Raw genomic sequence first — 57,671 nt, 5'->3', positions numbered from 1 at the left:
AAGTGATAGAACGAGTGTGCTTGCTAATAGCATATACTTTACGCTCATGATTTTCTTAAAGTTTGTGATCATGCGGATAAATAATTTAATACCAAAGTATAGAAGAGGTATTAAGTAAATAAGGAAACCGACAATTCCAAAGGCGAAAAATAGGTCATGGAAGTCCATTTCAATTAATTTAATTTTATCTGTGTAGTTACCAGCGTAACCCATTCCGAATAGTTTTTGTGAAAGCGGTGCGTCTTTATAGTATTGTTTGTATGTTTTTAAGAATTTGTCGCGATCACTGTAAATTAAACTTTTTACTTCAGAATCTGTAAGTTCACCTTTTGCATGTTTTTTTGCATCTTCTGGATCTGCTTTAATTACTTTTCCTTCTTTTCGATCTTTCTCTTCTTGTACTGATTTTTTGTATTCGTATATTTGCATGTGAATGCCCATATTTTTTGCGATAGGAGTATGCGGTGTAAGAGCAATTAAACCTCCTAGTATAACTGCGACAACAACGGTATTTACAATATGTGTGAATCCTTTTCCTTCTTTTTTACGATTTATCATATATTCAATGAATGAGAAGAAAAGTGCTACGCCTAATGTAATAACAATTGCGCCATATCCGACTTTCGTTCCGACCATAATACTTGCATACATCGCAAGTATTGTTGGAATCCAGTAATATATTTTCGAGAAAGAAGTTGTTTTATGAATCGAATATAAGACAATGATTGGGAACATAATGGCGAAAAGAGAACTTAAATCATTTCCAGCGAAGAACCAACCTCTTGAACCGATTTTTGAGTGAGGATAGCTTGGGAAATCCGTTCCAGTTTGCATTGCGACAATCATTGTAATGCTTAAAATTAAAGTTGCATATAAGAAATATGTAATGATTTTATGGAATACATACTCTTTATTTTTTAGCTCTTTAAAGGCGATAATATATCCAAAGAGTAGCACAATTGGATATACGCTCTTTAAGATGAATTTAACTTCTTCTCCAAATGAAACTGGAGATTTAACCATCATATTATTTACAAGACCGATTGCGAGTGCGATTCCGAGTAAGCATAAATAGAGGATGTACTTTTTCGCATCTTGTTGTTTGTGATGAAGAAGTAGGTACCCTAATGCAAGAAGCATAAAGGCGAAACGGACTACAACTCCAACTGTTGCGCTCATGTGTAGTATATAGATTGAAAAAGATGTTAATAAATCTAAAATTGGTTGAAACACAATGAATAGCAATAGGAAATGTGGGAAGTAGTTATCCGTTTGTTTCAACTTATTAACCATATGTTCCTCCAGTTCTTCATTCCTTTATTACAACACCCAAAAGATGGGTATAAAGCCTTTTTTACATAGTAAGGCGAATGAATTTCAATATTTGTTTTTTTATCAAACTTAAGAATACACCATTTCATTGTAATGGTAAATAGATGAAAAGCATGGATAAACCGACTTTAATTTCTATATTTTTCAACGGAATTGTATGTTTTATACGGTAAATGTACAAATTGCGAGATTATTAGACAGAAAATTGAGAAAAAAGAAGGATTTTTCAGTGGTTTTCTATAATTATATAAGTATAATCTTTATGGAGAAAAGAGGGGTATATATAATGGAAATAACAAGTAAAACAGAATCCGTCGTTGTGAAATATGAAGGCCACGTTGCAACGGTTATGGTCAATCGCCCAGAGGTGTTAAATGCGTTAGATGAGCCGACCTTAAAAGAGTTATTACAAAAGTTGAAAGAAGTAGCGGAAAGTTCTGCGCATATCGTTGTGTTATGCGGGAACGGCCGTGGTTTTTCTGCGGGTGGGGATATTAAATCGATGCTTTCAAGTAATGATGAAAGTAAGTTTGATGGCATTATGAATACCATTTCTGAAGTTGTCGTGACATTATATACGATGCCAAAGCTTGTTATTAGTGCAATTCATGGACCGACTGCAGGTCTTGGGTTAAGTATTGCGTTAACAGCTGATTATGTAATGGCGGATATATCATCTGTTATTGCAATGAACTTTATTGGAATCGCTTTAATTCCAGATGGAGGCGGTCATTTCTTCCTTCAAAAGCGTGTCGGTGAAAATATGACGAAGCAAATTATTTGGGAAGGTAAGAAGTTATCAGCGACAGAAGCGCTTGATATCGCCTTAATTGATGAAGTAATCGGCGAAGATTTCCAAACGGCTGTGAAACAAAAAATTAATGAATGGTCACAAAAACCGATTAAAGCAATGATTCAAACGAAGCAAATTTTATGTGAAGTAAATCGCTCTAATTTAGAGCAAACATTGCAATTAGAAAAGCGTGGTCAATATGCAATGAGACAAACAGCGGATCATAAAGAAGGTATTGCTGCGTTTTTAGAGAAACGTTTACCAGCATTTAAAGGGGAATAAAGTTTGTCCATTCCTCACTGATTATTAGCTCGTTAATTCGGGATAAAGGGGAGAAAGTGCTAACACATTTTAGTATAATTGTGTTAGCACTTTTTTTTAGGAGTAATACATGAAGAAAATAATCGGTGTTATCAATATTATTTTGCTTACATATTCTGATTTGCATAGTACACCATCTTTGGCAGTTCGGACTGCGTTATTTTTTGAGGGACATCCAAGTGTTGCATTTTCTGACGGGGTGACGAAAGAAAAAGATGTGAAAAAAGAAGCGATTCCAGATGAGTACCAAACTCTATATGGTAAGGAAGAAAACTCAGAGCACTATTTCTTTCCGCCTGTAAGAGCACATGAATCAGAAATTGATATGTTAAGTGCATGCGTGAAGAAAAAATGGTTTTTCTATAAAGCAGAGCTCGGATGTTATTAAATATAGGAGGATGAATGATGTCAGCATATAACAAGTTAGTAAGAGATCGTGTTCCAGAGAAGATTTTAATGTCTGGAAAAACATATACAGCACAAAAATTAACAGGGCAAGCATACATACAAGCTTTAGCGAAAATTGGAACGGAAGAAATTCGTGAATTTGCTTCTATGAAAGAACGCGAACATGCGCTAGATTCTCTTGCGGATGCGCTAGAAGTTATCATCTCATTAGCACGTGCAGAAGGTGCATCGATTGAAGATGTAGAACGCCTTCGTAAGCAAAAAGAGATAGAGCGCGGTGGATTTGAAAAAGGGATTTATTTATTAGACGTTTCAGAAGAATAGTTTTATAGGAAAAGCATAGCGTTAATGAGTAACGCTATGCTTTCTTGTTGCAATGAAGCTAATAATGAAGAAGATAGCTGTTAATATCCAGCCGATTGTAATAGAAGTAGTAGTATGAATGGCATAAGAGATTTGTAAACAAAATAATGATGCTAAAAACCAAATGAGTGCAATGTGTATATATTTTTTTGATATATTCATATTTCAAGGCTCCTTTTGTATACTAAAAAGAATTTTACTACAATTTAGAAAATTAGGCCATATAAGTAGAGGTTTTCTGGCGAATTTTGTATACTGAATAGTAGAGAAAATGAGGAGGAAACGACAATGGCACATCATGCGAAAGAAACGATGGAACTGATTAAGGAGCTTGTCTCTATTCCAAGTCCATCTGGAAATACAGCAAAAATTATTAATTTCATTGAAAACTATGTCAGTGAGTGGAACGTAGAAACGAAACGTAATAATAAGGGAGCTCTTATTTTAACGGTAAAAGGGAAGAATGATGCGCAGCACCGCTTATTAACGGCACACGTTGATACGTTAGGTGCGATGGTGAAAGAAATTAAGCCTGATGGTCGCCTGAGTCTTTCTATGATTGGTGGATTTCGCTGGAACTCTGTAGAAGGGGAATATTGCGAAATTGAAACATCAAGTGGCAAGACATATACAGGAACGATTTTAATGCATCAAACATCTGTACATGTATATAAAGATGCAGGTGAAGCAAAACGCGATGAGAAAAATATTGAAGTTCGTATTGATGAGCGCGTATTTTCAGCTGATGAAGTACGCGAATTAGGAATTGAAGTAGGAGACTTCGTTTCATTTGATCCGCGCGTTCAAATTACAGAGAGTGGATACATAAAATCACGTCATTTAGATGACAAAGTAAGTGTTGCAATTTTATTAAAATTAATTAAAAGATTACAAGATGAAAACATAACATTACCATATACGACGCATTTCTTAATTTCTAATAATGAAGAGATTGGATACGGTGGTAACTCTAACATTCCAGAAGAAACTGTTGAATACTTAGCAGTTGATATGGGAGCGTTAGGTGATGGACAATCATCTGATGAATATACAGTATCTATTTGTGCAAAAGACTCTAGCGGCCCGTATCATTATGCACTGCGCAAACATTTAGTAGAGCTTGCGAAAACGAATCATATTGAATATAAAGTAGATATTTATCCGTACTACGCATCTGATGCATCAGCTGCGATTCGCGCGGGATTTGATGTGAAACATGCGTTAATTGGAGCGGGTATTGATTCTTCCCATGCATTTGAACGTACGCATGAAAGTTCTATTGCGCATACAGAAGCATTAGTGTATGCATATGTAATGTCTAATTTAATTGAAGAATAATTTCATAGATAATAGAGAGCTGATTAAAGATATTATTTTTAATCAGCTTTTTATTTGGCAAAGCGATTAGGAGACATGTCCTAATCGCTTTTTTATTCCGCTATTTGCCGGGCAGTAAGACCACTACCTCAAAATTCAGCGAAAGCAAAAAAGTTAGATGGGGGCGGGCTGCCCGTAAAAGCCCGATTGGTGAGGGCTGATTAAAGCTTTTTATATACATTCATTATAAGTTATATATATGCGATTTTTTTTTATACGGCCGGAAACGTATTTACTATAGATATATAATGTTATACACTATGAAAGGAATTAATTAATAGTTAATATTTTTTAGTTAGCTTGATTAAAAAAATGAATGAATATGAAGTTTTGAGAGGAGATTTATTTTTCATGAAGTACAAAGCAATAGCCGCAGGTTTATTAGCAGCAAATTTACTAGCACATCCAATTAGTAGTTTAGCAGAAACGAAGAAATTTCCTGATGTTTCAGATAGTGCGTGGTCAAAAGACGCAATTTATTATTTAGTAGAGAGAAATGTAATTAACGGTATGCCAGATGGTAACTTTATGCCATACGGAAATTTAACACGTGCTCAGGCAGCAAAGATTATCGCAACAGCAATTGGTGCTAAAATAGATCCAAATGCAAAGCCGTCTTATAATGATGCAAAAAATAATTGGGCAGCTTCATTTATTGCAGCCATGGAAAAAGAGAATATTATTAAAGGGCGAGAACCAGGAGTATTTGATCCTGAAGGAAAAGTAACTCGTGCTGAAATGGCAGCTATGCTTGTAAGAGCATATAATCTGAAAAGCAAAGTAACAGGACCAGTTCCTACAAAATTTGCTGATTTAGAGAATCATTGGGGTAAAGAAGAAGTTAATATTTTAGTAGAATTAAAACTTTCGTTAGGTACAGAGGATGGCTGGAAACCGAATGATTCTATTACGCGTGAACAAGCAGCTCAACTTACTGCGCAAACAGATAAATTTAGCAAGAATAGTGATCGTCCAGTAGAAACAAAGAAAATGTACATAGATAGAAAATTCATTACATATCACGCACCATCATTAAGTTCTGGGATTAGTGCAAATCAGCATAATCCACAAATGGTTGAAATTAAAGAAGAACGAGATGGATGGATCAAAATTGCAACAAGTAAAGGTGATAAATGGACACCTTTAGTAGAGAAAACAGAAGTTATTAATGAAGGATTCACTACTTATGCAGAAGCTTCTTCTTCTTCAAAAGTAATGGGAACACATAACGCACAACAAGTAACTGTTATTGAAGAGAACGGCAGCTGGATTCGTATCCGTATGGGCGCTGGTTTCCAATGGGTTAATAAAAATCAATTAAATCCAGTCAAGCAAGGTAACTTCTTAGAGGGCAAAGCGATTATCATTGATCCAGGTCATGGTGGAGCGGATTCAGGTAATCCAGGTTATTATGAGAAAGAAAGTGAAACTGTATTAGATGTATCACTACGATTACAGAAAATATTTGAGAAAAAGACACCATTTACTGTGTTATTCACTCGTACAGATGATACACGTCCAGGAACAAGTGCTTCTGATTCTTTAAAGAAACGTGTAGAATTTGCTCAAAAAAATAATGGGGATATTTTTGTAAGTATTCATGGTAATGGCACGGAAGAGAAAAATGGACAAGGTACAGAAACGTTCTACTATGAATCAGCGACAGCAAGAGGAACAAATCCTAACGTATCAGAAAGTCGTTTACTAGCAGAAAAAATTCAAGAGCGTCTTGTAGATGCACTGGGAACAAAAGATCGTGGTGTGAAAAAAGGCGATTTATACGTAATTAGAGAAAATACAATGCCAGCTGTATTAGCAGAATTAGCATTTGTAGATAATAAAAGTGATGCAGATAAAATAGCTACACCAGCGCAGAGACAAAGTGCAGCGGAAGCTATTTATCAAGGTATTTTAGATTACTATGAAGAAATGGGTAACAACGTGTCTTCTTTCCGTTAATAAATAATAAGAGATTGCCATTGGCAGTCTCTTTTATTTATTAACGTTTCTCTTTATTTCCGGCATATGATATCATTTAATTTTATATACAAAAGAAAAGTATTTGAGTAATTGTAATCATAACAATTTTAAACGATAGAGGATGATAATAGATTGAATAATCATAGTAAAACACCTGCCTGTATATATACGTATGCATTTCGTGAGGAGGAGCGTGCTTTATGTTACTTGGAAATGCGCTCGTTCTTTGGAATGGAGTCCCACGTTAATATTTTAAAAAGTGATGTCAAAATTGACCCGAGTAGAAGTGCGTTTATTAAAGAGCGAATTGAAGTTATGTATGAAGGGGACGACTTAGAAAGCATTTTAAAACAAGTGGAACAAATTGATTTGGCGGGAGCGACGTTCAAAGTCATCTTCGTTAAAATTAATGACCTTGTTGGAGAGAATAAAATTGAATATGGAGAAAGACGTCTTATTGAAAGAGACCTCGGCATGCATATTGAAGGAGAAGCGGATGTTCGTAATCCAGAGCGTGTATTCGGGATTGTTCCTCTTGGAGGACGCTGGTACTTCGGGCACTATGTAGAAAGCGAACCAGTTTGGTATCATCACATAAAAAAACCGCATAGTTATTCGACATCTCTTAGCACACGTGTTGCGAGATCAGTTGCAAATATCGGTGTACCAAATCCAGAGGGAGTACGAGCAATTGACCCGTGCTGCGGTATTGGAACAGTAGTAGTAGAAGCACTTTCTATGGGGATTAACATCGTTGGTAGAGATATAAATCCACTTGTAGTTCTTGGAACGAGAAAAAACATCGCACATTTCGGATTTGAAGGAACAGTAACAAAAGGGCCGATCGAGGAAATTACTGAGAACTACGACGTTGCTATTATCGATATGCCGTACGACTTATTTACACATGCCACACCAGAAGATCAACTATCAATTCTCTCAAGTGCACGCCGCATCGCGAAAAAAGTAGTCGTTGTCACGATGGAAACAATGGACGACATGATCCATGAAGCAGGATTCGAAATTACAGATCGCTGTATTACAAGAAAAGGATCATTTACTAGACAGATTCTTGTTTGTGAATAAGAAAGAAAGGTCACCCGTTTGGGTGACCTTTTTTGTTTGTATTGATGTGTAATTGGTTGGTGGTTTAGGTAGATGAATTAGCGAAATTTGTCGGTAAGTCGATATTGCATGTCGAATTGCCGATAAATTTAAAAAATCGCTGATATATTGTGTTGAATCGCTGATAAATTTAAAAAATCGCTGATATATTCCGAGAATCGCCGATATCGTTACATTAGAATATTACTGTTCTTTTAATTTCTCTTGTTGTGCAAGTAGTAAATTGCGCAAGATGTGTCCGCGGTAACTTTCTAGTTTTCGTCCTTCATGATAGCGTACGCCTAATTTTTTTAGTTCAGCTACGTACCAGCCTTTTGTTCCGTAATACATGGGATCACTTCCTTTTTGCTTTTGAACAGTATATGTTTGGGAGCGAAGTAACTTTACATTGAAAATAATAATGATAAAAGGAATTTTGCATATGTATACCAGTGAAATTGCAAAGTTATCGAGGTGTTTTATAACGTAACGTCCAAGCCGTGTATAAAAAAGTAGACAGTTGTATATGAATTTGTTGAAAAAAGAATACACATTACTGAGGGGATTTGAAAAAAGTAATGCTATACGCTTTGGCATGATACTTGCGTTGGAAATAGTATCAACATATAGGGGAGAGATCGAAATGAAGGTTAGTAAAATATATACAACGATTGATGCACACGTAGCTGGGGAACCACTTCGAATTATTACGGGCGGAGTGCCAGAAATAAAAGGGGAAACGCAGCTGGAAAGACGCGCGTACTGCATAAAACATTTGGACCATCTTCGTGAAGTTCTGATGTATGAACCGAGAGGGCATCACGGAATGTACGGTTGTATCATTACACCGCCAGCAAGTGCTCACGCTGATTTTGGCGTATTATTTATGCACAATGAAGGCTGGAGTACGATGTGTGGTCACGGTATTATCGCTGTTATTACAGTTGGAATTGAAACAGGCATGTTTGAAGTAAAGGGGGAAAAACAAAAGTTCATTATTGATAGCCCAGCTGGGGAAGTCATTGCGTATGCAACATATAACGGGAGTGAAGTAGAATCTGTATCATTTGAAAATGTTCCTTCATTTGTATACAAAAAAGACGTTCCTATTAAAATAGATGACTATGAATTTCAAGTAGATATCGCGTTTGGCGGAGCTTTTTATGCGGTAGTAGACTGTAAAGAATTTGGTTTGAAAGTTGATTTCAAGGATTTATCTGCTATTCAAGCGTGGGGCGGTAAAATTAAGCACTACATCGAGAGCAAAATGGAAGTGAAGCATCCACTTGAAGAAGGATTAAAAGGGATATACGGCGTTATTTTCTCAGATGAACCGAAAGGAGAAGACGCAACTTTACGAAATGTAACAATCTTTGCTGATGGGCAAGTAGATCGTTCTCCTTGCGGTACAGGAACTTCCGCAAGAATCGCAACTCTTTTTGGAAAAGATGCTTTACAAAAGGGAGAAATTTTCGTCCATGAATGCATTACTGACGGGAAATTCGAGGGGGAAGTATTGTCGGTAACCGCAGTAGATACATATGAAGCTGTCGTTCCAAAATTAACGGGGAATGCCTTTATTACAGGATTTCATCAGTTCGTTGTAGACCCGAGAGATGATTTGAATCGAGGATTTTTGTTAGGATAAGAGGAGGGGGTGGAAAGATATGCTAGTCATAAGCGCGAACGAACAAAGAAACTTAGTAAATATGAATGAAGTTATTGAATACGCGGCGCTTGCTTTAAAAGAATTTTCCGCAGAAAGAACGATTACACCAATAAGGGGCTCATTACCATTTGCGAACGAGCAAAATACGGCATTAATTATGCCTTCAGTAGCGGAAGGGCTTGAGGCGCTTGGAGTAAAAATAGTAACGGTAGTCCCGCAAAATAAACAGATAGGAAAGAAAACGATCAACGGGATTGTGATGCTATCAGACTTTCAAACGGGAGAACCGCTCGCACTTTTAGAAGGATCGTACTTAACGATGATCCGAACAGGCGCCTTATCAGGAGTAGCGACAAAATATTTAGCTCGTCATAACGCAAAAACTTTATGCATTATCGGCACGGGTGAACAAGCGAAAGGAATTGCTGAAGCTGTATTTGCGGTAAGAGCTATCGAAAAAGTCATTTTATACAATCGAACAGAAGAAAAGGCGTATGCATTTGCGGAGTATATACAAGAGAGATTCAACAAACCTGCATATGTTCACACCAATGCGAATGAAGCAATAAGCGAAGCAGACATCATCGTCACAACTACGAATGCATCCACACCAGTCTTCTCAGAAACACTACAAAAAGGCGTCCACGTAAACGCCGTCGGCTCATTCAGACCGAGCATGCAAGAACTACCCTCACATGCCATAGCTAAAGCAAACAAAGTAGTAGTTGAATCAAAAGAAGCAGCACTAGACGAAACAGGAGACCTTCAAGTTCCGATAAAAGAAGGTCTATTCAAAGCAAACGCCATTCACGCTGAACTTGGTCAAATTATAAGCAAAGAAAAAGCTGGACGCGAAAATAATGAAGAGATTACTATTTTCAAATCAGTTGGTTTGGCGGTAGTGGATATTATCGTTGCGAAGTATTTGTATGAGAAAGCGGTGGAGCAAGGAGTAGGGAATAAGATTGAGTTTTGAGACTGCCTTTTGGTGGTCTTTTTTGTTGATGTGGGTGTGCTAGTATTTATAATTGAATCCTTTTAATATTATGTTGCAATGTATGAATTCTGTGCGGACATCAAATCATTCATTCAATTGGTATATGAAAAAAGTTGCCCCTCTAATTATTAGAGGGGCAACTTTTTACCATTCTCGCCATTCTTCTGTTATATCTTCCTCGGATTCTAAGCCAGCTATTCGTGCTGCTGTATCGATAAATTCATAGAGATCTTCTCTTTCCATTGTTTCAATAAAATAGTCATGTTCGTCATTTAATTCATTTATGTTAAGAACAACCTCTTTAACAACATGCATTATTTCAATTTCAGTTGGATTTTTTCCCAATTTCTCTAAATTATTTATGTAAGTATCAAGAACTTTATTTGTTGCACTTATATTTTCTTCAGTGAAAAATTCCCCATCTTCATCATTCTCAATCCATTGGGTTGTTGGTTTGTTTTTTTTCAGTTCATCAAATGTCATGATAACCTCCTAAATGTGTTTTTTGTCTTTAATCCCATTCTACATTTTCGGTCATATATAACAATCATTTTAGAGTTTTTTGTAAGCTACTAGTTTTTTAACTCATTTTACGAGGTAACCTATTCGTGGTCTTCTTTTTTAATCCTCCTTATAAATATATTTTATGGCAAGAATGTATTAGTAGATTTCAAACTTTCCACATTTACAAAAAAGTTTGACTTTACATACAGGTAGTGGTAATTTAAAACTTATAAGAAAACTCGGGATTAATTCCGAGTTTTCTTATGGGTATAACTAGTTTGAGGGGGCCAAAAGATGAAACGGAAATTATTTGCATTACCATTTGTTCTAATACTACTTATTGCATTAGCGGCTTGTTCTGGGGAAAAAGATTCTTCGAAGCAAGCGGGCACTAGTAAATCAGGGACTCCGAAAGATGGAGGAACGTTAACGATTGGTGTTAGCGATAATCCAGATACGATGAATCCGCTTTATGCGAATGATCGTGTGTCATTAACTGTGCAGCAGGCTTTATATGCGCCGCTATATCATATGGAAGACGGTAAGAAAAAGTTTGTTCTTGCTGAGAGCTTTACGCCTTCAGAAGATCAATTAACGTGGACATTGAAATTAAAAGATAATTTGAAATGGCATGATGGTAAGAAAATTACATCAGACGATATAGCATTTACATTCCAATCTATTTTGGATGAGAAGCAAAATAGCTCAAGTCGTGAAAACTTTATTTTTAAAGGAAAGCCGCTTGAGGTGAAAAAGGTAGATGAGTTAACAACTCAATTCGTTTTACCACAAGTAAGCGCATCTTTCGAAGGTGTAATGAATGATTTCTTCCCAATTCCGAAACATGTATTTGAAGGGGAAGCAGATTTAGCGAAGAGTAAGAAAAACTTACAGCCTGTAGGATCAGGGCCGTTTAAGTTTAAAGAGTATAAATCAGATGAGTATGTTGCATTAGATCGATTTGATGATTATGTAGGTGGGAAAGCTAAATTAGACTCTATCGTATACCGCGTTGTAAAAGACCGTAATACAGCAAATGTTTCACTGCAAAATGGTCAAATCAACATGAAAATGATTGAGCCGCAAGACTTTAAAAAACTAGATAGTACTGGGAACTTCTCAATGGTGACATTCCCTGAAGGTAGATTATTCTACTTATCTTATAACATGAATACAGATTTGATGAAGAAAAAAGAAGTGCGCCAAGCAATTGCGCATGCGTTAGATAAAAAAGAAATGATTAACTCAGCATTCGTTTCGGGTGAATTTGCAGAACCAGCAAATTCAATCTTAACGCCAGACGCTATGTATTATGCGAAAGATATTAAAGGCTATAAGTATGATAAAAAAGAAGCGAAAGATTTATTAGCAAAAGCTGGTGTGAAAGATAAAGAAAAAGTACGTGTGATGTATGTCACGAATAATAAAATTATGGAAAGCTTAGCGCTTTATACACAACAAAAATTAAAAGAAGTTGGCTTAGAAGTTGAACTAAATGCATTAGATGCTAGTGCGGCAAGTGAAAAAGGCTTAGATAAAGAGAATAAAGAATATGACATTACATTTGGTGGTTACATAATGGGACCTGAGCCAGATTCATATAAAAGCCTATTCTTAAGTAATGCTGAATACAACTATGCACGATATAAAAACGCTGATTTCGATAAGTTATGGGAAGAAGCTGCAGTTGAAACAGATAAAACAAAACGTGCAGAGCTATACCATAAAATTCAAGAAACAGCTAGAGAAGATGTACCTTATCTACCAATTGCGTATCCGAAAGCAGTTATTGCAGTAGATAAAAAGTTTGATGGATTAAAAGAAGCGAAAGCAATTCCTGTCACAATGTTTGAAGATCTATCTAAGATTTATGAAGTGAAATAAGAAACAATAAAGAAGCTGGTGGAAATCAGCTTCTTTAGCTTGAGGGGGGAAGTTTGTGTATAAAGTAATTGCGAAGAGGCTTTTAAATGCAATTCCGCTTTTATTCGTTATTTCTATTATTTCTTTTCTATTAATAAAGCTAGCGCCGGGGGATCCTGTTCGAAACTTTGTAACGCCAAATATGAGTCCAATTGATGTGGAGCGTATTCGCAAAAGTTTAGGACTAGATCAACCAATTTACGTGCAGTATTTTTTATGGTTAAAAAACATTTTAACAGGGAACTTTGGTTACTCACTTCAAAATCATCGTCCTGTTTTAGATCTTATCGCAGAAAGATTACTCGCAACAATCGGCTTAATGGGATCATCTTTACTCGTCTCATTCGTAATCGCAATACCACTTGGACTATTTACAGGTGTGAAAAAGAATTCATTCTTTGACCGCATTGTAAACTTTATTTCATACGTTGGTATTTCTATGCCGGTTTTCTGGTTTGCACTACTATTAGTCTACTTATTCTCTTTAAAATTGGACCTACTTCCGAGTATGGGTATGCGCACCGTAGGTAAAGATTCTGTTTGGGATATTGTGCAACACGGCATTTTACCTTGCATGGTGCTAGCGTTCCAAAACGTATCTGTTTATATGAGATATATTCGTTCAAGTACGATTCAGCAATTAGAAGAAGAATATGTACAAATTCAATATGCGTACGGCGCTTCAAAGAAAACGGTGTTATTTAATCACGTACTTCGAAATGTATTAATACCGATCATTACAATTTTCGGATTATCGATTCCAAGTTTAGTAGGCGGAGCATTTATTACGGAAACAGTATTTTCATGGCCGGGTCTTGGTTCACTTGGGGTAAATGCTATTTTTAGATTTGATTATCCGATTATCATGGCAATTACATTACTATCATCATTCATGTTAATTCTCGGTAACTTAATTGCTGATATTTTATATGGCGTAGTAGATCCGCGCATTCGAATGAGGGGGTGATTTGGAATGAATAATAGGAGATTTCAAACGATAAAACATAGCTTTACGAAAAATAAGTTTGTTGCAATGGGAGTTATTATACTTGCGATTTTAACGGTCGCATCAATTTTCGCATTCGTATCGCCGTACGATCCTAGCAAAATGTCGATTCCAGATCGCTTACAAGAACCAAGTATGAGTCATCCTTTCGGAACGGATGATTACGGAAGAGATTACTTAACGAGAGCGTTATATGGTGGACGAGTTTCACTTGCGGTCGGTTTTCTTGCGATGGTTGTTTCTATTACAATCGGTACCGCAGTTGGAACAATTAGCGGATATTTTGGTGGAAAGTTAGACAACTTCTTAATGAGGGTTGTTGAAGTACTTATGTCAATTCCATCATTCTTTTTAATGCTACTATTAAATGCGTATTTAAAACCAGGAATTACGACGTTAGTTCTTATTATCGGATTACTAACATGGATGGACACCGCCCGTATTGTAAGGGCAGAAACGTTATCTGTAAAAGAGCGTGAGTACGTTTTATACGCAAAAGTATCAGGACAAAAATCACTTATGATTATTGTAAGACATATCATTCCTAACATTTTATCAACCATTATTATCGCTGCGACATTAACAATTGCGACATCGATTTTAATGGAATCATCACTTAGTTTTTTAGGTTTAGGTATTAGAGAACCAGATTCTTCTTGGGGCAGCATGCTAAACAATGCGCAAGGATATATTGGTGAAGCTTGGTATTTAACACTCTTCCCAGGATTCCTTATCCTTTTAACGGTACTTAGTTTTAACGTAATTGGTGAAGCATTGAAGAAAGCTTTCGCGCCAAAAGGAGCTGGAAATGAAAACTAAAGTGTTACGTGAAAGGAGTGAGAAGCGTGTCTGAAAAACTACTAGAAGTGAAAAATTTAAAGACTTCTTTTTTCATAGAAAGTGGCGAAGTTGAAGCGGTTCGCGGCGTTACATTTCGCTTAAATAAAGGAGAAGTAGTTGGTATCGTTGGGGAATCTGGAAGCGGAAAGAGTGTAATGGCGAAGTCCGTTATGTCTCTCGTTACGTCACCAGGAAAAGTGAAAGAAGGGGAAATCCTTTTTCATAATGAAAACATACTTTCTAAATCTGAAAAAGAATTGCGTTCTATTAGAGGAAATCAAATTTCACTTATCTCTCAAGACCCAATGTCAGCGCTAAATCCGGTCGTGAAAATTGGGAAACAAATGATGGAAGTAATTATACGTCATCAAAAAGTGAAAAAGAAAGAAGCAGAGCAAATCGCGGTCAACTTGTTAAAACAAGTCGGTCTTTCTTCACCAGAAGAAAGGGTGAAACAATATCCGCATGAACTAAGCGGAGGTATGAAGCAGCGGGTTATGATCGCAATGGCGATGTCTTGTAATCCGGACCTTCTTATTGCTGACGAACCGACGACTGCACTTGATGTAACGATACAGGCGCAAATACTAGATTTAATGAAAAACTTAAAAAACGAAACGAATATGGCGTTACTTCTTATTACGCATGACTTAGGAATCGTCGCGCAAAACTGTACGCGCGTTATCGTTATGTACGGCGGGCTTATTATGGAAGAAGGACCTGTACTTGATATTTTCCAATCGCCGAATCATCCATATACGAAAGGACTATTAAACTCTCTGCCAAAAATATCGAACGGCGTAAAAGAAAGACTCGCTCCTATTCAAGGTGTAACACCAAACTTATTAAACCCGCCACAAGGTTGCCCATTCGCAGAGCGTTGCCCGCATGCGATGGACATTTGTGAAAAAGAACGTCCACCATATTTTGAAATCGGAAACGAAAGACGTTCCATGTGCTGGCTAAACGATAGGGCGGTAGGTGATTTTCATGCATGAAGAAAACTTAATTGAAGTTCGGAACTTAAAAAAGTATTTTCCTATTAAAAAAGGACTATTCGGCAGAAAAACAGAGCAATTAAAAGCAGTCGATGACCTAAGCTTTACAATTAAAAAGGGTGAAACATTCGGACTAGTAGGAGAATCGGGCTGCGGAAAATCAACGACAGGAAGAAGCATCATTCGTTTACACGATGTCACTTCAGGTAACGTTTTATTCGACGGAAAAGACATCGCAAGTTTAAAGGAAAGTGAACTAAAAGAATATCGAAAACGAATGCAAATCATTTTCCAAGATCCATACGCATCATTAAACCCGGCAATGAATGTATTCCAAATTATTAGCGAACCGATGAACATTCACGGTTCTTACGAAAAAGAAGAACAAAAAGAAATCATTTTAGACCTTCTGAAAAAGGTAGGATTAAAAGAAGAACACTTATATCGCTACCCGCACGAATTTAGCGGAGGCCAGCGCCAGCGCATTAGCATCGCGCGTGCATTATCTGTAAAACCAGACTTTATCCTATGTGACGAACCAATCTCAGCACTCGATGTCTCAGTCCAAGCACAAGTCGTAAACATGCTGCAAGACATCCAAGAAGAAACAGGAGTCACATATTTATTCATCGCACATGACCTATCTATGGTAAGACACATATCAGACCGCATCGGAGTCATGTACTTAGGAAACATAGTAGAAATTGCCGACAGTGAAGACCTATACACAAAACCGGCACATCCATACACACAAGCACTACTCTCATCCATGCCAGAACCAGATCCAACAAACATAGGCAAAGAACGGATCATTTTGCAAGGAGAAGTACCAAGCCCACTCAACTCACCATCCGGCTGCAAATTCAGAACGCGCTGCAAATTCGCCACTGAAAAATGCGCACAGGAAGTACCGAAGATGGTTGAGATTGCGAAGGGGCATCAGGTGGCTTGTCATTTGTTTTAGAGTGGGGGAAAGCATCGGGGGGACCTGGTGCTTTTTTTCTTTGTAGGTGAACGTGATGTGGGATTGGTTGTTAGTTTAGGAGATAACGCGCTCGAAATTTGTCGGTAAATCGATATGTTGTGTCGAAACGTTGATATATTCGGAGTTACGATCGATATAATCGAATAATCGTTGATATATTTTTTTAAAGAGTGGGATTGGTTGTAGATTAATGTAGAAATTTAATGTTTTCGAAAAAAAGAATTGACTTCTATATTAGTTGTAACTAAAATGGTTACATAAAGATGTAATTAATTTAGTTACAACTAATATCTGCTAAAAATATGATTTATATATTTAATTAAGGATGGTGGTCCATACGTTGCTACCCGGTGTAGAAAGTTACTAACACATTCAAATCAATGCATATTCTAAGCTTTAGTATTTTCTGTTACGGGGCAATAAGGTGCAATTTTATCTTTTGTTAAAAACCTTGGTGGATCTTTCTTTGGAAATATTAGTTTTGGGGAAATATAGTAAGGTATCTAAAAAAGAACAAGGTATAAAAAGATGTACCTATATAAACCAAAAATTTAGTTGAGCTGGATAATAAAAAAAGGTAGGAGATTTAAATGGAGACGAAACAAGATAATCTTATTTACGTATGGGATGCATATTGTGGATGGTGCTATGGTTTTTCAGAAAGTATTAAAGGATTTTACAAAAACCACACTGAAGTACCATTAACGGTTTTATGTGGAGGGTTATTTTTAGATAATTTACCAATGAAAAACTTCTCATATATAGAAGAAGGAAATAAAAGAATTAATCAACTTACAGGTGCTGAATTTGGTCCTTCATATCAAAAATTAGTGGAGGAAGGGACTTTTAAAATGAATTCGAAAGATGCTGCAATTGGCTTTTCAGCTTTACGCTCATTAGCGCCAGACCGTTTATTAGAATTCACTTCGGCTATGCAAAAAGCGTTTTATTATGAGGGCCAAAGTCTGAGTGATCCTGAAACATATCGCAAGATTGCAATCGAGCATGGTTTGGACCCTGAACAAGTGTTAGAACGTTTAAACGCTCAAGAAACAATAATAGATGTCCAAAATGATTTCAATAAAGTTCGACACCTTGGTGTTAATAGCTATCCTTCATTACTTTTACAAAAGGATAATCAAATTATTCCTATTGGTGGTGGCGTAATGACACCGGATAAAATTGAAGCGCGTTTTAAAAATTTATATTAAGAAAATTTAGGATACAGTAGCAAACATGTTATCTTAGACCACCTGACATTGATCTCCGGAATATTCGCCAGTACTATTACACTTTCAGATAAATGGGAGTGGGAGATTTTATCCCGCTTTAACGGGCAGTAAGACCCCCACCTCAAAATTCAGTGGAAGCAAAGAAGTTAGGTGGGGGATCAACTGTCCGTAAAAGTCCGATTGGTTCAACTAATAATCAGTGGGGGGATGAACAAAACCCCCACTGATTAAAGTTTCACTTTATCGGAACAAGATAAAAATATGATGATTAGTTAATAACTTTAACAAAAGGAGAATAACATACTATGTTTAAAACAATCGATACAAATCAAAAAGATGTGAAATTAACGGTGTTTAGTTCGGACGAAAAAAGCTTTATGGTCACAGCAACATTAGTTGAGAAAGCAGGACATGCATTTTTAATAAACTCAAAATTTACGCAGTCTGATTCGAAAGAAATTGTAGAGTATTTGAAAAAAAACAACTTATCTCTAGATAAAATCTTTATTATTCATGGGGATCCAGACTACTACTTTGGATTAGAGAGCATTAAAGCCTTTTACCCAGAAGCTATAGCGTATGCAACAGAGTCTACTGTTGAACATATCGTTCATTCTGTCTTAGGGAAATTAAAAGTTTGGAAAGACGTCCTTGGAGAAAATGCACCAAGTAACGTGGTATTACCTCAAGTATTTAAAGAAAAAGCGATTGATTTTCAGGGGTTAACATTTGAACTAGTAGGCTTAGATCATTACAGAACTAGCCTATTTAATAAAGAACTAAAAGTATTAATTGGTGGTATCGATGTATTTAACGAAATACATGTATTCTTAGCGGATACTAGCTCAAAAGCGGATATGGAGGCATGGATTGAGAACTTGAAAGTATTACATGCTGACATAATTGTGCCTAGCCATGGATCAATCGAAAAATCCCTAAATAATCAAGCACTTACTGCGACAATGGATTATCTAAGAACGGCGGTTCAAGCTTCTGAGGAAAGTGGAACTTCAAAAGATTTTGTGGCAAAACTTGAAGCAGCATATCCAGGCTATGCAAATAAAGGTGTATTAGAATTAAGTGCAAAAGTTGTAACAAAAGAAATGCCTTGGGGTTAATGATATGAATAAATATCAAAAACTATTACATGAAACGTATGTGTTAACTGGTGAAGGGAAATTGGATGCGTTCAAAACGTATTTAAGTGAAAATGTATCTTGGACAGAAGCTGCTGGGTTTCCGTATGCAGGTACTTATATAGGTCCAGATGAAGTAGTGAAAAACGTACATGAACGTCTTGGCACAGAATGGGATGACTATAGCGCTAAAGATGAAATTTATGCTTTTAATAACAATACTGTTATCGTTTATGGAAAATATAGTGGAACATATAAAGCTACAGGGAAGTCATTTGTAGCAGATTTTTGTCACCTTTATAAGTTTGATGAGAACGATAAGGTTAAGAAGTTTATTCAAATTGTGGACAGTGCAACTGTTAATGAGGTATTAAGTTAGAATTAATCGTTTCTAATATGCCTTGTATAGGGGGAGGTTAGGATAAATGAAATTCCTAACATTACCCCTGACATTACATTTTGGGGAAGGTTTCTCCTTCTTCAAGCTTTTTATAGAAGAAAACTTATTTAAGTAGAAGAGGTAGGTATATATGAAATTAGAGAAAAGTTTAATCATAACAATTATTTCTGTATTTATTTTAGGAGTAGTTTCGACTTTGGTATATCAAGCTTCCAACGGTAATAACAAAGGGAACTCAATAAAGAGTGAAAATGTCGCTTCTGTATCAAAAGAAGTAAAAGAAAATGAAAAGAATAAAAAGATGGTAGTTGATTTCTATAATGAAGTTTTTAACAAACATAATATCGATATTATCCCTAAATATGTTAGCGAAGATTATAAGCAACATAATCCTTTTGTTGCTGATGGACGAAAAGCCTTCATGGATTTCTTTAAGGAGGATTTTGTTAAAAATCCTAATTCCTCTGCAGAGATTAAACGTGTAGTAGCTGAAGGGGATACAGTTGCTCTTCATGTACACTCTCGTACTAATTCTCAAGATAAGGGAGTTGCTATAGTGGATATATTTCGTATCAAGGATGGAAAGATTGTCGAACACTGGGATGTAATTCAAGAGATTCCAAGTGAAGCAGCTAATGATAATACGATGTTTTAGAGAGAAGATATATTTAATAATTGTTTAATTGATAGTGCTTTGTAGAATTTAGAAATTTAGATAATTAGTCATCAAATTTGGAAATCATTTAAAAATAGCATATTAAATGATGGCACAAATTAATACGAAATAGCTCTTTAATAAAAAATCCTACTCATTAAAAAATGAGTAGGATTTTTTATTAAAGAATAGTGCTAATTTTGTGGTTCGGCACCATCTAAATTTGGAAACCATGAAAGTATAGGTACTCTATATCCACGTAAAGTAAAATCGTAATTTTTTCCTTCTTTTATGTTTGCTTGCAGATTCACTGAATGAAACTTCATCATAAGAAGGCTATCCTCATTAGAAATAACTTTTTCGGTTCCATTTTTTTGCTCAACCTAGTACAATCTTACCAATTTAAAAAAGACCACCATTACTGGCAGTCCTTTTTTGGTAGTTTTAGAAATTAAATTATAACATATTAATATACAAATTATAAATATGCTTTTATAAAAGATACTATAAGTTTTTTATAATTCTTGATTTCTCAATTTTCATTGCATAATGAATTTTTCTATGAGTATTAACAACTAACATTAAAATTATCAATTCACTAGATTTTTAGAAAAAACTGGTTATCTACATAATTATTTGGTAAAATATAGATATAATTTAAGGGGTAAAGTTAATATAGATCAACTAAGTAATGCTAAGAAAATGTTTTATTGCATAAAAAAAAGGCTCCATTGCTGGAGCACTCAAAATAAACAAACGAATTAAAACAAGAAACAGACAATTTAACTATATAGATAAAACATAAATAAATCTATATATATGTAAAAATGCATATAAAAACTCTATTTATTGATGCTATAATAGGTTTACTCGATGATTGTTATATTTTTTTATGGTTTTTAAGCAATAAATACCTTCTTAACACCAAGTGTACAAGAAAAGAAGACATCTTAAGCGATGTCTTCTTTTCTTATATAATAACAACACAATAAAATTAAGATGGTTCAAGTGGGAGGAAGGCACCTTTAGGTGTCTTTTCTTTGTCGAATTTGCCTAATAGGGCAGCACCACATTGCTATCAAGTTAAAAATTTTTTCACCCAAAACAAAAAAACGAGCTGAATTCACATAAATAACTATGGAAGAAAACAAAAACTTGGGATTAAAGAACTTGTGATGTATGACTATATTGGCTGTTTTTATCCAGAAGGATATATTGATCCTGATTATACATTTCTATTTAATCATGATGCTATTGAAGAAATTGTATTTGAAGGTTTTATAGATGAGGAAAAAGAGGCATTTGTAGGATTGCTTAATTGAATAGGATCTAGAAACAGGTAACCTTCAAATTTTGATAAAACTAGCAATCTCCACGCCGAAATTGGTTAAATTATAAGGGGAAAAGCTGGACGCGAAAATGATGAAGAGATTATTATTTTCAAATCAGTTGGTTTGGCTGTAGTAGATATTATCGTTGCGAAGTATTTGTATGGGAATGCGGTGGAGTGCGGGATTAGGAATAGGGTTGAATTTTGAGAGACTGCCTTTTGGTGGTCTTTTTTTCATGAAATCTTGTAAAGCAAGAAAAAGTAGGATATTTAATGATTAGAATTGAATATTCATATTCTAATATTCAGTAGAAAGATAAAACGTTTAAAAGTTCAGAATAATAGATTATAATATGTTTAGTAAAATTAACCAATATATATTTTGCTCATTATGTATTAAAGGGGAAATGAAAATGGCTGGACAAATTCGTATGTCACCAGAGGAGCTTAAATCGAAAGCGGCTCGATATGGACAAGGTGCAAATCAAATTGAGGACATTTTAAGTCAACTACAAAACTTACAAAATGAATTAAGAGGAGAATGGGAAGGTCGTGCTTTCGAAGGTTTTGATCAACAGTTCAATCAATTAAAGCCAAAAGTACAAAACTTTGCACAGCTATTACAAGAAATTAATATGCAGCTTAATAAAACTGCAGAAGCTGTTGCTTCTCATGATGAAGAATTATCACGTAATTTCGGTTTGAATTAAAAACGCTTTATTCTATATAACAAGCATTTCAAATGAGCCATACAGCTTATATTGTATGGCTCATTTGATTGCATGCCTAGCGAGCGATTGATAGGGATATATATTTAATGAGATTTCTTTGATGCGTTTGGAAAACTTATAGAAAGGGTTTGAAAGAATGGGACAATTTCAAAGTAATTTACAAACAGCAACGCAAATTGCTACGAAAATGAGATCAGCCTCTGATAGGATTCAAAGTGCAACAAGTCGTTCCATAACAAAAGCGACGCGTACAACATTATCTGTTAACTTCAAAGCACAAGAAGCGAATCAGCAAGTTTTAGACTTGACGAAACAATTTTCCGCTGCCTTTCAACAAGCGGTTGATAATATTCATTCGGTATCTAATGAATTTGAGAGAATGGATAATGAACTTCACAACACTTTTCGCTAATGTGACAACCTACGTAAAGTAAAATAGTAGGAGGAAAAAGATGAGTCAACATATTGAAAAACAAATTAATCAAGTAAATCAAAAGTTACGAAGTGTATTTGAAGAACAAGACCGAAATCAATCTGCGATTCAAAAACAGGAAAAAGTAGAGGAAGATTTTCATGTATGGAAGAATCAAAACCATCGTTTGTTTGATCGTATTTTAGGAACTTGGCATAAAGATAGAGAAATGTCATTGTTTTTTATGGATATTCGTCAAGAAGCACAATACATCGAACGAAAACTTACATTTGAATTGGAAAGCCAAAAAGAAACATTGTTTAAAGAGAAACGAGATCTTAGTGATTTAGAAAATGATCTTTCATATCAGCAACAACAATTAGTAAAGGAGGCTAATTCATGAGTTTAAATATGTATTTGGGAGAAGTACAAAACCAAACTCAAAGTATGAATGCTGTATGTACGGCCACCATTCAAGGTATGGAACAAGCAATTCAGTCGATTGATGCTTTTGCAACTGATACTGTGTTACAGGGGCAAACATATAGCAGTGCAAAAGCATTTTTTGTACAAACTTTTCGACCTTTGGCACAAGGAATCATTTATTTGTGTGAAGAATTAATCCGTCAGAATGGTGCTTTTCCAAGTCAATTTCAATCACAAGTCGCTTCCACAGATGTAATTGAACAAGAGATATTAGAACAAATTCGGGAAATTGACCGAATGAAAACAAGTATGGAAGCTGTCAATCAAGCTATGCCAATGCCGGGTATGGATGCCATGGTAAATCTTTTTATTGTTATGAGGCAAAAACTGCAAGAAAAGCTGGATCATTTGTATCAATTCAATCAGACCTCTAGTAATAACTATAGTACAGCACTTCAATTAGCAACTAGTATTGCTGCAGGTCTTGCGGAAGTTCAGAGTGGGAAAGGGTTTAGTGTTGTCAGCGGTACATTTAGTACACAAGGATTGAATATGGATTGGACGGGGCCTATTCAAACAATTACAGAAGATAAAGCTCGTGAAGTTGAAAGGTTAAATAAGGATTCTGAATCTGGTGAAGTAGACAAAAAAGAGTCATTTTTAGGTATGACTGGATTCAATTGGAATGCACCATTGGATGGAGCGGGGAATACATTTGGAACACTTACAGGTGCAGTTGTAGTAGGGAATACAGCTCATAAAGTAATTAATGGTTATAAGGTAACATACGATTTGGACAGAAGAGCACAACGCGTCCTTGTAAGAGAATATTCCGGTTTTAAGGGCAATAAAAAAATTAATGGAAAGTATAGGGATTATAAGATTTATTATGTAGATGATGTCGCGGCAAAAATGAAAAATGGAACTGCTAGCAAGACGATAAAAGAAATAGATGCTCTTATAAAAAATGGAAGTGCGCTAAGTGCGTCTAAAATGGCTTTAAAGGATAAACTTGGATGGTTTAGTGTGGCTATAGACTCATATACGGATACAAGTGAGAATATCAAAAATAATGAATCAAATGATAAAATCGCCGGGGATATTATTGGTAATGTTGTTGTAGGAGGAGCAGTAACCGTAGGGGCAACGGCTCTTACAGTTGCTGCCCTCCCAGCAGCACCAGTTCTGGCGGTTGCGGCAGCTGGATTTGTTGTTTCAGTAGGACTAACATATTTTACAGAAGGTGTGAAATGGGATATTGATTTAGATGGTGATGGTGAAGATGATAGTATTAAAGATATGGTGAAAACGGGTGCGAAAAAAACTTGGTCAACAGTAGCGGGGTGGTTTAATTAATATGAAAAAAATTATAGATTTTAATAAGAAAGCTTTTGCACATTATATGGCTCTTTATCCTGTAAATGAAATAAGATTCCAAATAATTGCCCTTGTTCTTGTGGGAGCGGACATATTTATTCTGTTGCCCGCTTTTGCGAATCCTTTTCGATTACTCTATGTATATATAGTAACTCCTCCAGTTGTTTTTTTAAATTTGTGGGCGATATGGATTGCTATCAATCCTCGGAAACGACAGTTACAATACACTCTATTTCGAGGAGTATATGGCGCCATATGTTCAGTCGGATTATTGGTTATAACTCAAAAATATGCTTATGAAGTGTTACAATTACAAACTCCCATCTATTTTATTCTTTCATTTGGTTTGTATGGTTTTGCTTTGTATTATTTTTATAAAAATCATATTGAAAAACTTCAGGAACCAAGAAAAAAATCAAAATCACCGAAAGGAACTGGTGGTGTAAAAGTAGCAGCTATTGCAGCGGGATCGGGGCAGTTAATTGCTAATATAATTCTTAGCACTGCAACACAACAGATGGGGGCAATTGTATTTATGTCTGCATGCACAGTGTTTTCGTTTGTTTTGTTTTATATGATTATAGAACTCCATAAGTATTATTATTTACGTAAGCATATAGAAGATGGAGGGAAAATACGTATAGGCTTTTAAAGAGGATTTGTTGCATTTCAAGTATATAATCGCATTCTTCTTCTAGTTGGTTAAAGGATAGAAAAAATAGGAGGGAGAGTTAATCTCATGAATGTGGAATTATATTTAGATAGCAGAGATATCTTTTTTCTATTTTGGGTGATAGGGATAAATAATACTTAATCGAAAACGACAGGATGGTGCAAGTGAGATTCTGCGCTATTTAAATAATCTTTGAAAAATATATCAGCCGTATAAGAAAGGGCGGAGAATTATGCAATTTTCTAAAGAAAAGCTGTTACCAAATGGCTCTATTGTTCTGTTAAAAGGAGGGACAAAAAAGGTTGTAATTTACGGGAGAAAACAACTACTTATGGTTGAAGAACCGGTTATGTATGACTACATAGGCTGTTTTTATCCAGAAGGATATATTGATCCTGATTATACATTTGTATTTAATCATGATGCTATTGAAGAAATTATATTTGTAGGTTTTATAGATGAGGAAGAAGAGGCATTTGTAGGATTGCTTAATTGAATGTGATTTAGAAACAGGTGACCTTCAAATTCTGATAAAACTAGCAATCTCCATACCGAACTTGGGCAAATTATAAGCAGGGAAAAAGTTGGACGCGAAAATGATGAAGAGATTACTATTTTCAAATCAGTTGGTTTGGCAGTAGTAGATATTATCGCTGCGAAGTATTTGTATGAGAAAGCGGTGGAGTGCGGAACGGGGAATAGGATTGAGTTTTGAGACTGCCTTTTGGTGGTCTTTTTTGCATAAAATCTTGTAAAGCAAGTAAAAGTAGAATATTCAATAGAAAGATAAAGTGTTTAAAAGTTCGGAATAATATATTACAATGCGTTTGGTGAAATTAACCAATATATATTTTGCTCATTAGAAGTTATAGCAGGTATTGACGATTACTCCTTAAAGGCAGCATCGGAAGCTTCTACACTTAAGTATGAAGTAGAAGTAAGTATGCTACATTTTCTAGATTTGTTACCAATTATTGGAGATTCAGACCTGGAAATTAAAGGTGATTTGTGATTGGGTGCAATAGGTGTGAAAGGTAGCGTTAGAAAAGAAACTGGTATAACAGTTCCTGTTTTAGAGGGGTTTACTATGGGAAGTAGTTTTAAATTTGAAAAACCTGAGGAGAAAAAATGATATGAAAACTCCATCGTATAAACCATTATATATTTTAGTTTATGTCGTAATATCTGTATCTATTATAGGATTAATGATTACTCCATCCAACAATTGGTGGGAAAAATTGTTAGGAACTATCGTTCTCATTCTTTTGGGAGCAGGTTTAATATGTTTTTTAAAATTCGGAAGTTGGGCGCAAGAGAAATTTTATGATAAATTTACAAAAAAACGGGATTAATATAAGACTGGAGTAATTAAGATATGCGTACAATAAATAGAATTCTGACTTTTACTGTATGTATTATGTTTATATTGTTAATTGGGGTTTCTTCTACTATACGGTTAGAAGATAAACTTTTACTTATAGGTCTGTCACTAATTTGCAATGTTATTGCATACTTTACAGTAGAGTATATCTATAAACGTATAGACAATAAGAAAAAGAATTGGATTTATAATTCGCAAAATTCATTTAATATTTAGAAGGCAAAAGTATCAATGAAACTATTACCAAATGGTTGGTTTTACAGTAGCCCAAGCCGGAATAGAACTAGAGAATATTAAAGGATTTGGAATAGGAGCTGAGACTAAAGTAGCTCTTGCTACTGTAGATTTAGGTGCTCATGTGGAAAATGGAAATTTACATATAGGAGCTGAAGCTACTCTAGTAAAATATGAGAGTGCTATAAAAATTCCTATTCCATTTATGGATAAAAAGTTACAAACTGGGGGATCAGCATCGCTTGGAACACTCGGGGGATCTTTTGAAGCTGGAAAAAGTGGATTCAAATTCCATGCACCATTTGGTCCTGATGTAGGTTTATGGGGATTTGGTTTAGAAGTTAATGTTAAGGAATAAAGGAGATAAGTAGCATGAATAAAAAAGTGAAACAATTTAAATATTTTATGATTATATTAGCTTGTATTGCAATTTTTGGTACAATTTTACCTAATGCATTGGATCCAAATGAAACATTAGCAGGTAACATTTCGGTTGCAGTTTTTGGTACAATTGGTACTTGTTTGTTGTTTTCTATCACTTATTTCCTTATAAAAAAGGCTATTTTAAGAAGGGGAAACTAAGATGGTACAAAATTTAGAGTTAGAACTACTTCCAATAGGTTCGGTTGTGAAATTTAAAACATGGGAGCAACCTTTGGTGATATATGGTAGAAAACAGGAAGATTCAAAAACTAAGGAAACTTGGGATTATGTGGCATGTTATTATCCTATTGGAAATGTTTCAACTGAATATAATATATTTTTTAACCATGAATACATATCAGAAGTTATTTTTACTGGTTACATAAATGAGGATGAAATTAAGTTGCGTGAAGATTTGAAATAATAATTTGGAATTTATAACTATAATAAAGTATATATATCTTAATGGATATAATTTTTTATTATAGTTATTTTTATAAGTTTAATGGTGAAAATTTTATTGGGAATAGAAGGGGTAATGATAGTGAAAAATTTTAAAAATACAATTTTATTTGTTTTGTGTTTAGTAATTCTTAGTGGTTGTTTTACAAGAGAGGGAACTATTGTTGGTGGTAAAGTTCATGGTTCTTCAGATAGTGTATCAGGTAGTATATCTGGAGATTATAGAAAATTTACTGGATCTGCAACTCAAGATAGGAAAGTTAAAAAAGGTGAGAATTGGATTTTTTCTTTTGATGATAAAACTAAACAAGGAACTATAATTGCTTATGTTGTGGATTCAAATGATAATACAATACTAGAGTTTAATAGTGGCGAAGGCGAAAAAAATATTAAAGTGCCTAAGGATGATACATATAAGGTTAAAATTAAAACGGAAGAACATGGTGGGGAATTTCGAATATCATGGAAAAAAAATAGTTTTTGGATTGAAAAAGGCATCTAAAGATAGATGCTTTTTTTAGTCTTTAATTAAATAGTTTAGAATCTGTATTCTGGTGAAATATATAGTAATCATGTTTTTTAAGTAGAGAATCAGCTCCAATTTAATTCAAAGAATTATTAAGTAATGTTTTTAAATCTGATTGTATATCAAATTTTTCTTTATGTTGATCATATATGATTAGATATAGAAATTACCTAGTATATTATCTTTTTCTTCCTTATTGATACCAATATATTTCAGTGTAATTTATAGAGTGCTATAATTGAGTATTTCTTACAACATAGCGAAATCTTTTGTTTGTTTATAGAACCAATAGCCGAAGGTTTTGCACATGGTGTGAGTCCCAATAGATTCGATCCCAGCAAAATCTTTGGCTTTTTGAAATTTTTGATAAGCCTAGATTTTATTAATGGGTTGATCTTCTTTTCGAGAAGGGAATAATATTTCACAGAAGGTGTAAAATGGGATGTTGATTTAGATGGTGATGGTGAAGATAATAGTATTAAGGATAGGGTGAAAACGGGTTCGAAAAAAGCTTGGTTAACAGTAGCGGGGGTGGTTTAATTAACATGAAAAAAAATACAGATTTTAATAAAAAAGCTTTTGAATATTATATGGCTCTTTATGCTGTAAATGATATAAGATCGACTATAATTACTCTTGTGATTGGGATAGCAGATATATTTGTGCTTTTGCCTGCTTTTGCGAATCCTGTTCAACCGATATATATGTACATAATAGTTCCACCAGTTGCTTTTTTAAATGTATGGGCAATATGGATTGTTATAAATCCTAGGAAGCGGCAATTACAATACACTCTATTTCGTGGGGTATTTGGCATCGTATGTTCAGTAGGATTATTAGTTATAACCCAAAAGTTTGCATATGGAATGTTAGGATTACAAACTCCTATCTATTTTATTTTTTCGGTTGGTTTGTATATTTTTGCTTTGCATTATTATTATAAAAATCATATTAAAAAACTTCAGGAATCAATCAAAAAATCAAAATCATCGAAAAAAAACTCTAGTTTTGGAGTAGTGGCTTTTGTAGTATTGGGTCAACTCATTGCTAATATCAGTCTTGGTTTTGCAACACAAAAGATGGTAGCAATTGTATTAATGTGTGTATATTCCATGCTTTCGTTTATGTTGTTTCATTTCATTATGGAACTCCATAGGTATTATTATTTAAGGAAGCATATAGAAGATGGGGGTAGAACACATGAAACCATTTAAAGAGTCTGTATTGAATTTTAAGTATATAATCGTGGTTCTCCTATAGTCAGTAAAGAATGCGGAAAAGAAAAGGGAGAAGCAACATCATGAATATAGAATTACATTTAGATAAAGCAAGGATGGGGAATTATGCAATTTTCTAAAGAAAAGTTTTTACCAAATGGTTCTATTGTTCTCTTAAAAGGAGGGACAAAAAAGGTTGTAATTTACGGAAGAAAACAACTACTTATGGTTGAAGAACCTGTATAACTACATAGGCTGTTTTTATTCAGAAGGATTATAAAACTAATCCACTTAACGAAGGTAGAACAGCTCCTAAGATTGTTGACAAGGGTACTTTTGATAAATATGGATTTGAAGGTATTGCATACGAATTACCTGACCCCACTAGTCGGTTGTTGGTAGAATGTGGATGAAATGCTAAACTTATTAAGTAAGAGAGGAGAACGAGTTAAATGATTAAGCCTTTATACGCCGAAAATATTATAGTGGGTGTAAAATATAAAAATAAGCTCAATTGGTATATAAATGAATCGGATTTATGGTGTTTAGATTATAATCAAGCTGGTTATTCTCCTAGTGAATATCCAGAAGAAAGAAAAGGCATTAGTATTTTAAATGAGACTACAATAGCTAACTTTTTAGAAAGAATAGAAAAATATAAAAGATTTACAGAAGATATTAGGTTAGAATTTTTAAGAGAACTAAGAACTAATAGAGAAGAAGCCTATTATGATTATAATCCATGTTTCCTAATAGATTTTGAGCGTTTAATTTTTTATTCTAATTATCCGGAATCAATATCTTTTGAAGAATATATTCCGAATAACTGGAGAGGTTATTTACAGCGATTTGATGAACAAGTACCCTATGAATATAGATACTGGGAAGATAAGAATAAAAGCTATTTAGTTAGAGAGGATTAGGTCATTGAAGAAAATAAATTAATTATGATAAAAGAAACATTTAAGAATGAAGAAACTGGTGGTGTAAAAGTAGCAGCTATTGCAGCTGGATCGGGGCAGTTAATTGCTAATATAATTCTTAGCATTGCAACACAACAGATGGGGGTAATTGTATTTATGTGTGCATGCACAGTGATTTCGTTTGTTTTGTTTTATATGATTATAGAACTCCATAAGTACTATTATTTACGGAAGCATATAGAAGATGGAGGGAAAATGCGTATAGGCTTTTAAAGAGGATTTGTTGCATTTCAAGTGTATAATTGCATTCTTCTTATGGAAGCCATTCACGAGGCTTATAGCAATAAAAGATGTATAAGTGGAAGGTTATATTCTGGTAAAACATCTCAAGGAATGGAAATTAGGTTTGTTCTTATTGATGATAAGATTATAGCTGTTTATCCCGTGTATTAAAGAATGTGAGGTACTCAAAAATGAAAGTAACTAATCAGCCCATAGTTAAAAATGTAAGAAAATATAGAGGTAATTGCTAAGAAGCACTCCCCCCTAAGTTTCAGATGAAATTAAATAATTGATTATTTACATTTAAATAATCGACTATTTATGCTTTAATATTTATATGTACATAATTGGGATAATTAGGGATTTAAATTTAATATGTTTTAAGAAAGGGGAATGTTTTTTATATGGAAACTCCAGAAAATCAATTTAAACGTGCGCTTAATCCTTGGTTCTCCATTTGGACAAAACCACGTGATACAATGAAAGAAATTTTTATATCCAAACCAAAGAATGTGTTTTTACTCATTTTACTAGGCTCATTCGTACAGACTTTAGATCGAGCATCTTCTAAAAATATGGGGGATTCAATAAGTAGTCCAGTTTCAATAATCTCAATGGTTATATTCGGTACCTTCGTTGCTTTCTTAATTTATTATTTTTTGCTACCAGCGTTATTTAATTGGGTGGCAAAAAAACTTGGTGGACAAGGTACCTTTGAAAAAACACGTTACGCAGTTGCCTATTCTTATATCCCTTACGTTTATTCTCTTATATTAGTTTGGGTGCCTTCATTTTTCTTGTTTGGGATAGAAAACTTTACGAGTGAGACACCGAAAATGGAGAGTAGCATAACTTTAACGATTTTGTTTCTTATTTTTGCCATAATTGATATAGTTATTGGAATTTGGACAATCATTATTTCCTTAAAATGTTTAGGAGAAGCACACCAATTTTCAGCATGGAAAGCATTATTAACAATAATAATATCCTTTATGATTATCATTCTTCCTTTAGTAATAATAGTATTTCTTATAGTAGGGGTTACAACTTTTTAATCATTTATTTGCCTCTTATTTATCCAAATGTTTTCTACGCGCTGTTAGTAATTGTTACAGGGTGAACAACCACATGATTCGGATGTTCCACTTGGCGAAGCGTATGACCTTTATGATCAAATTGATCGCCCGTTACGGCCTGTTTTTCTTATTATCAGTGTTAACAGGAATTTGTGAAGGCAAACTTGAAAATCAAAATATTAAACCATTAAAATCTTAGGGTAGCTGAGTAGATTGTCCTTGTTTGTCCCTTATTTTCCAATTGGAGGCTAATTATTACCAATTGGTTCTGTAGCTCTTATAGAAGAAATTAATCAACCTCTTATGATTTATGGAAGAAAGTAACAACAAGCTGATAATAAATTATGCGATTATGTTTCTTGTCCATATCCTCATGGTAATTTATCAAAAGAATATAATGTGTTTTTTAATCATAATCAAATAATTCATTTATTATTTAAGGGTTTCGAAACAGAGGATGAATTAGAATTAAGAAGTAAATTATCTGAGTTTTAGTGAAAATGGAGAAAATATAATATGGTTTTAGGAATTTCATATTCTGATATTTTTCATATCATAATTATTGTTTTGGTTTTTTTCATTTTTTGGAGATTGAATACTTGGTATAATAAAAAATATAATGTTCCTAAGGTTTTTCAATGGTTTCCTAGAAGATGGGGAAAAAGAAAAGTTTCAGAGCATTTGTCTCAACTAGATAAAAAGTTAGAAGCTGAAGGTAAAGGTATCTGGGTTACAATCTATGCTATAGATTTGTACATTGTAACTATTCCTTGTACAGTAAAAAAATATAAATCTTAATACATATATGTGTATAAAAAAGACCTTTTATTTTAAAATAAAAGGTCTTTTTTATGATGATTGAAATAGTAATTTTAAGTGAATTAAATTTGAAATGTATCAAGAATATTATCTTTTTCTTCTTTGTTAATTCCAATATATTCCAGATGGATGTTTGGTGTGCTATGATTAAGAATTTCTTGTAACATAGCAACATCTTTTGTTTGTTTATAGAACCAATAGCCGAAGGTTTTTCGCATGGTGTGAGTACCAATGGATTCTACATTGGCAAAATCTCCGGCTTTTTGCAATTGTCGATAATACGTGTTTTTTCGTCATACAAAAACCCCTACATATAAGTAGAGGTTTTTAAATTATATCTTAATGAATTATGCCTTCTTAGATAAAGTAAATCGAGTTCAGATAAACGAAGATTATAGAATACATCATTTTAACTAGATTTATTATTAACTAATGTATCCCCACTACCAAGCTCCGCCTCAATTTGCGAAGTCTTCGATGACTCATCCATACGCCAATACGTAATAAAGCTGATTGCGATACATCCAGCTACATAAAAGTAGAATAGTGATTCCATCCCAATACTCTTTAGCCATAATGCGATGAACTCAGCTGTTCCGCCAAATATCGCAACTGTTAGTGCATATGGTAAACCTACGCCAAGTGCGCGAATTTCAGTTGGGAAGAGTTCTGCTTTTACAATTGCGTTAATCGAAGTGTAACCAGTAACGATAATGAGACCGACCATCATGAGTAAGAATGCTACGATTGGTTCTGTCGTTTTTTCCATAAAGAAGAAGATCGGTGCTGTTAGCAATGTTCCGAGAATACCGAATGCCATTAATAGTGGGCGGCGTCCAATTTTATCGGATAATAGCCCTGCAATCGGTTGAAGTACGACGAAAATAAGTAGTGCGACAAAGTTAATCCAGCTTACAACTTCTTTCGGAAGACCGACTGTGTTTACCATGAACTTTTGTAAATATGTTGTGTACGTATAGAATGCGACAGTGCCTCCGAGTGTTAGACCGACTACTGTTAATACTGCTTTCGGGTGTTTCATAAGCGTGCGAACGGTTCCTGCGCTTTCGCGTTTTTGTGATTTTATGTTTGTGAACTGCTCCGATTCATCCATTGTGCGGCGAAGCCATAATACAGCTACTGCACCCATCGCTCCAATAATGAATGGAATGCGCCAGCCCCAAGCTTTCATATCTGGTTCGCTTAGCAATTGCTGAAGAACAATTTGAACGCCTAACGCAACCATTTGTCCAGCAACGAGCGTTACATATTGGAAGCTTGAATAAAAGCCGCGGCGACCACTACTAGCCATTTCAGATAAATACGTTGCAGAAGTTCCGTACTCTCCCCCAAGTGATAATCCTTGTAGTAAACGGGCAAGAACTAAAATAATGGGTGCCATAATACCGATGCTTTCGTAACTAGGGGTACAGGCGATAATTAAGGAACCACCGGCCATAACCGTAATGGAAAGCGTTAATGCTGCCCGGCGTCCGTGCCGATCTGCATAGCGTCCCATTAATAAACTGCCGATAGGGCGCATTAAAAATCCAACTGCGAAAATAGCCGCTGTGTTCAGTAACTGACTCGTTGGATCTCCTTTAGGAAAGAACTCTGCTGAAAAATAAACGGCGAAAGCAGAGTAAACGTACCAGTCGTACCATTCAATTAAATTACCGACAGAACCTTTGAAAATATTGCTGGCGACTCGATTAGATTTTACTTGAGCCATAATCATTCCTCCTCTTGCTTATAAATAAAACGATAATTATGAAAGCGTGTTCATTGTAGTTGAATTGTACTGTCTGTAGAATAAAATCTCAATATTATGACAATTTTATTCTTTTTGTACTTTATGTACATGGAGAGTTTTAATAGTTGCTTCATTATTCGTTTTGTCATAATAATAGAAAAAGGAGATTGATAGTTTTGAATATTTTATCAAAGGATATGAAGTATGAAGAAATCACGCAAAGTATCATTGCAAACGAAAATAGTAAGCTTAATTATTACGTTAATTTTATTTGTTGTTCTCCTATTAGCAGGAATATTTGTTTACATTCAGTCCGTTGATACGAAGCGCCAAGTGGAGCAGTTAGCACTGCAAACAGCGAAGTCGCTTTCTTTTATGCCAGCTATAAAAGATGCTTTTCAAAATAACGAGCATAAAAATACGATTCAATCCATTGCGGAACAAGTTCGGGAGCAAGCTGGTGCAGATTATGTCATTATAGAAGACCGCTTTGGGGTTATGTATTCACATTCTAATTCGGGGTTGATTGGCACAAAGAGTAACAATCCATATAACTATGAAGCACTCACTTTTGGCGGCTATTATACGCTCGAAGGAAATGGGGAAAGTGGTCCTGCTTTAATGGCGAAGGCACCCATTATTGTTCATAACGGAGACTACGATCAAGTCGTTGGCGTTGTGACAGTAGAGTTTTCAATAAAAGGTATTGAATCTAACATACTGAGCAGAACGAAAGAAATTATACTCTTTTCCTTTGCTGTATTAGTAGCTGGAATTGTTGGTGGCATTCTTTTAGCGCGTAGCATTCGAAAAGATACACTCGGTTTGGAACCGAATGAAATCGCGGCGTTATACCGGGAACGAAGTGCGATACTACTATCTATAAAAGAAGGGATTATCGCTATTGATCAAAACGGTTTTATTACGATGATGAATACGTCGGCAGAAGAAATGCTACATGTAAATGATGACTATATGCAGCGGCACATTTCAAAAGTTTTACCAGAATTTAATATGGAAAGAGTGCTAGAAAACGATCAAGAAATCGCATTTCAAGATAAAGTGTTTATTTTAAATAGGACGCCGATACTCGAAAATAATAGTACGGTAGGCGTTGTATGTAGTTTTAGAGATAAAACAGAATTGCAAAACCTTGTTAATACAATATCTGAGGTAAGAAAGTATTCTGAGGACTTACGCGCTCAAACACATGAATTTACAAATAAACTTTTCGTTTTATCAGGATTACTTCAGTTAGGACATTACAAAGAAGCAATTGAATTTATCCAGCAAGAATCTAATATTCATCAAAGCCAAAATCATATTTTATTCCATCAAATTCACGATGCGAAAGTACAAGCTATTTTATTAGGAAAACTCGCAACAGCGTCTGAAAAGAAAATCGATTTTCATATTGAAGGAGATAGCACGCTTCATCCGTTACCAGACCATATAAAGGTTTCGCATCTTATTACGATTCTTGGAAACATAATCGACAATGCATTTGATGCGGTGAATGAACGAGAGGAAAAGAGTGTTTCCTTCTTTGTTACGGATATTGGACACGATATTGTATTTGAAGTGATAGATAGCGGGATAGGGATACCGGCAGAAAAAATAACGACCATTTTTCAAAAAGGATTTTCAACGAAAGGAACTGATCGTGGTTACGGGCTAGCAAACGTGAAAGAAATGGTAGATCTACTAGAAGGAACAATTGAAATTCAAAACGAGAAAAATGGGGGAGCTATTTTTACAATTTACCTTCCGAAAACTTTGAAAGAAAGTACATGACAAACAGGGGGATGGACATATGTTGAAGGTTGCAATTGCAGAAGATGATTTCCGCGTCGCGCAAATTCAGGAAGAGTTTTTATCAAAAATAAAGGACGTAAAAGTGATTGGAAAAGCATTGAACGCGAAAGAAACGATAGAACTATTACAAAAGGAAGAAATCGATTTGCTTCTATTAGATAATTACTTACCAGATGGAATCGGAACCGACTTATTACCACAAATCCATGCCGACTTTCCAAGCGTTGACGTTATTATGGTTACTGCCGCAAATGAAAATCATATGTTAGAAAAAGCAATTCGAAACGGCGTAAGTAACTACCTTATAAAACCGGTCACGTTAGAAAAATTCGTTCGCACAATTGAAGACTATAAAAGAAAAAAGCAACTATTACATAGTAACAATGAAGTAAATCAAGCACTCATCGATAATTTCTTCGGGACTTCGCAAACACAAGACATAAAAAACTTACCGACAGGTGTGGATCCGTTAACACTACAAAAAGTGAAGGGGATTATAAAAGGGTTCGAAGAGGGCATTACAATAGAAGAAATGGGAGAACAAATGGGGGCCTCCAGAACAACCGCAAGAAGATATTTAGAATACTTAGTAGCGACCGGCGAATGCACAGTAGAGTACACATACGGCATTATCGGACGACCAGAACGAAAGTACCGAATAGGACGAGGACTATGAAAAAACGATTATTACTATGTATATGGATCATGACAGGAGTAATAGCTGGTTGTTCCTCGGAAAAATCCCATACGAATACAGTGAACATCAACAAAGTAGAAATCGTTGCGCCGAACGTTCAAGGAGCAGGCTGGGACTTAACAGCGCGGGCGATGCAAAAAACGCTAATAGAAGAAAAAATCTTCACAAAACCAATTACTGTCACAAACAAAGTAGGCGGCAGCGGTGACGTCGGATGGAAATATACGAAACAAAAAGGCGGTCACGTACTGGCGATCAACTCAAGCTTACTCATAACGAACAACCTACTCAGCCACAGTAAACTAACGTATAAAGACTTCACGCCGCTCGCAACTCTCGCATCGGACTGGGAAGTCGTTGTCGTATCAAAAGACTCAAACATAGAAAACGCAAACGAATTGATGGAACAACTAAAACAAAACAAGAAAAACTTCAAAATCGGCGTTGCACCAGGCCTAGGAAACGACGATCACCTATCATTCGTACAAGTAAGCAAAGCCTTCGGCATAAACCCTGCCGAACTACAATTCTTCGTCTACGAAAACAAAGAAAAAATCATAAACGCCCTAACGAACAAACAAATCAGCGCCGCAACCATGACCCTATCCGAAGCCGAAAAACAATACAAAGCCGGCAAAATAAAAATACTAGCCGTATCCGCACCAAAACGCCTAGACCGCCTACCAGAAATCCCAACATGGAAAGAACAAGGAATCAACGTCATCTTCCAGCACTGGAAAGGAATTATGGGCCCGAAAGATATGACGGAGGAAGAGGTTGCTTATTGGGATGGTGTGATTAAGAAGATGGTGGAGAGTGAGAGTTGGAAGGGGATTTTGAGGGAGCGGGGGTGGGAGAGTTTTTATAAGGATAGTGGGGAGAGTAGGGGGTTTTTGGAGGAGTGTCATTTTAGGTATGAGGAAATGGTGAAAAAAGAGGCTTAAGAGGGAAGTATTCAATCAGGCTTTATTTTTGTAGTTACTTCTATATAATATAAAAGAGATGAGAGTGTTAGGCTAATTGTATTAAAAGGGCTAGATAGGGATAGATAAAATCTAGCTTACTGATTAAAAATATATTAGTCGTTAAAAGATATAAAAGGCATTTTTCAGTCTATAAAGTGTGGAAACATAAAGTATAGAGTTTCTGTGAGATTTAAGGAGGACATAATGAAGAAAAATATTTATGTTGTTGGAGCAGTAATTGTTCAAGATGAGAAAATTTTATGTGCACAAAGAGGACCATCTAAATCGCTACCTCTTATGTGGGAATTTCCAGGTGGGAAAATAGAAGAGGGAGAAACACCTCAAGAGGCGTTAAAGCGTGAAATTGATGAAGAAATGCATTGTAGCGTGCAGATTGGTGAGCAAATTGATTATACAGCCTATGAGTATGATTTTGGTATTGTTCATTTGAAAACTTTCTATTGTAAACTTGTTGAAGGAAGTCCGGTTCTAACTGAGCACGTAGCAATTAAATGGTTATATCCGAATGAACTAGCAGCTTTAGAGTGGGCACCTGCGGATATCCCGACTATTGAGAAATTATCAAAAGAATCGATTGTAAAGTAATTTGAAAAAAACTATTCGTTTTATACGGATAGTTTTTTATATTTGTAATAAATTTGCACTTTAAATCAGTGAGTAATACAATTAATATAAAAAATTGTCATAAATGGTGATCATATGGAGAATTTTATTCAAAAATTAGAGGGGTCTTTATATAAAGGGTTTATTGATCAAAAACATAATCATCCTGGAATATATAAGCCGAAATTATTAGTAAACAATACGAAAAAAAATGAAAATGTTTTAAGCTCATTATTGGAGGAGCTAGAAAATAGTACATCTTTTATTTTCTCAGTAGCTTTTATTACAGAAAGCGGGCTAGCGACTTTAAAATCACATTTCCTTGATCTTAAACAAAAAGGGGTTAAAGGACGTATATTAACATCTACATTCTTAAACTTTAATACACCAAAAGTGTTTAGAGAGTTAATGAAACTTGAAAATGTAGAAGTAAGATTAACAAATTTATCTGGTTTTCATTCAAAGGGATACATATTTGATAATAAAACACATTGTTCATTAATTGTCGGTAGTTCAAATCTAACTGCACATGCTTTGAAGGTAAACTATGAATGGAACGTTAAGTTAACATCGCATGAAGATGGAGAGATTGTACAGCATTTTAAAAACCAATTTGAAGAAGTTTGGGAGCATTCTCAAGTATTAACCGAAGAGTTGATTGCAAATTACGAAACAATATATGAGCAAGCTGCAGAAAATAAGTTACTAGATCGAGTTATAGAATTACCTGGTCAATATCACAATTCAATTGAAGAAGCTTTGAAAATTACCCCAAATAAAATGCAACAAGCTGCGTTACAAGAAATACAAGCTATTCGAGACGCCGGAAAAGAAAAAGGCTTAGTTATCTCTGCAACAGGAACGGGGAAGACATATCTTTCAGCATTTGATGTCAGAAATTTTGCACCTAAACGGATGTTATTTATTGTTCACCGAGAGCAAATATTAAATAAAGCGAAATCCGATTTTCAAAAAGTTCTTGGTGGGATAGATGAGGACTTTGGAATTTTATCAGGGTCAAATAAACAAATAAATGCTAAATATTTATTTGCGACGATCCAAACCATTTCAAAAGAAGAAAATTTACAGCAATTTGATCCTGGGTTATTTGATTATATTTTAATAGATGAAGTTCATAAAGCAGGTGCTGGTTCTTATCATAGAGTTATTGATTATTTTAAACCGAAATTTTTAATGGGAATGACCGCTACACCTGAACGTACAGATAATTTTAATATTTATGAGCTATTTGATTACAACATTGCTTATGAAATTCGATTGCAAGAAGCACTTGAAGAAGATATGCTTTGTCCTTTCCATTATTTTGGAGTAACTGATTTTGAATATAATGGTGAAAAGATAGATGACACTACTGTTTTATCTAAACTTGTTACGGAAGAACGAGTAGATCATATAGTTGAAAAAGTAAAATATTATGGTTTTTCTGGTGAGAAAGTAACAGGACTAATGTTTTGCAGCCGAAAAGATGAGGCAGAACAATTATCACATGCCTTAAATAATAGAGGTTTTCGCACATTTGCATTAACCGGCGATCATTCCCAAGAGGAAAGAGAACTGCGGGTGAATCAATTAGAAAATGGCATACTGGATTATATTTTAACAGTAGATATTTTTAATGAAGGTATTGATATTCCGAGTGTGAACCAAGTTGTTATGTTGAGACAAACTCAATCAAGCATTATCTTTATACAGCAGTTAGGGCGTGGACTTCGAAAACACGATTCGAAAGATTTTGTTACGATTATTGATTTTATTGGAAACTATAAAAATAACTATTTAATTCCGATTGCCCTTTCAGGAGATAGATCACAAAATAAAGATAATATACGTAGATATACAAATGACACGAGTTATATTAAAGGTATTTCAACAGTTAACTTTGAAGAGATAGCGAAAAAGCAGATCTTTAAAGCGATTAACAATAGTAATTTAACAGCAATGAAAGTATTGAAGGAAGCTTTTGCTGAGTTGAAAAATAGAATAGGAAGAACTCCATATCTATATGACTTTATAGTAAACCATTCTATTGATCCAGTTGTACTTGCAGAAGGATATTCGAACTATTATCAGTTCTTATTGAAAATGAAAGAAGATGTCCCTGCATTAACAGAGTACGAAAATAAAGTTTTAACGATGTTTTCATTGGAAGTATTGAATGGAAAACGTAAAAACGAAATCGTTTTGTTAGACTTATTATTAAAGCAAGAAAAAGTTGATAAGGATGAGTATATAAAACAACTTGAAGAATCTAATTGCTTAACAGATGATGAAACGATTACTTCAGTACAACGAATTTTTGAATTAGAGTTTTTCTCACAAAACAGTCAAAAGAAATATGGAGAAAAGCCAATTCTCTCTTTACAGGACGATAAGATGTATATGTTTAATGATTCTATCCGAAAAAGCTTAGAACAAAATCAATACTTTAAGCGTATGGTTATGGACATTATTAAAAGTGCAAGGAAAAAGAGCAAAAACTATGAGTGTGATAGTAACCTTACTGTATATAAAAAATACTCAAGAAAAGATGTGTGTAAACTTTTAAATTGGCATAATGACGAGAGCTCAACTATGTATGGTTATAAGACAAAGTACTATACTTGTCCAATATTTATCACATACCATAAAAATGATGAGGTAGAATCCAGTGTGGACTACGGTGATGAATTCCTTAATCAAGATGTTCTTAAATGGTATACAAGAAGTAATAGAACATTAAAATCAAAGGAAGTTCAAACAATTATTGATGCTAAAGAAAATAATATTGACGTCCATATTTTTGTGAAAAAAGATGATGACGAGGGAAGCGACTTTTACTATTTAGGAAAAGCGACACCTGATAAAGCAAGTGTAGAACAAACTGAAATGAAAGATAAAAATGGAAAAGAACTACCTGTTGTTACGATGAATATGATTATGGAGAAATCAATTGATAATAAGATCTATGATTATATAAAGGACGGTAATGTTTTGTAGGTATATTAAATTTTTAATATCTTTATGTTTCTAAAATTATTAAGCGAATATAGATGGGGCTGTATCAAAATGACATCGGAGTATGCTTTTGATATGGTCTTTTTTATTGGAATTTAATATGTTTTTTATTAGATTTGTGGATTCATTTAATTGGTTTAAGTAGAATGTGGAGATGGGTCTTTCTAATCGAAGTAAACCGATAACTAGCCCCTCCTAAGCCCCTTACAAGCCCCTACCAAGTAATAAATCACTAAGAAAAAACATAACAAAACAAAAACACCAACAAACACCGTAGTAGTAGTCAAAAAAATTTGAAATAACACGCCAAAAACCCTGCCATCCTCCCATATATATTATGAAGGGGCTTTTACTTTTGAACGGAGACGGGAGGAACTTTGATGGCGGTGTATCGTAATGTGCAGGTGAATTTTTGGCAGGATGATTTTGTTTTGGATTTGACGCCGGAGGAGCGGTATTTTTATGTTTATTTATTAACTTGTTCGAAGACGACGCAGTGCGGGATTTTTCCTTTTCCGAAGCGGTTAGCTGAGATGGAGACGGGTTATAATCGGGAGACTGTTGATAAGCTTGTGCAGCGCTTCATTGATTATGGGAAGATTCTGTATGATGCGGATACACGGGAGTTATTCGTTTTGAATTGGCTTCGTTATAACCCTGTGACGAATACGAATGTGGAGAAGTGTGTGCTTCGTGAGCTGAAGGGTGTGAAGAATAAGGAGTTTGTACATATGTTTCTTCAGAAGTGCGTAGAGGAGGAGCTGAATGTTCCGATGCTTTTAGCGCATTTCGGTATGCCGAGTGATTTGGCTGTGGATGATGTTGAGCCAGTTTGTGAGGAGACAGAGGCGGAAGAAGAGGTTATAGAGGAAGAAACGGGAAGTCGTGTGTTTTCTTTTTATGAGCAACATTTCGGTAGTTTGTCTCCTTTTGCGGTGGAGGAACTGAGTGCGTGGATGGAAGATTTGTCAGAGGAGCTTGTGCTGAAGGCTCTTCAAATTGCGTTTGAGAATAATAAGCGGACGATTGCTTATGTGAAGGGGATTTTACGCGATTGGCATGGGAAGGGATTTACGAAAGTGTGTGAGGTTGAGGCGGATACGGCGAGCTTTAGGAAGAAGGAGTCGTCTGTTAGTACGGGGGAGACGGAGGAGTTTTTGGCGAGGTGTGAGGAGTGGGAGAAGAATGCGCCGTCTGAGGAAGAGTTGCAGCGCTTTTTAGCGGAGCGCGGGTGGCGGCCATGAGTATTCAAAATGTGGAGGCGGAAAAGACGGTGTTAGGTTCTCTATTAATTGATGGAGAGCTTATTAAGGAGTGCCGTTTGACGGAGCAGTATTTTTCTCTGTCAGTGCACAAGTCTATATTTCAGTTAATGCGGAAAATGGAAGAAGAGGGAGAACCGATTGATCTTGTGACGTTCATTTCTAGGGTAGATCCGAAGTTTTTAGAGGGGATCGGGGGAATGGAATATTTTATAGGGTTAATGGATGGTGTGCCTACAATTGCTAACTTCTCTTATTATGAGGGGCTTGTTCGAGGTGCCTGGAAAATGTATCAGGCGGGTGTTCTCGGGCACAAGATGGGAGAGCGTCTTATTACGGAGAAGAATGAGAAAATTATCGGTGAGACGATTACGGCACTTTGTGAGTTAGAGGAGAAAGACTCTGTATGTAAGTTTGATTTGAAGGATGCGCTAGTTGATTTATATGAAGAGCTTCATCAAGATGCGAAAGAGATTACTGGTATTGAGACTGGTTATACATCGCTCAATAAAATGACGTGTGGACTTCAGGAAGGTGATTTTGTCGTTCTTGGTGCGCGTCCTTCTATGGGGAAGACTGCGTTTGCGCTAAATGTTGGAATGCATGCGGCGAAGTCTGGATCGGCGGTTGGATTGTTTTCATTAGAGATGAGTAATAAGCAATTGTTAAAAAGGATGGCGTCTTGCGTAGGTGAGGTGTCAGGAGGTAGGCTGAAAAATCCGAAGCATCGTTTTGCGATAGAGGACTGGGAAAAGGTGAGTAAGGCATTTGCGGAGATTGGTGAACTGCCATTTGAGATTTACGACAATGCAGGTGTTACGGTGCAAGATATTTGGATGCAAACTCGTAAGTTAAAGAGGAAGCATGGGGAGAAAAAACTTTTAGTCATTGTAGATTACTTGCAGCTTATTACGGGCGATCCGAAGCATAAGGGTAATCGATTTCAAGAGATTAGTGAGATTTCTCGTAAGCTTAAGGTATTGGCGCGTGAATTAAATGTTTGTGTAGTGGCGTTGTCGCAATTGTCTCGTTCGGTAGAAGCACGTCAAGATAAGCGACCTCTTTTATCTGATTTAAGAGAGACCGGACAAATTGAGCAAGATGCGGATGTCATTATGCTTATGTATCGTGAAGATTATTACGATAAGGAAACGAAGCAGAAAGAGATGACGGAGATTCATGTGGCGAAGCATCGGAATGGACCTGTGGGGAGTTTTAAGCTGAGGTTTTTGAAGGAGTTTGGACGGTTTGTGGAGGGGAAATAGTTGAAAGACTTGAGTATGACTTTGCAAATAAAGCATAAGTTTTTCAGTTCATTAACTTATGCTTTATTCTTTGATTCTTTGAATATCTTTCTTATTTCCCCATAAAGAAAGATCGTCTCTCTGCAGTAATCCATTGCTCCAAGTCGTCTTGGCTACGTCGGACAAGTCGATTTACTAAAACATCGTGCCATACATAATCCTCTAGTAAGTATATATGAACGGGGTCATCTGTATAAAAAGCAATATTACGCTCTTCAATTGATGGTCCGTAAATCATTTCTTTAGAATCTATCGATAAAATAAACCAATGTTCTGTAGAGAGGGTTTCTGTATAAGGTGTGATACGATGAGCTTCTAGATTTTTAATTGGGTTTTCAACATGTAAGGTAATACCTTGTACTGAAACTGTATTAGCTACCTCACATAGTTCCTCTTTTAACGCTTCATACATCTCATCCCACATTGAAATGACAATACGTTGTTCTGCTTTTTTTATTAGTGCCTGACAATAGCTAATGATTGTTTTGTTGTCTTTTAAAGTAATTACTCGATTATCCGTTTTTTCCTCAGAAGTTTCTAGTTTCTTTAATGAATCACTAATTCCTTCATAAGTAGACTGCCATTCTGATTGCGCCTTCTGTAAAAAGATTTCAACAGGTAGAGGTGAATAGCGGGTGGTGTCATTTATTTCTTCTTTCATGACAATTCCTTTTTCTACAAGGTTACCTAAAATCTCATAAATTCGCGCTCTTGGGACACCCGAATCTTTACTCACTTGATAGGCTGTGACAGGCCCCTGTTTAACAAGAGATACATAAGATTTAGCTTCATATTCATTGAAACCAATTTTTTTAAGCTGTTGTACTATGTAGTCCACTTTTTTCTTCCTCCGATGATTGCTTTTATCCCGCTTTAACGGGCAGTAAGACCCCCACCTCAAAATTCAGCGGAAGCAAAGAAGTTAGGTGGGGATTAACTGCCCGTAAAAGCCCGATTGGTTCAACTAATAATCAGTGGGGATGAACAAAACCCCCCACTGATTAAAGTTTCACTTTATATTTCAACGTTACAATAACTCTTTACATTTAGCAAATTTGTAGTTACTATTACAATAGTGACTAAATGGGAGGCTACTAGTATGGATTTGTATTTAGACCCATCTATATTAATTATTTTGATTGTTTTTGGATTTGTAGCTGCATTTATTGATTCAGTTGTAGGCGGTGGTGGACTCATTGCTTTACCAGCTTTATTATTTACAGGACTGAATCCAGCAAGTGCAGTAGCTACGAATAAACTAGCATCGACAATGGGAAGTGCAACTAGTAATATTGTGTTTTATCGTTCTGGTAATCTTGATTTGAAATCGGCGTTTAAATTAGTTCCGCTCACTTTCATAGGTTCCATAATAGGGGCATGGACCGTTCATTTAATGAATCCAGAAGTACTGAAGCCGTTGATGCTGATTATGCTTGGTGCGGTCGCTATTTATACGATATTCAAAAAGGATTGGGGTAGTATTTCCACTCATAAGAAATTGTCTGGTCGACACGTCATTATTTTTACTTTCTTTGTTTTTGCTATTGGTTTTTATGATGGATTTCTAGGTCCTGGCACAGGTTCGTTTTTAATGTTCGCTCTTTTATTTATTGGGTATGATTTTTTAAAAGCCGCAGGTAATGCAAAGCTTCTTAATTTAGGAAGTAATGTTGGTGCATTGTTGATGTTTATGTACGTAGGGCAAGTAAACTATGCGTATGGTTTTATAATGGGGATTGCTCAAATTGCTGGAGGGATTGTTGGCTCCAAATTTGCTATAAAAAAAGGAAGCGGGTATGTTCGTGCCCTCTTCATTACAGTAACTTGTTTATTGTTAGCGAAAAATCTGTATGACTATGTGCAGTAAGTAATGTAGAAAAGGTTAACCATGGAGGTTACATAAATATAATAATTTCTTGTAACATATTTTAGATGCTACCTTATTCGAAGGTAGCATCTAAAAAAATTAAGGTAAGAGGGTGAAAATAATACAAACGAATATTTTCGGGGTATGTTTATGTACTTTAGCGAAATAACTATTCCATATTCTTCTTATAATTAACCCGCAACACCCCCTTAAAATCCACCTCAGCAATCAATACACTTACTAATATAAGTGTCGCGCCTAAGTATCCTTTCCCAGTAAGCGTTTCACCTGTAAAAACGAAAGCGAACCCTGCGGAAAAGACAGGTTCTAATGAGAAAATAAGTCCTGTATGTGTAGGCGTCGTGTATTGCTGGGCGATAACTTGCACGATGAATGCGACTGCGGTGCAAAATATACTTAAGGCTAGGATGATTAGCCATGAGTTGGTTGTGCTAGGCAGTTTTGGCGTTTCGATAATGAATGAAAAAATAAGACTAAATAGGCCGACGAAGCCGAGTTGTATAACTCCAAGTGCAATGGAATTCACATGTTTCGTTACACTTCCAGTAATGATGACGTGGATCGCATAAAACAGGGCAGATAGTATGCAAAATATATCGCCGTTACCGATTTTGAATTCGCTCGTTAATGTTAATAAGCCGATTCCTATTATCGTTAAAATGATTCCCACCATAACTTTCTTTTCCGGAATGTGTTTTAAAAATATAGCTGATAATATTGGAATGAAAATGACTGTGAGACATAGTAGGAAACCAGCATTAGAAACACTCGTATACTTTGTACCGAAAGTCGCGAAAATGTAAACGATAAATAAGACAGAAGCGAGTATAAATGCATATTTTACAGTTTTAAAATCAACTTTGAATAAATGTTTGTAAAATATTAAACCTGATAAAAGAAAAGCGATAATAAATCGTAATGCGATTAAATTATATTCTTCTATGCCATCAAGTCCAAGTTTTGTAAGTAGGATGGATGCACCCCAAAAAAATGTAACTAGTAGTAACATTAAATCCGCTTTTAATTGTAGTTTCATTTCTATTCCCTCGTTATGTATAAATTTTATAAGCCCATACCCCTATCCCCATTATTCATTTTAATATTAATTCTGAATATTTGTAACTTAAATTTATCGACGTTTTATTCCATAAAAAAAAGAGGCTGTTTATAAAACAGCCTCTATGTATCTGAAAATCCGAACCTTGACTAAAGATTATGTAGAATCTCTGAACCTTTTCTTGTTAAATGAATCCCTGCTCTACCTCTTTTTATTTCCACATACCCTTTCATTTTCAGGAAGTTCAACCGATGTCTTACCTGTGCCTCAGTTAATTTCATTTCGACTTCTTGGCTCTTTTCAGAAATAATTCTTCTTCCGATTGCTTTTCCTTTTTCTTCATAATTCATGATGAGCGTAAGGATGAAAAGGGATTCTTGATCAAGAGCGTTTGAACTTGAAGAAAAGGGTGTTATACTCTCGGCTTGGTCGCTATCTGTTTTGCTAGGTGGAGGCTTTTGAAAGTAATGTTGATTAGGCAAATCATTTTTTGTTATTTGGTTTCCGGTACGGACAGCAAGCATATAATCTATCGTATTTTTAAGTTCTCTTACATTTCCGTACCATGGATATCCTTGCAGTTCTTCAATTAGTTCTTGTTCAATTTTGACTTTAGGGTCCGATAGCGCAACAAAATGTTTAGCTAATAATTCAATGTCATTTCGGCGCGCCCTTAATTCGGGAAGGTGTATAAAGAGTACTTTAAGCCGATGGTATAAGTCTTCTCTAAACATATTTTCTTGAATCATTTTCAGTAGATCCTTATTGGTTGCTGCAATAATTCGGACGTCTATCGGGATAATTTGGCTTCCGCCAACGCGCATGATCTCTTTTTCCTGCAATACTCGAAGGAGTCGTGCTTGAAGTTTCAGGCTAATATCTCCAATTTCATCTAAAAAAATAGTGCCACCATTTGCTTGTTCAAATAAACCCATTTTCCCGCCTTTTTTTGCTCCGGTAAACGCTCCGTCTTCATAACCAAATAATTCACTCTCGACTAAATCATCCGATAAAGCACTGAAGTTAACAGCAAGAAAAGGGCCGTTATTTCGCTGGGAAGCGTTATGAATAGCACTTGCAAACAACTCTTTTCCGGTACCACTTTCACCCTCAATTAATACAGTTAAATCCGTCTTAGCTAACCTTTTGGCAATTTGTTTCGTGTCTTGGATTGTAGAGCTAATCCCAACGATGTTATGAAAATTGTATTTTGCTACATAACCTTTTTTGACAAATTCTTTTCTCAATTTCCGTTCAAATCCGATGGTCTTAAGGGCATTTCTAAAAGTAACAATAATCGATTGATCATTTATATGTAGGCGTTCCACTATTACATCCAAGCCGTTTACAACAAATATTCCGCTTTCTTGTTGCTTATCTGAAAGGATGAAGTTCACTAAATCGATATTATCAATAATGGCATCAATCGGATGACCAATAGCGTTTTTACTTTTTATTTTCAGCATGCTTTCTAAGAATTCATTAAAGACAACAATTCTTCCTTCATAATCAATAGCTAGTATGCCATCACCAACACCATCAATAACTTGATGAAGTTGTCGATGAGCTTTAGCTAAATTCTTTGTTAAATCTACTATTTTTCGATAGTATCTCTCAGAAACGTGATTACCTGATTCCTCCATTAAATGAAATCGATCTAGAATGGACATGATTGTCGTAATATCTATTAATCTATGACCGATATTAATTACTTTTTCTACAAAATCAGGGATAATTTCAAGTTCGCCAGGTGTGATTGCGAGCTTAATCATTTGTATATTCGTTTTTCCAGGATAGTATGGGACATATTCAATGTGGTTCAGCCCCAATTGACGCATCGTTTCAATGGATTCGTATACTGTTTCATGATTATCATTCACATATAGGGCTTGTGTTCCTTCTGGTAAAAATAAAAGCTGGTCCACGTTTTCGTAATTTAATGTTCGTTTTGCTATTATTACTTCGCAGTTTTCCCCAATAAAGTCTTTCACCGTTTCTATCGTAAATGTATTAGGTAGCACAATTAATGTAGAATGAAATACTTTTGGAATGCTTTCTTCTACAGAAAAACTTTCAATATCTATGAGGTCACCTATCATCTCCGTTAGTTGTTGATGTAGGGCTTTTCGTGTTTCTTTTAAAACGGTGATCAATACAATGTGGTTAGTTTCAAATTTGTTCATAGAGCACCTCTTTAGTTGAATGTAATTGGTCTAAAGTTGGTTATTAATTGGTTGTTATGTAACCAATTAATAACCAATTATAATACATTTCAACATAGTAAACACCGATAAAACGACAAAATATTTAAAGATATGTAAATAATCAATTTAATTTCAATATTGGCACGATATTTGCTTGTATCAATGGTGTGTAAAGAAATAATGAAATGAGTAGAGTCATAATTTACATATTTAATTCTTTACCACTTGTTAGAAAAGGGAGGTTAAGAGTATACAATTTCAGCAGAGAAAGACAACGAAACCATTTAAATTATGAGGTGAGAGAAAATGAAACCACTAATTGGTGTTACGGGGTATTATGTTGATCATAGTGAAATAGGGAAGGAGGGCTTGCGAGGGCTACCAGGTCAAGATATGGCTCTCTTTTCTTATGACTACATCCGCTCCCTTCAAAGGGCAGGTGCAACGGTTGTTCTACTTCCAATTGAGGAAGTGGAACAAATTGAGTCCACACTTAATCAATTAGATGGATTGTTATTGGCTGGTGGCGCGGACATCAATCCAATTTATTACGGTGATACTCCAAAATCATATATAGGCACTGTAGAGGAAGAACGAGATAATTTTGAATTACATTTGGCAAAGCAGGCTTTAGAAAAAGATATTCCTATTCTAGGAATTTGCCGAGGATTACAGGTGTTAAATGTTGCAGCTGGTGGATCTCTTTATCAAGACTTAGAGCACGAGATGGGGCCAGAATATTTCCATGTTCGAGAACAGTTCCGTAAATGGCAAGGCTCTCATTCTGTAGATCTTCTGGAAGAGGGAAAAATTTATGAGGCTATTGGCCAAAAATCTTTAATGGTTAATTCTTTTCACCATCAAGCAGTGAAAACATTAGGAAAAGATTTCGAGGCGAGCGCATGGTCCTTTGACGGTGTAATAGAGGCTATTGAATCGAAAGCTCATCGTTATGTAGCAGCCGTTCAATGGCATCCAGAAATGATGTCGGAAAGGGATGTCTTGCAGCAACGTTTATTTAACCAATTTGTAAATGAAATTAGTAAAAAGGTAGTTACATCCTAGCGTTTTATAAATAAAAGAATTGATGGATAGCTTGGTACGTCATGGTAGTGGGGAAACCAGACTGCCGGCTGCTTGTAAAAGTAATAATCATTGGGGGATGAACAAAACCCCCAATGATTAAAGTTTCATTTTATTGCAAAGGGGATTGGTATATGAGTCAAGTATCAGAAAAGGCGGTTTCATTCGAGCCAGAAGAAAAAAAGGAAAAAAAAGAATGGAAAATAAACGTATTTGCAATGTTACTTGTCTTGTTAGTTATTGCGGCTGTGATTACACATATATTGCCGGCCGGAAAATATGAACAGATTGAAAAAAATGGGTATACAACAGTAGATCCAAATTCATTTAAGTGGATTGAATCAACGCCACTTGGATTTTTTGATACGGTAAAATCTATTCCTACAGGGATGGTAGAAGCCGCTAATATTATCTTTTTTATTCTTATTATCGGAGGTTTTTTTGGTGTATTAAAGGCATCCGGTACAGTTGAGGCTCTTGTTTCAACGATGGCAAAAAAACTTGCTAACCGTGAAAAGTTAATGATTCCTATTATCATGCTGTTCTTTGCACTTGGCGGGTCATTAATGGGAATGGCTGAGGAAGCTTTAGTGTATGTACCTCTATTCATCCCGCTAGCTCTTGCGGTTGGATTTGATACGATAACAGGAACTGCGATGGTACTTGTAGGAGCGTCCGTCGGATTTACAACGGCAATTATGAATCCGTTTACAGTTGGTCTGGCGCAAGGGATAGCAGGTCTTCCTATGTATTCGGGGATGGGGTTCCGCCTCGTTTTATTCGTAGTCATATATGTAATTGCTGTTACATTCGTTTATCGTCATGCGATGAAAGTAAAGAGGGATCCTGCAAGCGGAATTTACGGAAAATTCGATACAAACAAGCAAGACAGCCTACTAACAGCGAAAGTAGAGTTAACAAAAAGACATAAATGGATATTAACGGCCTTTTTAATCAATTATATTATTCTTGTATTTGGTGTTATTAAGTACGAGTGGTATATAAAAGAAATTGCAGCCTTATTTATTATTTTAACTATAATCATTGCAATTCTTGGCAAGATATCTGTTGATGATACAGTAGAATCTTTTACACAAGGATCGGCATCTTTAATCGGGGGAGCTTTAATTATTGGTGTATCACGCGCTATTTTAGTTGTCTTGAATCAAGGGCATATTATAGACCCACTACTGTATCAAGTGTCGGAAGGAATGGAACATATTTCTCCTTTTTTAAGTGTTGTTGGAATGTACAACTTCCAAGTAGCGATTCATTTTATTTTAGCATCAGGTAGTGGTCATGCAATGTTGACAATGCCTATCATGGCGCCACTTGCAGATTTATTGGACATTACACGCCAAACAGCTGTATTATCCTTTTCATTCGCGGATGGTATTGGAAACATTATTTTTCCGACAGGTGGTACGCTAATGGCTGGATTAGCAATTGCAGGAATTTCATGGACAAGGTGGGCAAGGTGGATTCTTCCTTTAATTCTAATTGAATACTCAATCGGTTTAATAGCAGTTATAATTGCTCATCTTATTGGTTATGGTCCGTCTTAATAAAAGGTGGATATGCTTTCAATTATAGAAAGTTCGAATTTGAAGAAGATCGCTAAATAATGATGATAGAAAAGCCCGGTTTAGAAGGGCTTTTTTTCTATGTAAAATTTCATTTGTTTTGTTTACATAATATCTTTACAATCATTTGATAAAATATATGTAACTGCATATTGTGAGGGTGGGTGGTTATCCCTTCTTTCCATTTGGAAGGAAAGGGGGTGATAATATGGAGTTTTTGTTTGACCTTGTAAAAGAATTTGTAAAAGCGACTGTACGTGAAGTTTCAGCGTATTTTTTGCGGAAGCAACTTCTGGATAAGGACAACAAAAAACCCACTCCGCGCCGTAGGAAGCAAAAGGGTGGGTTTCGTAAAAAATAGTAACGTGTAATAACCACCACCCTATACGGTAGCAGTTAAGGAAGAGATGTTAGCGCATCTCTTCTTTTTATTATATGCCATTTTATTTGATGTCATACTTATATAGTATTCTACGGAAAATATAACATATTCCTATTTTGTGGTCAATTTGATCCCGCTTTAACGGGCAGTAAGACCCCCACCTCAAAATTCAGTGGAAGCAAAGAAGTTAGGTGGGGGTCGGGCTGTCCGTAAAAGTCCGATTGGTGAGGGCTGATAATCAGCGGGGGATGAACAAAACCCCCCACTGATTAAAGTTTCACTTTATTGCATGATTGAAAAGGTGTAGTCTTATTCCTCTTCAAACTGAAAAATATCCTGATTAATAAGTTGGTGGAGGTACCTATCCATTTCAGCAGCAGAAACTTTTCTTTCATTTTTAAACCACCATGCGCTTAATGAGGTGATTGCCCCTGAATAAAACTCAATGATTAAATCATTTGGCATCGTATGATTTTTGCGCAGTTGATGTAACGCTTCTATTTCTTGTTTTCTCGTTTCGTGACTTAAATACTGTGTCCGGTTAATAAATTGTTCATCAGACATTTGCGTTTCTAATATTTTACCGATTTCTTCATGGTGTAGAAATTGTTCCATTACTTGAAATGGTTTACTTAATCGATCTGAAACGGGTATTTCAGCAATCATCTTGCTGTATCGTTTAAATCCAAATGCTAATAAAGCATCTTTATCTTCAAAGTGTTTATAAAAGGTTGTTCGGTGTACCATCGCGCGTTCACATATTTGGTTAATTGTGATCGTACTATATTTCTGTTTTGATTGTGTCATTAATTCAAATAAGGAATCCCATAGTAATTTATGTGTACGTCTAATACGTAAATCAATTTGTTTTTCATTATCGTTCATCTACAATTCTCCTTTTTTGTAGATTAAATATACAGTGGCTGAAAATTGATTCTCCCTTTTTAATCTACATATGTATATTATATTACATGTGTTCTGGTGTATTTAAAGTTTTTAGTAAGAAACAGGAGGAGAATTTGCAAATGAATATGACAACTAAGAGCCCAGCAAGTGGCAAAGTTGATACTTCTAATATGAAACATACCCCTATTTTAATTGCATTACTTTTAGGGGCAATGGTTGCATTATTAAATGAAACATTACTTGGTAATGCGTTAACGGTATTAATGAAAGAATTTGATGTAACAGCTTCAACGATTCAATGGCTTTCTACAGCTTACATGTTGGTGGTTGGGGTTTTAGTCCCAATTACAGCGTTACTTCAACAATGGCTCACAACGAGGCAAATGTTTTTGATTGCTATGGTAACGTTTTTAGCTGGTACATTAATTGCGGGATTCGCACCGACATTTTCTGTTTTATTAGTCGGCCGTATCGTCCAAGCAGTAGCGACGGGATTAATTACACCGTTATTAATGAATACGATTTTAATCATTTGTCCACCTGAAAAACGTGGTGCGACAATGGGATTAATCGCACTTGTGATGATGGCAGCTCCGGCAATTGGTCCTACATTATCTGGAGTAATTGTGGATTCATTAAATTGGCGCTGGTTATTCTACATTGTTATTCCAATCGTGATCATTTCAATTATGATTGGGATGAAGTACATTCAAAATGTTTCAGAGTTAACAAGACCAAAAGTAGATTACCCATCAATCCTTTTATCGACACTCGGATTTGGCGGACTTGTGTATAGCTTTAGTGCATCAGGTGATTTAGGATGGTCTGATACGAAAGTGTATGGCGCTTTACTTGTTGGATTTATCTCATTATGTATTTTTGTCGTCCGACAATTAAAAATTGAGAATCCAATTTTAGAATTACGCGCATTTAAAGTCCCGATGTTTACATTATCAGTTGGATTAATCGTCATTGTGATGATGTCGTTATTTTCAACGATGACTTTATTACCGATGTTCCTGCAAACAGTTTTACTCGTTACAGCTTTTAAATCAGGAATCATCATGCTTCCGGGAAGTGTTATTAGCGCCATAATGGGACCAATCGCAGGTAAACTATTTGATAAATTTAGTCCGAAAGTTATTATCGTTCCCGGTATTGTGTTAGTGGGGATAGCAATGTTCTTATTTAAAGGCATTACTCCTGATACATCAATGGTACAAATTATTGTCATGCATAGCGTATTAATGGTTGGACTCATGTTTGTCATGACGGCACAAACATACGGTTTAAATCAATTAACACCAGATTTATATCCGCACGGAACAGCACTGTTTAGCACACTGCAACAAGTAGCTGGCGCAATTGGTACGGCTATCTTTATTTCGAAAATGTCTTCAGGAACAGCTAGCTATATGGAAAGCTCCGCAAATCCAATGGACCCAGTAGAGAAGTTAAATGGTTTAACGTCTGGATTCCAAGGTGCATTTGCACTAGGGTTAGTCTTTATCATTGTTGCTTTTATCGTATCGTTGTTTTTAAAAGAAGAGAAAGAGGGAGTAAAGGCAGCGAGGGTTTTACAGAACGAACATTAAGATTTAAATAAAAAAGACATCTTTAAGAGGTAAAGATGTCTTTTTATATTTCTTTCGTAACACTTGTTTTTGATTTCTTAATACATAAGAATTGGTATGTAAAATATTTGTATTTTTTGAACATGAATAATTATTGAGAATAACGATGCAAAGCTGTGCTAATAACTAAAAGTCCAATAATGAGAGAAAGTGTTCTTATAATAAGTTCTGCCACTAATAGTTCACCAAATGATTTAGTGACATCGTATATAGATCCTGTTATGAGAATAGGTGCAATCATAATTATAATTCCAATTATTATTTGAAGAAGTAGATTGATGTTTTTATTCAAGACAATCACCTCCAAAAAAATAGGGAATGAGAATATGATTTTTTTTGTATTATAAAATGATTATATCGTATTACATTAGACGATGAGAATATTTTTAAATAGTAGAAATTAGAGACTCTTCAATAAAAAGGAATTAAATATGGTATTCTTTAGTTAAGATATGTAAACGAAGACGGGGGAAATGAAGATGGATAAGAAGCTAAAGTATTGGCTAGCATCTATTATAGGGGGAGTAGTACTTGCAACTGGTATGACTTATGGAATATTACAGTTTGCTGAAGTCCCGCTTAAGGGTGAGGACCATGTTTTTGCAGAGGTTAATAAAGAAGACATACTATCGAATGAAGCAGAAGTGAAAGGTTCAAATGCACAACTTCACATTACAGTAACTTCTACTGAAGAAGAAGTTATTTCAGCTATGCATAGCATGACTCATCAAAAAGTAAAAGCGTGTGAAGGAAAGGGAGCAACCCCTATGTCCAAAAAGAATGCAGAGAAAGTAAGAAATATTCTAAACGGAAACAATTTCAAGAACAAAGAAGAGCTATTAGCAATTACTGAAAGATGGGCAAATAGAGATTTTAGTAAAATTGTAGAAGAACATAACTATTTTATTAAACTTCAAAGTGGCAAGATAGGTGAAGCTACAGTGATGGATAAGGTAGACGAGCAAGTATTCTGTCTCAATACTTTCGGTGATGATGTAACGGCCGCATTAATTAAATCAGGAGATCTTCAAGCGCTGTAAGGTGTTTTTTCTCTGATATAAAGAAAGCCTCAAGTATTCATATACTTGAGGCTTTTCCAATGGAAAGATAGGAATGGTCCGAATTCTTTACATTAAGAACAAAGTGGAATTACTCCTAAACCAATTAATAAAGCTGCAGCAACTGCTGGAATTGGTACAGGAATTTGAATACCTTCTACAAATAAGAAATATTGACCACTTACTATTTTAAAACAAACTAATTGCATGGCTATTCCTCCCTTCTTTTAGGATTAATACATTATATTAATTTATCTATCTATTGATATAGTTAAATTATTTATTTTTAAAAATATAGTTAATATGTGAATAGTTTTCGAAAGGACCTGCTCAATCAATGCGGAAAAACATAAGATGAAACGAATCCATTAAAATACATGAGTGAACCTTAGTTTTCCCCTCTTATCTAAAGGAGGAACTATTATGGGTTATGGTGGTAGTTGTGGCGGTTGTGGCTTTTCTGGAGGCTTTGCTTTATTAGTTGTGTTATTCATTTTATTAATCATCGTTGGAGCTTCTTGCTTCTGCTAAAAACTATTGGAAAAGACACTCATATAGAGTGTCTTTTCTTTCGTGCAAAATGATTCCTGACAATAGCCAACTGTATAAAGTATACGGTATACTTTTGCCTCATTAGACATATAAAAATGTTGGAGGGATGTTATGAAACTAGTAGGGAAGCACATTTATATTCGGCTTTATAAAACTGATGATGCTAACGAGTTAGCTAACTTACATATTAGAAATCGCGAATTTTTTCAACGAGTTTGTCCATTGCTCCCAGAAGTTTTTTATACAGAAGAACATCAAAAAATACGTCTTGAACAAGCTCTAAAAAAGACAGCTGAAGGGCAAGTATACCCTTTTGGAATCTTTTTAAGAGAAAATGATAAGCTTATCGGAGACATTTCATTAACTCAAATTGTTAGGGGAGACCTCCAAAGCTGTTATACGGGATTTACTTTAGATAAGGAGCATAATGCAAAGGGCTATACAACAGAGGCTCTTCAACTTGTTGTAGATTTTGCTTTTAGGGAATTAAAGCTACATAGAATTGAAGCAGGAGCGATGCTTGATAATATAGCATCTATTCGTGTATTAGAAAAAGTGGGGTTTAAAAAAGAAGGTATAGCGAAAGAAAATATAAGGATTAATGGCAAATGGACAGATCATCAAATATTAGCTATTATCAATAGTTTGGATGTGTAAGTTTATTTTGATTCCAATAAAGATAATCATGTAACTCTTCAAACTCTACCAACAGTTTTATAGAGACCTTTACAATTTTTCGATCAGAAACTAACCTTACAAGTCTTGAAATTCCACCTAACTCTACAATTACTCTATTTGAAAATTTTACAACTAACCACACTAAGACTCTTATTAGTTTTAGTTTTAGCTTTAGCTTTGTATTTGCTGCGTTCGTCACATTGACTAGTAGAACATTTAAATCCACAACTCCACAAACAATTAGATTAACACCAGGGAGATACAAGGACTTTCTTATTTGAGGATGTTAAATGCCACTTCAGTTAACGCCTCATCAAGGCCATTATTTATCCAACAAACAACATATATTTGTTGTGATAAATCAAATTCATATTACTGTGAGAATAGTGACTATGGTTAGTATTAGTTATTAAAGAGAGCTTTGGCTCTTTTTTATTTTCCTTCGACATAATATGACAATATACGAATTAATAGTTTGGTATTATTATCTAGAAATCTTACATTTATCTACAAATTATTATTGTATTTTTAGATTTTTAAATGTAAAATATTTCAATGTAAATACATACCATTTAGGGGGATAAAGAAATTTATGAAAAAATTATTAGCTTCAGCAACAGCGGTAACACTATTAACAGTGGGGTACAGTTCTTCTGCATTTGCAGCTAAGAGTCCTAATGATACAAAAAACTGTGGTCATTTTAAAAGTCAACAAGATGCTCAAGCATTCTGGGATCAAAATGGATATGGTGTTGGAAATGATCCACACCGTTTAGATAATGATAAAGACGGCATTCCATGTGAAGATTATAAATATCCAAAGAGCACAAATACTACAACAGAAAATAAAGAAACTACTAAACCTCAAGAACAACCTAAACAAGAAAATACTAAAC

Annotated in this window: 60 protein-coding genes and 8 pseudogenes (1 of these 68 running past the window's edge); 54 read left to right on the top strand and 14 right to left on the bottom strand. The window is 35.2% G+C overall.

From position 1 onward, the window contains the following. A protein-coding gene (locus tag D1166_RS18950) for an O-antigen ligase family protein (protein ID WP_016117271.1) crosses the window boundary here: on the bottom strand, positions 1-1,293 show its 5' portion. Its footprint begins 102 nt before the window's first position; only the first 1,293 of its 1,395 coding nucleotides appear in the window; its start codon is at positions 1,291-1,293; its stop codon lies beyond the left edge, outside the window. Between the two features lie 301 nt (positions 1,294-1,594). On the opposite strand from D1166_RS18950, the gene D1166_RS18945 reads away from it, so the two are divergent. The 3 genes from D1166_RS18945 to D1166_RS18935 all read left to right on the top strand — a co-directional run bounded on the left by D1166_RS18945 (position 1,595) and on the right by D1166_RS18935 (position 3,178). Next, positions 1,595-2,407, top strand: a complete 813-nt coding sequence (locus D1166_RS18945) for an enoyl-CoA hydratase (protein WP_118043383.1) — start codon at positions 1,595-1,597, stop codon at positions 2,405-2,407. A gap of 109 nt (positions 2,408-2,516) precedes the next feature. After that, positions 2,517-2,834: a hypothetical protein gene (locus tag D1166_RS18940; RefSeq protein ID WP_000720148.1), complete on the top strand. Its 318-nt coding sequence runs from the start codon at positions 2,517-2,519 to the stop codon at positions 2,832-2,834. 17 nt (positions 2,835-2,851) lie between these two features. Further along, the gene (locus tag D1166_RS18935; RefSeq protein WP_001277349.1) at positions 2,852-3,178 is read left to right on the top strand and encodes a nucleoside triphosphate pyrophosphohydrolase; all 327 of its coding nucleotides are present in this window, start codon (positions 2,852-2,854) and stop codon (positions 3,176-3,178) included. 21 nt (positions 3,179-3,199) lie between these two features. Here the strand turns inward: D1166_RS18935 and D1166_RS18930 are convergent, their stop codons facing one another. Next, entirely contained in the window at positions 3,200-3,379 is a 180-nt protein-coding gene (locus D1166_RS18930; protein WP_030023540.1) for a hypothetical protein, read from the bottom strand. Positions 3,380-3,505: 126 nt separating this feature from the next. Between D1166_RS18930 and D1166_RS18925 the strand changes: the two genes are divergently transcribed. From D1166_RS18925 to D1166_RS18915, 3 genes are all read left to right on the top strand, one after another. Then, positions 3,506-4,555: a M42 family metallopeptidase gene (locus D1166_RS18925; protein WP_097856504.1), complete on the top strand. Its 1,050-nt coding sequence runs from the start codon at positions 3,506-3,508 to the stop codon at positions 4,553-4,555. 390 nt (positions 4,556-4,945) lie between these two features. Continuing rightward, a complete protein-coding gene (locus D1166_RS18920; protein WP_000875320.1) occupies positions 4,946-6,553 on the top strand; it encodes an N-acetylmuramoyl-L-alanine amidase in 1,608 nt (535 codons plus the stop codon). Between the two features lie 153 nt (positions 6,554-6,706). Further along, positions 6,707-7,660, top strand: a complete 954-nt coding sequence (locus tag D1166_RS18915; RefSeq protein WP_097856503.1) for a TRM11 family SAM-dependent methyltransferase — start codon at positions 6,707-6,709, stop codon at positions 7,658-7,660. Between the two features lie 222 nt (positions 7,661-7,882). Here the strand turns inward: D1166_RS18915 and D1166_RS18910 are convergent, their stop codons facing one another. Next, entirely contained in the window at positions 7,883-8,122 is a 240-nt protein-coding gene (locus D1166_RS18910) for a YflJ family protein (protein ID WP_118043382.1), read from the bottom strand. A 199-nt stretch (positions 8,123-8,321) separates the two neighbouring features. On the opposite strand from D1166_RS18910, the gene D1166_RS18905 reads away from it, so the two are divergent. Together D1166_RS18905 and D1166_RS18900 are read left to right on the top strand one after the other, a co-directional pair. Then, complete coding sequence (locus tag D1166_RS18905; protein ID WP_070183565.1) at positions 8,322-9,326, top strand: proline racemase family protein; 1,005 nt, start codon at positions 8,322-8,324, stop codon at positions 9,324-9,326. A gap of 19 nt (positions 9,327-9,345) precedes the next feature. After that, positions 9,346-10,323, top strand: coding sequence for an ornithine cyclodeaminase family protein (locus tag D1166_RS18900; protein WP_044584179.1), 978 nt, complete (start codon positions 9,346-9,348; stop codon positions 10,321-10,323). Between the two features lie 165 nt (positions 10,324-10,488). Here the strand turns inward: D1166_RS18900 and D1166_RS18895 are convergent, their stop codons facing one another. Continuing rightward, positions 10,489-10,827: a hypothetical protein gene (locus tag D1166_RS18895; protein WP_000141765.1), complete on the bottom strand. Its 339-nt coding sequence runs from the start codon at positions 10,825-10,827 to the stop codon at positions 10,489-10,491. Positions 10,828-11,142: 315 nt separating this feature from the next. Between D1166_RS18895 and D1166_RS18890 the strand changes: the two genes are divergently transcribed. From D1166_RS18890 to D1166_RS18850, 9 genes are all read left to right on the top strand, one after another. Next, positions 11,143-12,732 (top strand): ABC transporter substrate-binding protein, encoded by a 1,590-nt coding sequence (locus tag D1166_RS18890; RefSeq protein WP_000823580.1) that lies wholly within the window; start codon positions 11,143-11,145, stop codon positions 12,730-12,732. Between the two features lie 55 nt (positions 12,733-12,787). Next, positions 12,788-13,738, top strand: coding sequence for an ABC transporter permease (locus D1166_RS18885; protein ID WP_097856502.1), 951 nt, complete (start codon positions 12,788-12,790; stop codon positions 13,736-13,738). Positions 13,739-13,744: 6 nt separating this feature from the next. Beyond that, positions 13,745-14,596: an ABC transporter permease gene (locus tag D1166_RS18880; protein WP_001065279.1), complete on the top strand. Its 852-nt coding sequence runs from the start codon at positions 13,745-13,747 to the stop codon at positions 14,594-14,596. Between the two features lie 26 nt (positions 14,597-14,622). Then, positions 14,623-15,615 (top strand): ABC transporter ATP-binding protein, encoded by a 993-nt coding sequence (locus D1166_RS18875; protein ID WP_001291152.1) that lies wholly within the window; start codon positions 14,623-14,625, stop codon positions 15,613-15,615. Beyond that, complete coding sequence (locus tag D1166_RS18870; RefSeq protein ID WP_000544133.1) at positions 15,608-16,579, top strand: ABC transporter ATP-binding protein; 972 nt, start codon at positions 15,608-15,610, stop codon at positions 16,577-16,579. Before D1166_RS18875 ends, D1166_RS18870 begins: the two co-directional genes overlap by 8 nt. A gap of 611 nt (positions 16,580-17,190) precedes the next feature. Continuing rightward, positions 17,191-17,811: a DsbA family protein gene (locus D1166_RS18865; RefSeq protein WP_097856501.1), complete on the top strand. Its 621-nt coding sequence runs from the start codon at positions 17,191-17,193 to the stop codon at positions 17,809-17,811. A 326-nt stretch (positions 17,812-18,137) separates the two neighbouring features. Beyond that, positions 18,138-18,950, top strand: coding sequence for an MBL fold metallo-hydrolase (locus D1166_RS18860; RefSeq protein ID WP_118043376.1), 813 nt, complete (start codon positions 18,138-18,140; stop codon positions 18,948-18,950). Positions 18,951-18,954: 4 nt separating this feature from the next. Next, the gene (locus D1166_RS18855; RefSeq protein ID WP_001046361.1) at positions 18,955-19,347 is read left to right on the top strand and encodes a nuclear transport factor 2 family protein; all 393 of its coding nucleotides are present in this window, start codon (positions 18,955-18,957) and stop codon (positions 19,345-19,347) included. 151 nt (positions 19,348-19,498) lie between these two features. Further along, positions 19,499-20,023 (top strand): nuclear transport factor 2 family protein, encoded by a 525-nt coding sequence (locus D1166_RS18850; protein WP_000764207.1) that lies wholly within the window; start codon positions 19,499-19,501, stop codon positions 20,021-20,023. Positions 20,024-20,217: 194 nt separating this feature from the next. Here the strand turns inward: D1166_RS18850 and D1166_RS31845 are convergent, their stop codons facing one another. After that, complete coding sequence (locus D1166_RS31845; RefSeq protein ID WP_000975275.1) at positions 20,218-20,352, bottom strand: hypothetical protein; 135 nt, start codon at positions 20,350-20,352, stop codon at positions 20,218-20,220. A gap of 807 nt (positions 20,353-21,159) precedes the next feature. Between D1166_RS31845 and D1166_RS18845 the strand changes: the two are divergent. From D1166_RS18845 to D1166_RS18775, 14 genes and pseudogenes are all read left to right on the top strand, one after another. Continuing rightward, positions 21,160-21,345: pseudogene (locus D1166_RS18845) on the top strand (DUF4176 domain-containing protein); the annotation flags it as partial. Positions 21,346-21,381: 36 nt separating this feature from the next. Continuing rightward, positions 21,382-21,561, top strand: a pseudogene (locus D1166_RS18840) (ornithine cyclodeaminase family protein); the annotation flags it as partial. A 205-nt stretch (positions 21,562-21,766) separates the two neighbouring features. After that, entirely contained in the window at positions 21,767-22,063 is a 297-nt protein-coding gene (locus tag D1166_RS18835; protein WP_000918592.1) for a WXG100 family type VII secretion target, read from the top strand. A gap of 157 nt (positions 22,064-22,220) precedes the next feature. Beyond that, the gene (locus tag D1166_RS18830; protein WP_097856241.1) at positions 22,221-22,496 is read left to right on the top strand and encodes a TIGR04197 family type VII secretion effector; all 276 of its coding nucleotides are present in this window, start codon (positions 22,221-22,223) and stop codon (positions 22,494-22,496) included. A 40-nt stretch (positions 22,497-22,536) separates the two neighbouring features. Next, on the top strand, positions 22,537-22,899 hold the full coding sequence (locus D1166_RS18825; protein ID WP_000077666.1) for a DUF3958 family protein: 363 nt from the start codon (positions 22,537-22,539) through the stop codon (positions 22,897-22,899). Beyond that, positions 22,896-24,278, top strand: coding sequence for a T7SS effector LXG polymorphic toxin (locus tag D1166_RS18820; protein ID WP_000056073.1), 1,383 nt, complete (start codon positions 22,896-22,898; stop codon positions 24,276-24,278). The genes D1166_RS18825 and D1166_RS18820 overlap by 4 nt, the downstream gene beginning before the upstream one ends. A 1-nt stretch (position 24,279) precedes the next feature. Continuing rightward, positions 24,280-24,951, top strand: a complete 672-nt coding sequence (locus D1166_RS18815; RefSeq protein ID WP_097856240.1) for a hypothetical protein — start codon at positions 24,280-24,282, stop codon at positions 24,949-24,951. A gap of 253 nt (positions 24,952-25,204) precedes the next feature. Then, complete coding sequence (locus D1166_RS18810) at positions 25,205-25,468, top strand: DUF4176 domain-containing protein (protein WP_001160636.1); 264 nt, start codon at positions 25,205-25,207, stop codon at positions 25,466-25,468. A gap of 48 nt (positions 25,469-25,516) precedes the next feature. Further along, positions 25,517-25,687 (top strand): annotated as a pseudogene (locus D1166_RS18805) (ornithine cyclodeaminase family protein); the annotation flags it as partial. Positions 25,688-26,105: 418 nt separating this feature from the next. Next, positions 26,106-26,324, top strand: coding sequence for a hypothetical protein (locus D1166_RS18800; protein ID WP_000856867.1), 219 nt, complete (start codon positions 26,106-26,108; stop codon positions 26,322-26,324). Between the two features lie 276 nt (positions 26,325-26,600). Further along, a complete protein-coding gene (locus D1166_RS18790; protein ID WP_097856239.1) occupies positions 26,601-26,945 on the top strand; it encodes a hypothetical protein in 345 nt (114 codons plus the stop codon). A 14-nt stretch (positions 26,946-26,959) separates the two neighbouring features. Then, on the top strand, positions 26,960-27,169 hold the full coding sequence (locus tag D1166_RS18785) for a hypothetical protein (RefSeq protein ID WP_001036924.1): 210 nt from the start codon (positions 26,960-26,962) through the stop codon (positions 27,167-27,169). A 1-nt stretch (position 27,170) separates the two neighbouring features. Continuing rightward, positions 27,171-27,434 carry a DUF4176 domain-containing protein gene (locus D1166_RS18780; protein ID WP_000250498.1) on the top strand — a complete coding sequence of 88 codons (264 nt, stop codon included), beginning with the start codon at positions 27,171-27,173 and terminating at the stop codon, positions 27,432-27,434. An 81-nt stretch (positions 27,435-27,515) separates the two neighbouring features. After that, positions 27,516-27,974 (top strand): hypothetical protein, encoded by a 459-nt coding sequence (locus tag D1166_RS18775; RefSeq protein ID WP_118043375.1) that lies wholly within the window; start codon positions 27,516-27,518, stop codon positions 27,972-27,974. Between the two features lie 177 nt (positions 27,975-28,151). Here D1166_RS18775 and D1166_RS31840 read toward each other — a convergent pair. Next, positions 28,152-28,415: pseudogene (locus D1166_RS31840) on the bottom strand (tyrosine-type recombinase/integrase); the annotation flags it as partial. Positions 28,416-28,543: 128 nt separating this feature from the next. On the opposite strand from D1166_RS31840, the gene D1166_RS18765 reads away from it, so the two are divergent. The 7 genes and pseudogenes from D1166_RS18765 to D1166_RS18730 all read left to right on the top strand — a co-directional run bounded on the left by D1166_RS18765 (position 28,544) and on the right by D1166_RS18730 (position 32,294). Continuing rightward, positions 28,544-29,212, top strand: a complete 669-nt coding sequence (locus tag D1166_RS18765) for a hypothetical protein (RefSeq protein ID WP_118043374.1) — start codon at positions 28,544-28,546, stop codon at positions 29,210-29,212. A 129-nt stretch (positions 29,213-29,341) separates the two neighbouring features. Beyond that, positions 29,342-29,489, top strand: a pseudogene (locus D1166_RS18760) (DUF4176 domain-containing protein); the annotation flags it as partial. A 178-nt stretch (positions 29,490-29,667) separates the two neighbouring features. Continuing rightward, positions 29,668-30,138: a hypothetical protein gene (locus tag D1166_RS18755; protein ID WP_000595042.1), complete on the top strand. Its 471-nt coding sequence runs from the start codon at positions 29,668-29,670 to the stop codon at positions 30,136-30,138. 51 nt (positions 30,139-30,189) lie between these two features. Then, positions 30,190-30,411: pseudogene (locus D1166_RS18750) on the top strand (hypothetical protein); the annotation flags it as partial. 413 nt (positions 30,412-30,824) lie between these two features. Beyond that, entirely contained in the window at positions 30,825-31,475 is a 651-nt protein-coding gene (locus D1166_RS18740) for a Yip1 family protein (protein ID WP_000449724.1), read from the top strand. A gap of 282 nt (positions 31,476-31,757) precedes the next feature. After that, positions 31,758-31,991, top strand: a pseudogene (locus tag D1166_RS18735) (DUF4176 domain-containing protein). 21 nt (positions 31,992-32,012) lie between these two features. Beyond that, entirely contained in the window at positions 32,013-32,294 is a 282-nt protein-coding gene (locus tag D1166_RS18730; protein ID WP_000242737.1) for a hypothetical protein, read from the top strand. A gap of 83 nt (positions 32,295-32,377) precedes the next feature. Here D1166_RS18730 and D1166_RS18725 read toward each other — a convergent pair. Both D1166_RS18725 and D1166_RS18720 read right to left on the bottom strand, forming a co-directional pair. Beyond that, positions 32,378-32,593, bottom strand: a pseudogene (locus D1166_RS18725) (tyrosine-type recombinase/integrase); the annotation flags it as partial. A gap of 131 nt (positions 32,594-32,724) precedes the next feature. After that, complete coding sequence (locus D1166_RS18720; RefSeq protein WP_097856238.1) at positions 32,725-34,047, bottom strand: MFS transporter; 1,323 nt, start codon at positions 34,045-34,047, stop codon at positions 32,725-32,727. A 225-nt stretch (positions 34,048-34,272) separates the two neighbouring features. On the opposite strand from D1166_RS18720, the gene D1166_RS18715 reads away from it, so the two are divergent. From D1166_RS18715 to dnaB, 7 genes are all read left to right on the top strand, one after another. Further along, the gene (locus D1166_RS18715; protein WP_097856237.1) at positions 34,273-35,862 is read left to right on the top strand and encodes an ATP-binding protein; all 1,590 of its coding nucleotides are present in this window, start codon (positions 34,273-34,275) and stop codon (positions 35,860-35,862) included. Positions 35,863-35,881: 19 nt separating this feature from the next. Continuing rightward, complete coding sequence (locus D1166_RS18710; RefSeq protein ID WP_086391426.1) at positions 35,882-36,559, top strand: response regulator; 678 nt, start codon at positions 35,882-35,884, stop codon at positions 36,557-36,559. Further along, positions 36,556-37,524, top strand: a complete 969-nt coding sequence (locus D1166_RS18705) for a tripartite tricarboxylate transporter substrate-binding protein (protein ID WP_097856236.1) — start codon at positions 36,556-36,558, stop codon at positions 37,522-37,524. The genes D1166_RS18710 and D1166_RS18705 overlap by 4 nt, the downstream gene beginning before the upstream one ends. Positions 37,525-37,749: 225 nt before the next feature. Further along, positions 37,750-38,151, top strand: a complete 402-nt coding sequence (locus D1166_RS18700; protein WP_000739608.1) for a (deoxy)nucleoside triphosphate pyrophosphohydrolase — start codon at positions 37,750-37,752, stop codon at positions 38,149-38,151. Positions 38,152-38,265: 114 nt separating this feature from the next. Continuing rightward, on the top strand, positions 38,266-41,166 hold the full coding sequence (locus D1166_RS18695) for a DEAD/DEAH box helicase (protein WP_000427029.1): 2,901 nt from the start codon (positions 38,266-38,268) through the stop codon (positions 41,164-41,166). Between the two features lie 398 nt (positions 41,167-41,564). Continuing rightward, positions 41,565-42,428, top strand: a complete 864-nt coding sequence (locus tag D1166_RS18690) for a DnaD domain-containing protein (RefSeq protein ID WP_097856235.1) — start codon at positions 41,565-41,567, stop codon at positions 42,426-42,428. Then, positions 42,425-43,711 (top strand): replicative DNA helicase, encoded by a 1,287-nt coding sequence (gene dnaB, locus D1166_RS18685; protein WP_118043373.1) that lies wholly within the window; start codon positions 42,425-42,427, stop codon positions 43,709-43,711. Before D1166_RS18690 ends, dnaB begins: the two co-directional genes overlap by 4 nt. Before the next feature lie 91 nt (positions 43,712-43,802). Here dnaB and D1166_RS18680 read toward each other — a convergent pair whose 3' ends face one another. Continuing rightward, positions 43,803-44,588, bottom strand: a complete 786-nt coding sequence (locus D1166_RS18680; RefSeq protein WP_097856233.1) for a TrmB family transcriptional regulator — start codon at positions 44,586-44,588, stop codon at positions 43,803-43,805. A gap of 261 nt (positions 44,589-44,849) precedes the next feature. Here D1166_RS18680 and D1166_RS18675 point away from each other — a divergent pair, with 261 nt between their 5' ends. After that, positions 44,850-45,617 (top strand): TSUP family transporter, encoded by a 768-nt coding sequence (locus D1166_RS18675; protein WP_088361368.1) that lies wholly within the window; start codon positions 44,850-44,852, stop codon positions 45,615-45,617. Positions 45,618-45,786: 169 nt separating this feature from the next. On the opposite strand, the gene D1166_RS18670 is transcribed toward D1166_RS18675, so the two are convergent. Together D1166_RS18670 and D1166_RS18665 are read right to left on the bottom strand one after the other, a co-directional pair. Next, the gene (locus D1166_RS18670; RefSeq protein ID WP_097856232.1) at positions 45,787-46,674 is read right to left on the bottom strand and encodes a DMT family transporter; all 888 of its coding nucleotides are present in this window, start codon (positions 46,672-46,674) and stop codon (positions 45,787-45,789) included. 170 nt (positions 46,675-46,844) lie between these two features. Continuing rightward, positions 46,845-48,878 carry a sigma 54-interacting transcriptional regulator gene (locus D1166_RS18665; RefSeq protein WP_097861694.1) on the bottom strand — a complete coding sequence of 678 codons (2,034 nt, stop codon included), beginning with the start codon at positions 48,876-48,878 and terminating at the stop codon, positions 46,845-46,847. A gap of 327 nt (positions 48,879-49,205) precedes the next feature. Between D1166_RS18665 and D1166_RS18660 the strand changes: the two genes are divergently transcribed. From D1166_RS18660 to D1166_RS31325, 3 genes are all read left to right on the top strand, one after another. Next, complete coding sequence (locus D1166_RS18660; RefSeq protein WP_097856230.1) at positions 49,206-49,964, top strand: gamma-glutamyl-gamma-aminobutyrate hydrolase family protein; 759 nt, start codon at positions 49,206-49,208, stop codon at positions 49,962-49,964. Positions 49,965-50,116: 152 nt separating this feature from the next. Next, positions 50,117-51,547 (top strand): YfcC family protein, encoded by a 1,431-nt coding sequence (locus D1166_RS18655; protein ID WP_097861695.1) that lies wholly within the window; start codon positions 50,117-50,119, stop codon positions 51,545-51,547. A 226-nt stretch (positions 51,548-51,773) separates the two neighbouring features. After that, the gene (locus tag D1166_RS31325; RefSeq protein WP_000394754.1) at positions 51,774-51,926 is read left to right on the top strand and encodes a hypothetical protein; all 153 of its coding nucleotides are present in this window, start codon (positions 51,774-51,776) and stop codon (positions 51,924-51,926) included. Between the two features lie 330 nt (positions 51,927-52,256). Here the strand turns inward: D1166_RS31325 and D1166_RS18650 are convergent, their stop codons facing one another. Then, positions 52,257-52,832, bottom strand: coding sequence for a TetR/AcrR family transcriptional regulator (locus D1166_RS18650; RefSeq protein ID WP_097856228.1), 576 nt, complete (start codon positions 52,830-52,832; stop codon positions 52,257-52,259). A gap of 140 nt (positions 52,833-52,972) precedes the next feature. Between D1166_RS18650 and D1166_RS18645 the strand changes: the two genes are divergently transcribed. Beyond that, positions 52,973-54,448 carry an MDR family MFS transporter gene (locus tag D1166_RS18645; protein ID WP_097856227.1) on the top strand — a complete coding sequence of 492 codons (1,476 nt, stop codon included), beginning with the start codon at positions 52,973-52,975 and terminating at the stop codon, positions 54,446-54,448. A gap of 130 nt (positions 54,449-54,578) precedes the next feature. On the opposite strand, the gene D1166_RS18640 is transcribed toward D1166_RS18645, so the two are convergent. After that, positions 54,579-54,779, bottom strand: coding sequence for a hypothetical protein (locus D1166_RS18640; RefSeq protein WP_001038824.1), 201 nt, complete (start codon positions 54,777-54,779; stop codon positions 54,579-54,581). 187 nt (positions 54,780-54,966) lie between these two features. On the opposite strand from D1166_RS18640, the gene D1166_RS18635 reads away from it, so the two are divergent. Next, entirely contained in the window at positions 54,967-55,527 is a 561-nt protein-coding gene (locus tag D1166_RS18635; protein ID WP_000358639.1) for a PRK06770 family protein, read from the top strand. 92 nt (positions 55,528-55,619) lie between these two features. Here D1166_RS18635 and D1166_RS31835 read toward each other — a convergent pair whose 3' ends face one another. After that, positions 55,620-55,754, bottom strand: coding sequence for a hypothetical protein (locus D1166_RS31835; protein WP_001177693.1), 135 nt, complete (start codon positions 55,752-55,754; stop codon positions 55,620-55,622). Positions 55,755-55,968: 214 nt separating this feature from the next. Between D1166_RS31835 and D1166_RS18630 the strand changes: the two genes are divergently transcribed. The 3 genes from D1166_RS18630 to D1166_RS18615 form a co-directional block, all read left to right on the top strand. Beyond that, positions 55,969-56,076, top strand: a complete 108-nt coding sequence (locus D1166_RS18630) for a YjcZ family sporulation protein (protein ID WP_000540375.1) — start codon at positions 55,969-55,971, stop codon at positions 56,074-56,076. Between the two features lie 132 nt (positions 56,077-56,208). Next, positions 56,209-56,754, top strand: coding sequence for a GNAT family N-acetyltransferase (locus D1166_RS18625; RefSeq protein ID WP_000779770.1), 546 nt, complete (start codon positions 56,209-56,211; stop codon positions 56,752-56,754). A gap of 613 nt (positions 56,755-57,367) precedes the next feature. Further along, positions 57,368-57,671, top strand: a 304-nt coding sequence (locus tag D1166_RS18615; RefSeq protein ID WP_133300466.1) for an excalibur calcium-binding domain-containing protein, incomplete at its 3' end; no start/stop codon positions are given.

The organism is Bacillus sp. ISO11 (assembly GCF_003458115.1).
Lineage (GTDB): Bacteria > Bacillota > Bacilli > Bacillales > Bacillaceae_G > Bacillus_A > Bacillus_A cereus.
This window is presented reverse-complemented; position numbering and strand designations above follow the sequence as displayed.

Coding starts and splice junctions, on each gene's coding strand:
- D1166_RS18945 (WP_118043383.1), top strand. CDS start 1,595: ATGGAGAAAAGAGGGGTATATATAATGGAAATAACAAGTAAAACAGAA.
- D1166_RS18940 (WP_000720148.1), top strand. CDS start 2,517: ATGAAGAAAATAATCGGTGTTATCAATATTATTTTGCTTACATATTCT.
- D1166_RS18935 (WP_001277349.1), top strand. CDS start 2,852: ATGTCAGCATATAACAAGTTAGTAAGAGATCGTGTTCCAGAGAAGATT.
- D1166_RS18930 (WP_030023540.1), bottom strand. CDS start 3,379: ATGAATATATCAAAAAAATATATACACATTGCACTCATTTGGTTTTTA.
- D1166_RS18925 (WP_097856504.1), top strand. CDS start 3,506: ATGGCACATCATGCGAAAGAAACGATGGAACTGATTAAGGAGCTTGTC.
- D1166_RS18920 (WP_000875320.1), top strand. CDS start 4,946: ATGAAGTACAAAGCAATAGCCGCAGGTTTATTAGCAGCAAATTTACTA.
- D1166_RS18905 (WP_070183565.1), top strand. CDS start 8,322: ATGAAGGTTAGTAAAATATATACAACGATTGATGCACACGTAGCTGGG.
- D1166_RS18900 (WP_044584179.1), top strand. CDS start 9,346: ATGCTAGTCATAAGCGCGAACGAACAAAGAAACTTAGTAAATATGAAT.
- D1166_RS18895 (WP_000141765.1), bottom strand. CDS start 10,827: ATGACATTTGATGAACTGAAAAAAAACAAACCAACAACCCAATGGATT.
- D1166_RS18890 (WP_000823580.1), top strand. CDS start 11,143: ATGAAACGGAAATTATTTGCATTACCATTTGTTCTAATACTACTTATT.
- D1166_RS18880 (WP_001065279.1), top strand. CDS start 13,745: ATGAATAATAGGAGATTTCAAACGATAAAACATAGCTTTACGAAAAAT.
- D1166_RS18870 (WP_000544133.1), top strand. CDS start 15,608: ATGCATGAAGAAAACTTAATTGAAGTTCGGAACTTAAAAAAGTATTTT.
- D1166_RS18865 (WP_097856501.1), top strand. CDS start 17,191: ATGGAGACGAAACAAGATAATCTTATTTACGTATGGGATGCATATTGT.
- D1166_RS18860 (WP_118043376.1), top strand. CDS start 18,138: ATGTTTAAAACAATCGATACAAATCAAAAAGATGTGAAATTAACGGTG.
- D1166_RS18855 (WP_001046361.1), top strand. CDS start 18,955: ATGAATAAATATCAAAAACTATTACATGAAACGTATGTGTTAACTGGT.
- D1166_RS18850 (WP_000764207.1), top strand. CDS start 19,499: ATGAAATTAGAGAAAAGTTTAATCATAACAATTATTTCTGTATTTATT.
- D1166_RS31845 (WP_000975275.1), bottom strand. CDS start 20,352: ATGATGAAGTTTCATTCAGTGAATCTGCAAGCAAACATAAAAGAAGGA.
- D1166_RS18835 (WP_000918592.1), top strand. CDS start 21,767: ATGGCTGGACAAATTCGTATGTCACCAGAGGAGCTTAAATCGAAAGCG.
- D1166_RS18830 (WP_097856241.1), top strand. CDS start 22,221: ATGGGACAATTTCAAAGTAATTTACAAACAGCAACGCAAATTGCTACG.
- D1166_RS18825 (WP_000077666.1), top strand. CDS start 22,537: ATGAGTCAACATATTGAAAAACAAATTAATCAAGTAAATCAAAAGTTA.
- D1166_RS18820 (WP_000056073.1), top strand. CDS start 22,896: ATGAGTTTAAATATGTATTTGGGAGAAGTACAAAACCAAACTCAAAGT.
- D1166_RS18815 (WP_097856240.1), top strand. CDS start 24,280: ATGAAAAAAATTATAGATTTTAATAAGAAAGCTTTTGCACATTATATG.
- D1166_RS18810 (WP_001160636.1), top strand. CDS start 25,205: ATGCAATTTTCTAAAGAAAAGCTGTTACCAAATGGCTCTATTGTTCTG.
- D1166_RS18800 (WP_000856867.1), top strand. CDS start 26,106: ATGAAAACTCCATCGTATAAACCATTATATATTTTAGTTTATGTCGTA.
- D1166_RS18790 (WP_097856239.1), top strand. CDS start 26,601: ATGGTTGGTTTTACAGTAGCCCAAGCCGGAATAGAACTAGAGAATATT.
- D1166_RS18785 (WP_001036924.1), top strand. CDS start 26,960: ATGAATAAAAAAGTGAAACAATTTAAATATTTTATGATTATATTAGCT.
- D1166_RS18780 (WP_000250498.1), top strand. CDS start 27,171: ATGGTACAAAATTTAGAGTTAGAACTACTTCCAATAGGTTCGGTTGTG.
- D1166_RS18775 (WP_118043375.1), top strand. CDS start 27,516: ATGGTGAAAATTTTATTGGGAATAGAAGGGGTAATGATAGTGAAAAAT.
- D1166_RS18765 (WP_118043374.1), top strand. CDS start 28,544: ATGAAAAAAAATACAGATTTTAATAAAAAAGCTTTTGAATATTATATG.
- D1166_RS18755 (WP_000595042.1), top strand. CDS start 29,668: ATGATTAAGCCTTTATACGCCGAAAATATTATAGTGGGTGTAAAATAT.
- D1166_RS18740 (WP_000449724.1), top strand. CDS start 30,825: ATGGAAACTCCAGAAAATCAATTTAAACGTGCGCTTAATCCTTGGTTC.
- D1166_RS18730 (WP_000242737.1), top strand. CDS start 32,013: ATGGTTTTAGGAATTTCATATTCTGATATTTTTCATATCATAATTATT.
- D1166_RS18720 (WP_097856238.1), bottom strand. CDS start 34,047: ATGGCTCAAGTAAAATCTAATCGAGTCGCCAGCAATATTTTCAAAGGT.
- D1166_RS18715 (WP_097856237.1), top strand. CDS start 34,273: ATGAAGAAATCACGCAAAGTATCATTGCAAACGAAAATAGTAAGCTTA.
- D1166_RS18710 (WP_086391426.1), top strand. CDS start 35,882: ATGTTGAAGGTTGCAATTGCAGAAGATGATTTCCGCGTCGCGCAAATT.
- D1166_RS18705 (WP_097856236.1), top strand. CDS start 36,556: ATGAAAAAACGATTATTACTATGTATATGGATCATGACAGGAGTAATA.
- D1166_RS18700 (WP_000739608.1), top strand. CDS start 37,750: ATGAAGAAAAATATTTATGTTGTTGGAGCAGTAATTGTTCAAGATGAG.
- D1166_RS18695 (WP_000427029.1), top strand. CDS start 38,266: ATGGAGAATTTTATTCAAAAATTAGAGGGGTCTTTATATAAAGGGTTT.
- D1166_RS18690 (WP_097856235.1), top strand. CDS start 41,565: ATGGCGGTGTATCGTAATGTGCAGGTGAATTTTTGGCAGGATGATTTT.
- dnaB (WP_118043373.1), top strand. CDS start 42,425: ATGAGTATTCAAAATGTGGAGGCGGAAAAGACGGTGTTAGGTTCTCTA.
- D1166_RS18675 (WP_088361368.1), top strand. CDS start 44,850: ATGGATTTGTATTTAGACCCATCTATATTAATTATTTTGATTGTTTTT.
- D1166_RS18670 (WP_097856232.1), bottom strand. CDS start 46,674: ATGAAACTACAATTAAAAGCGGATTTAATGTTACTACTAGTTACATTT.
- D1166_RS18665 (WP_097861694.1), bottom strand. CDS start 48,878: ATGAACAAATTTGAAACTAACCACATTGTATTGATCACCGTTTTAAAA.
- D1166_RS18660 (WP_097856230.1), top strand. CDS start 49,206: ATGAAACCACTAATTGGTGTTACGGGGTATTATGTTGATCATAGTGAA.
- D1166_RS18655 (WP_097861695.1), top strand. CDS start 50,117: ATGAGTCAAGTATCAGAAAAGGCGGTTTCATTCGAGCCAGAAGAAAAA.
- D1166_RS31325 (WP_000394754.1), top strand. CDS start 51,774: ATGGAGTTTTTGTTTGACCTTGTAAAAGAATTTGTAAAAGCGACTGTA.
- D1166_RS18650 (WP_097856228.1), bottom strand. CDS start 52,832: ATGAACGATAATGAAAAACAAATTGATTTACGTATTAGACGTACACAT.
- D1166_RS18645 (WP_097856227.1), top strand. CDS start 52,973: ATGAATATGACAACTAAGAGCCCAGCAAGTGGCAAAGTTGATACTTCT.
- D1166_RS18635 (WP_000358639.1), top strand. CDS start 54,967: ATGGATAAGAAGCTAAAGTATTGGCTAGCATCTATTATAGGGGGAGTA.
- D1166_RS31835 (WP_001177693.1), bottom strand. CDS start 55,754: ATGCAATTAGTTTGTTTTAAAATAGTAAGTGGTCAATATTTCTTATTT.
- D1166_RS18630 (WP_000540375.1), top strand. CDS start 55,969: ATGGGTTATGGTGGTAGTTGTGGCGGTTGTGGCTTTTCTGGAGGCTTT.
- D1166_RS18625 (WP_000779770.1), top strand. CDS start 56,209: ATGAAACTAGTAGGGAAGCACATTTATATTCGGCTTTATAAAACTGAT.